General features: G+C 65.9%; 47 protein-coding genes and 1 pseudogene (1 of these 48 running past the window's edge). 26 read left to right on the top strand and 22 right to left on the bottom strand.

What is annotated here, in order from left to right; translation table 11 throughout:
• From EST26_RS04845 to tgt, 4 genes and pseudogenes are all read left to right on the top strand, one after another.
• A pseudogene (locus tag EST26_RS04845) lies at nucleotides 1-133 on the top strand (restriction endonuclease); the annotation flags it as partial.
• 155 nt (nucleotides 134-288) lie between these two features.
• Nucleotides 289-1,425 carry a tRNA preQ1(34) S-adenosylmethionine ribosyltransferase-isomerase QueA gene (gene queA / locus EST26_RS04840; protein ID WP_291065749.1) on the top strand — a complete coding sequence of 379 codons (1,137 nt, stop codon included), beginning with the start codon at nucleotides 289-291 and terminating at the stop codon, nucleotides 1,423-1,425.
• A gap of 156 nt (nucleotides 1,426-1,581) precedes the next feature.
• Nucleotides 1,582-1,734, top strand: coding sequence for a hypothetical protein (locus EST26_RS04835; RefSeq protein WP_291065748.1), 153 nt, complete (start codon nucleotides 1,582-1,584; stop codon nucleotides 1,732-1,734).
• Between the two features lie 50 nt (nucleotides 1,735-1,784).
• Nucleotides 1,785-2,951, top strand: coding sequence for a tRNA guanosine(34) transglycosylase Tgt (tgt, locus tag EST26_RS04830; RefSeq protein WP_291065747.1), 1,167 nt, complete (start codon nucleotides 1,785-1,787; stop codon nucleotides 2,949-2,951).
• A gap of 32 nt (nucleotides 2,952-2,983) precedes the next feature.
• On the opposite strand, the gene EST26_RS04825 is transcribed toward tgt, so the two are convergent.
• Both EST26_RS04825 and EST26_RS04820 read right to left on the bottom strand, forming a co-directional pair.
• Nucleotides 2,984-4,300: an FIST N-terminal domain-containing protein gene (locus EST26_RS04825; RefSeq protein WP_291065746.1), complete on the bottom strand. Its 1,317-nt coding sequence runs from the start codon at nucleotides 4,298-4,300 to the stop codon at nucleotides 2,984-2,986.
• Nucleotides 4,301-4,324: 24 nt separating this feature from the next.
• Nucleotides 4,325-5,083: a PhaM family polyhydroxyalkanoate granule multifunctional regulatory protein gene (locus tag EST26_RS04820; protein ID WP_291065745.1), complete on the bottom strand. Its 759-nt coding sequence runs from the start codon at nucleotides 5,081-5,083 to the stop codon at nucleotides 4,325-4,327.
• Between the two features lie 266 nt (nucleotides 5,084-5,349).
• Here EST26_RS04820 and EST26_RS04815 point away from each other — a divergent pair, with 266 nt between their 5' ends.
• The 4 genes from EST26_RS04815 (at nucleotide 5,350) to purU (ending at nucleotide 8,599) form a co-directional block, all read left to right on the top strand.
• Complete coding sequence (locus EST26_RS04815; RefSeq protein ID WP_291065744.1) at nucleotides 5,350-5,739, top strand: TraR/DksA family transcriptional regulator; 390 nt, start codon at nucleotides 5,350-5,352, stop codon at nucleotides 5,737-5,739.
• Nucleotides 5,740-5,858: 119 nt separating this feature from the next.
• A complete protein-coding gene (locus EST26_RS04810) occupies nucleotides 5,859-7,097 on the top strand; it encodes a DUF3108 domain-containing protein (protein ID WP_291065743.1) in 1,239 nt (412 codons plus the stop codon).
• A gap of 140 nt (nucleotides 7,098-7,237) precedes the next feature.
• Nucleotides 7,238-7,522: a DUF3567 domain-containing protein gene (locus tag EST26_RS04805; protein ID WP_291065742.1), complete on the top strand. Its 285-nt coding sequence runs from the start codon at nucleotides 7,238-7,240 to the stop codon at nucleotides 7,520-7,522.
• A gap of 222 nt (nucleotides 7,523-7,744) precedes the next feature.
• The gene (gene purU / locus EST26_RS04800; RefSeq protein WP_291065741.1) at nucleotides 7,745-8,599 is read left to right on the top strand and encodes a formyltetrahydrofolate deformylase; all 855 of its coding nucleotides are present in this window, start codon (nucleotides 7,745-7,747) and stop codon (nucleotides 8,597-8,599) included.
• Between the two features lie 37 nt (nucleotides 8,600-8,636).
• Here the strand turns inward: purU and EST26_RS04795 are convergent, their stop codons facing one another.
• Nucleotides 8,637-9,059 carry an Hsp20/alpha crystallin family protein gene (locus tag EST26_RS04795; RefSeq protein WP_291065740.1) on the bottom strand — a complete coding sequence of 141 codons (423 nt, stop codon included), beginning with the start codon at nucleotides 9,057-9,059 and terminating at the stop codon, nucleotides 8,637-8,639.
• Nucleotides 9,060-9,269: 210 nt separating this feature from the next.
• Between EST26_RS04795 and EST26_RS04790 the strand changes: the two genes are divergently transcribed.
• The 3 genes from EST26_RS04790 (at nucleotide 9,270) to EST26_RS04780 (ending at nucleotide 13,929) form a co-directional block, all read left to right on the top strand.
• On the top strand, nucleotides 9,270-10,772 hold the full coding sequence (locus EST26_RS04790; protein ID WP_291065739.1) for an FAD-linked oxidase C-terminal domain-containing protein: 1,503 nt from the start codon (nucleotides 9,270-9,272) through the stop codon (nucleotides 10,770-10,772).
• Nucleotides 10,773-10,888: 116 nt separating this feature from the next.
• The gene (locus tag EST26_RS04785; protein WP_291065738.1) at nucleotides 10,889-13,489 is read left to right on the top strand and encodes a PAS domain-containing protein; all 2,601 of its coding nucleotides are present in this window, start codon (nucleotides 10,889-10,891) and stop codon (nucleotides 13,487-13,489) included.
• Nucleotides 13,486-13,929, top strand: coding sequence for a response regulator (locus EST26_RS04780; RefSeq protein ID WP_291065737.1), 444 nt, complete (start codon nucleotides 13,486-13,488; stop codon nucleotides 13,927-13,929). The genes EST26_RS04785 and EST26_RS04780 overlap by 4 nt, the downstream gene beginning before the upstream one ends.
• 50 nt (nucleotides 13,930-13,979) lie before the next feature.
• Here EST26_RS04780 and gyrB read toward each other — a convergent pair whose 3' ends face one another.
• The 3 genes from gyrB to dnaA all read right to left on the bottom strand — a co-directional run bounded on the left by gyrB (nucleotide 13,980) and on the right by dnaA (nucleotide 19,378).
• Nucleotides 13,980-16,592, bottom strand: coding sequence for a DNA topoisomerase (ATP-hydrolyzing) subunit B (gyrB, locus tag EST26_RS04775; protein ID WP_291065736.1), 2,613 nt, complete (start codon nucleotides 16,590-16,592; stop codon nucleotides 13,980-13,982).
• A gap of 79 nt (nucleotides 16,593-16,671) precedes the next feature.
• Nucleotides 16,672-17,778, bottom strand: a complete 1,107-nt coding sequence (gene dnaN, locus EST26_RS04770; RefSeq protein WP_291065735.1) for a DNA polymerase III subunit beta — start codon at nucleotides 17,776-17,778, stop codon at nucleotides 16,672-16,674.
• A gap of 187 nt (nucleotides 17,779-17,965) precedes the next feature.
• Complete coding sequence (dnaA, locus tag EST26_RS04765) at nucleotides 17,966-19,378, bottom strand: chromosomal replication initiator protein DnaA (protein ID WP_291065734.1); 1,413 nt, start codon at nucleotides 19,376-19,378, stop codon at nucleotides 17,966-17,968.
• 224 nt (nucleotides 19,379-19,602) lie between these two features.
• On the opposite strand from dnaA, the gene rpmH reads away from it, so the two are divergent.
• The 6 genes from rpmH (at nucleotide 19,603) to EST26_RS04735 (ending at nucleotide 24,484) form a co-directional block, all read left to right on the top strand.
• Nucleotides 19,603-19,737 carry a 50S ribosomal protein L34 gene (gene rpmH / locus EST26_RS04760; RefSeq protein WP_291065733.1) on the top strand — a complete coding sequence of 45 codons (135 nt, stop codon included), beginning with the start codon at nucleotides 19,603-19,605 and terminating at the stop codon, nucleotides 19,735-19,737.
• A 65-nt stretch (nucleotides 19,738-19,802) separates the two neighbouring features.
• Nucleotides 19,803-20,252, top strand: coding sequence for a ribonuclease P protein component (locus EST26_RS04755; protein WP_291065763.1), 450 nt, complete (start codon nucleotides 19,803-19,805; stop codon nucleotides 20,250-20,252).
• The gene (gene yidD, locus EST26_RS04750) at nucleotides 20,242-20,529 is read left to right on the top strand and encodes a membrane protein insertion efficiency factor YidD (RefSeq protein ID WP_291065762.1); all 288 of its coding nucleotides are present in this window, start codon (nucleotides 20,242-20,244) and stop codon (nucleotides 20,527-20,529) included. Before EST26_RS04755 ends, yidD begins: the two co-directional genes overlap by 11 nt.
• Nucleotides 20,526-22,259 (top strand): membrane protein insertase YidC, encoded by a 1,734-nt coding sequence (gene yidC / locus EST26_RS04745; RefSeq protein ID WP_291065732.1) that lies wholly within the window; start codon nucleotides 20,526-20,528, stop codon nucleotides 22,257-22,259. Before yidD ends, yidC begins: the two co-directional genes overlap by 4 nt.
• Before the next feature lie 70 nt (nucleotides 22,260-22,329).
• Nucleotides 22,330-23,736, top strand: coding sequence for a tRNA uridine-5-carboxymethylaminomethyl(34) synthesis GTPase MnmE (gene mnmE / locus EST26_RS04740; RefSeq protein ID WP_291065761.1), 1,407 nt, complete (start codon nucleotides 22,330-22,332; stop codon nucleotides 23,734-23,736).
• 118 nt (nucleotides 23,737-23,854) lie between these two features.
• The gene (locus tag EST26_RS04735; RefSeq protein ID WP_291065731.1) at nucleotides 23,855-24,484 is read left to right on the top strand and encodes a hypothetical protein; all 630 of its coding nucleotides are present in this window, start codon (nucleotides 23,855-23,857) and stop codon (nucleotides 24,482-24,484) included.
• A gap of 9 nt (nucleotides 24,485-24,493) precedes the next feature.
• Here EST26_RS04735 and EST26_RS04730 read toward each other — a convergent pair whose 3' ends face one another.
• Entirely contained in the window at nucleotides 24,494-25,039 is a 546-nt protein-coding gene (locus EST26_RS04730) for an adenine phosphoribosyltransferase (RefSeq protein WP_291065730.1), read from the bottom strand.
• Between the two features lie 122 nt (nucleotides 25,040-25,161).
• On the opposite strand from EST26_RS04730, the gene EST26_RS04725 reads away from it, so the two are divergent.
• From EST26_RS04725 to EST26_RS04710, 4 genes are read left to right on the top strand one after another with little or no spacing between them, the layout of a single operon-like run.
• Nucleotides 25,162-26,157, top strand: a complete 996-nt coding sequence (locus tag EST26_RS04725; protein ID WP_291065729.1) for a KpsF/GutQ family sugar-phosphate isomerase — start codon at nucleotides 25,162-25,164, stop codon at nucleotides 26,155-26,157.
• The gene (locus EST26_RS04720) at nucleotides 26,154-26,738 is read left to right on the top strand and encodes an HAD hydrolase family protein (protein WP_291065728.1); all 585 of its coding nucleotides are present in this window, start codon (nucleotides 26,154-26,156) and stop codon (nucleotides 26,736-26,738) included. The genes EST26_RS04725 and EST26_RS04720 overlap by 4 nt, the downstream gene beginning before the upstream one ends.
• Entirely contained in the window at nucleotides 26,735-27,376 is a 642-nt protein-coding gene (gene lptC, locus EST26_RS04715) for an LPS export ABC transporter periplasmic protein LptC (RefSeq protein WP_291065727.1), read from the top strand. The genes EST26_RS04720 and lptC overlap by 4 nt, the downstream gene beginning before the upstream one ends.
• 11 nt (nucleotides 27,377-27,387) lie before the next feature.
• Nucleotides 27,388-28,215: an SDR family oxidoreductase gene (locus tag EST26_RS04710; RefSeq protein ID WP_291065726.1), complete on the top strand. Its 828-nt coding sequence runs from the start codon at nucleotides 27,388-27,390 to the stop codon at nucleotides 28,213-28,215.
• A gap of 53 nt (nucleotides 28,216-28,268) precedes the next feature.
• Here EST26_RS04710 and EST26_RS04705 read toward each other — a convergent pair whose 3' ends face one another.
• From EST26_RS04705 to EST26_RS04695, 3 genes are read right to left on the bottom strand one after another with little or no spacing between them, the layout of a single operon-like run.
• A complete protein-coding gene (locus tag EST26_RS04705; protein WP_291065725.1) occupies nucleotides 28,269-28,406 on the bottom strand; it encodes a hypothetical protein in 138 nt (45 codons plus the stop codon).
• 9 nt (nucleotides 28,407-28,415) lie between these two features.
• On the bottom strand, nucleotides 28,416-29,465 hold the full coding sequence (gene pyrC / locus EST26_RS04700) for a dihydroorotase (RefSeq protein ID WP_291065724.1): 1,050 nt from the start codon (nucleotides 29,463-29,465) through the stop codon (nucleotides 28,416-28,418).
• Between the two features lie 38 nt (nucleotides 29,466-29,503).
• Nucleotides 29,504-30,706: an MFS transporter gene (locus tag EST26_RS04695; protein WP_291065760.1), complete on the bottom strand. Its 1,203-nt coding sequence runs from the start codon at nucleotides 30,704-30,706 to the stop codon at nucleotides 29,504-29,506.
• Between the two features lie 304 nt (nucleotides 30,707-31,010).
• Between EST26_RS04695 and EST26_RS04690 the strand changes: the two genes are divergently transcribed.
• From EST26_RS04690 to recJ, 3 genes are all read left to right on the top strand, one after another.
• Nucleotides 31,011-31,442: a DUF4395 domain-containing protein gene (locus EST26_RS04690; protein WP_291065723.1), complete on the top strand. Its 432-nt coding sequence runs from the start codon at nucleotides 31,011-31,013 to the stop codon at nucleotides 31,440-31,442.
• A gap of 304 nt (nucleotides 31,443-31,746) precedes the next feature.
• The gene (locus EST26_RS04685) at nucleotides 31,747-32,742 is read left to right on the top strand and encodes a phosphoglycerate mutase (RefSeq protein WP_291065722.1); all 996 of its coding nucleotides are present in this window, start codon (nucleotides 31,747-31,749) and stop codon (nucleotides 32,740-32,742) included.
• Nucleotides 32,739-34,475, top strand: coding sequence for a single-stranded-DNA-specific exonuclease RecJ (gene recJ / locus EST26_RS04680; RefSeq protein WP_291065721.1), 1,737 nt, complete (start codon nucleotides 32,739-32,741; stop codon nucleotides 34,473-34,475). Before EST26_RS04685 ends, recJ begins: the two co-directional genes overlap by 4 nt.
• 112 nt (nucleotides 34,476-34,587) lie before the next feature.
• On the opposite strand, the gene mpl is transcribed toward recJ, so the two are convergent.
• From mpl to def, 7 genes are all read right to left on the bottom strand, one after another.
• On the bottom strand, nucleotides 34,588-36,012 hold the full coding sequence (mpl, locus tag EST26_RS04675) for a UDP-N-acetylmuramate:L-alanyl-gamma-D-glutamyl-meso-diaminopimelate ligase (RefSeq protein WP_291065720.1): 1,425 nt from the start codon (nucleotides 36,010-36,012) through the stop codon (nucleotides 34,588-34,590).
• A gap of 34 nt (nucleotides 36,013-36,046) precedes the next feature.
• Nucleotides 36,047-37,192 carry a 3-deoxy-7-phosphoheptulonate synthase gene (locus EST26_RS04670; protein ID WP_291065719.1) on the bottom strand — a complete coding sequence of 382 codons (1,146 nt, stop codon included), beginning with the start codon at nucleotides 37,190-37,192 and terminating at the stop codon, nucleotides 36,047-36,049.
• A gap of 177 nt (nucleotides 37,193-37,369) precedes the next feature.
• Nucleotides 37,370-38,740 (bottom strand): chromate efflux transporter, encoded by a 1,371-nt coding sequence (chrA, locus tag EST26_RS04665; RefSeq protein WP_291065718.1) that lies wholly within the window; start codon nucleotides 38,738-38,740, stop codon nucleotides 37,370-37,372.
• Between the two features lie 84 nt (nucleotides 38,741-38,824).
• Complete coding sequence (locus EST26_RS04660) at nucleotides 38,825-39,160, bottom strand: AzlD domain-containing protein (protein WP_291065717.1); 336 nt, start codon at nucleotides 39,158-39,160, stop codon at nucleotides 38,825-38,827.
• The gene (locus tag EST26_RS04655) at nucleotides 39,153-39,896 is read right to left on the bottom strand and encodes an AzlC family ABC transporter permease (RefSeq protein ID WP_291065716.1); all 744 of its coding nucleotides are present in this window, start codon (nucleotides 39,894-39,896) and stop codon (nucleotides 39,153-39,155) included. The genes EST26_RS04660 and EST26_RS04655 overlap by 8 nt, the downstream gene beginning before the upstream one ends.
• Nucleotides 39,896-40,915, bottom strand: a complete 1,020-nt coding sequence (gene fmt, locus EST26_RS04650) for a methionyl-tRNA formyltransferase (RefSeq protein ID WP_291065715.1) — start codon at nucleotides 40,913-40,915, stop codon at nucleotides 39,896-39,898. Before fmt ends, EST26_RS04655 begins: the two co-directional genes overlap by 1 nt.
• A complete protein-coding gene (gene def, locus EST26_RS04645; RefSeq protein ID WP_291065714.1) occupies nucleotides 40,912-41,439 on the bottom strand; it encodes a peptide deformylase in 528 nt (175 codons plus the stop codon). The genes fmt and def overlap by 4 nt, the downstream gene beginning before the upstream one ends.
• Before the next feature lie 259 nt (nucleotides 41,440-41,698).
• Here def and EST26_RS04640 point away from each other — a divergent pair, with 259 nt between their 5' ends.
• Nucleotides 41,699-42,946, top strand: coding sequence for a LysM domain-containing protein (locus EST26_RS04640; RefSeq protein ID WP_291065713.1), 1,248 nt, complete (start codon nucleotides 41,699-41,701; stop codon nucleotides 42,944-42,946).
• A gap of 8 nt (nucleotides 42,947-42,954) precedes the next feature.
• Nucleotides 42,955-44,052, top strand: a complete 1,098-nt coding sequence (dprA, locus tag EST26_RS04635) for a DNA-processing protein DprA (RefSeq protein WP_291065712.1) — start codon at nucleotides 42,955-42,957, stop codon at nucleotides 44,050-44,052.
• Nucleotides 44,053-44,360: 308 nt separating this feature from the next.
• Here the strand turns inward: dprA and EST26_RS04630 are convergent, their stop codons facing one another.
• From EST26_RS04630 to EST26_RS04610, 5 genes are all read right to left on the bottom strand, one after another.
• Nucleotides 44,361-46,661: a DUF1631 family protein gene (locus tag EST26_RS04630; RefSeq protein ID WP_291065711.1), complete on the bottom strand. Its 2,301-nt coding sequence runs from the start codon at nucleotides 46,659-46,661 to the stop codon at nucleotides 44,361-44,363.
• A gap of 65 nt (nucleotides 46,662-46,726) precedes the next feature.
• Entirely contained in the window at nucleotides 46,727-47,680 is a 954-nt protein-coding gene (secF, locus tag EST26_RS04625) for a protein translocase subunit SecF (RefSeq protein ID WP_291065710.1), read from the bottom strand.
• 15 nt (nucleotides 47,681-47,695) lie between these two features.
• Nucleotides 47,696-49,582, bottom strand: coding sequence for a protein translocase subunit SecD (gene secD, locus EST26_RS04620; RefSeq protein WP_291065709.1), 1,887 nt, complete (start codon nucleotides 49,580-49,582; stop codon nucleotides 47,696-47,698).
• A 131-nt stretch (nucleotides 49,583-49,713) separates the two neighbouring features.
• Nucleotides 49,714-50,034 (bottom strand): preprotein translocase subunit YajC, encoded by a 321-nt coding sequence (yajC, locus tag EST26_RS04615; RefSeq protein ID WP_291065708.1) that lies wholly within the window; start codon nucleotides 50,032-50,034, stop codon nucleotides 49,714-49,716.
• A gap of 63 nt (nucleotides 50,035-50,097) precedes the next feature.
• Nucleotides 50,098-51,846 carry the final stretch of an indolepyruvate ferredoxin oxidoreductase family protein gene (locus EST26_RS04610; protein WP_291065707.1) on the bottom strand. 1,833 nt of this gene lie beyond the right edge of the window, so the window shows 1,749 of its 3,582 coding nt (coding positions 1,834-3,582); its start codon lies off the right edge, out of view; the stop codon is at nucleotides 50,098-50,100.

Raw genomic sequence — 51,846 nt, 5'->3', positions numbered from 1 at the left:
TTCCAGGTTCAATGGGGATATGGTGCGCGAGCTGTACGGCGTGATGGCCGCGAAGGGTGCCACCGGTGGGTTCGTGCCGAACTCGGGACGCTTCTCCGACGACGCAATCAGCTTTGCCAGTGGCCGCCATGTGACGCAGCGGTGCCGCCATCCACGCGTCTTGCCGTGCCGGCATGGCGCGTGGGAGCTGCCGGCTTGGGGGACAATACGCCGCGCCCCGGTTCACCCTGTGGCCGGCCCACCCCCTACTCACCCTTTGGCACGGGCTTGGTACAGCCATCAAGCAACATGACCCCACTCAGCGACACCAACCGCGCCACGCGCTCCTTCACCGCCGCCGACTTCGACTTCGAGCTGCCCACCGAACTGATCGCCCAGCACCCCTGCCCCGAGCGCAGCGCCTCGCGCTTGCTCGACGGCCGCGCCCCGACGCCGCACGACCGCGTGTTCCGCGAACTGCCCGCTTTGCTGCAAGCCGGCGACTTGCTGGTGTTCAACGACACCTTGGTCATCAAGGCGCGGCTGTTCGGTGAGAAAGCCAGCCGCCAGCCGGGCGGCGGCGGCGGCAAGTTCGAGCTCCTGATCGAGCGCGTGCTGCTGCCCCAAGAGTCCAGCGACGGCAGCGGCAACGAAGTGGTGGCGCACCTGCGGGTGAGCAAAAAACCGCCGCCAGGCGGCTTGCTGCACATCGCCGGCGGTCTCGCGGGCGGCGGTTTCGACGCCACCTATCTGGGCCGCTGGCCGGACGCGCACGGGCCCTTGTTTCACTTGCGCCTGCACGGTCCGAGTGGGCAAACCCCCTACGACCTGATGCAGCGCTGCGGCCACGTGCCGCTGCCGCCCTACATCCGGCACGGCGACACCGAAGACGACGAGCGCCGCTACCAGACCGTGTTTGCCCGCGTGCCGGGCTCGGTGGCCGCACCGACCGCCGCCTTGCATTTCGACGCCGGGGTGCTCGATGGCCTGGCCGCGCGCGGCGTGCACAGCGCCAGCGTAACGCTGCACGTCGGCGCAGGCACCTTCACGCCGATGAAAAGCGAGCGCATCAGTGAACACCAGATGCACGCCGAGCGCTTTGCCATCCCAGCCCAGACGCTGCAAGCAATAGCCGACTGCCGCGCACGTGGCGGCCGTGTGGTAGCGGTGGGAACCACCACCGTGCGCACGCTGGAGAGTTGGGCGCACAGCGGCCAGGTGCAGGGTGAGACCGACATCTTCATCACCCCCGGCTTCGAATTCCGCGTGGTCGACCTGCTGATCACGAATTTTCATTTACCCAAATCGACGCTGATGATGCTGGTAAGCGCCTTTGCCGGCCACGAGCACGTACTGGCGCTGTACCGCCACGCGCTCGCCCAGCGCTACCGTTTTTTCAGTTACGGCGACGCCATGCTGCTGCAGCGCCATTGCGCAGCCCGCTGACGGCCTGACTTTTGCAATCAATAGGTAACAATTGCTACACTATACCCTGTCTTGTTCGGTGCAGCAACAGTTGGCAACCGGTCGCCCTTGTTTTGCGGCCCAATCAAGCTGACCCTTGTGCTCGACCCGACCCGACCCACCTAATCCCTGACCACCGTGATTGAAATTCTTCTTCGCCTGAGCTTGGCCCTGCTGCTGTCGCTCGGGCTGGCCTTGCTGATGGCTTGGGGCTGGCACAACTCCGAGCGGCTGCCGCAGCCACACAGTCCTTTGCTGCCAGCCAGCGCTCTCAGCGTGCCGTCACGCTAAAGCCTGGACGGCGGCGCGCCGCGAGCGCCGACTCGGCGACAATGCGCGCCATGCTTCGTTTTGAACTGCTTGCCACCGACGGCCTGGCGCGCCGCGGCCGCCTCACGCTCAACCACGGTGTGGTGCAAACCCCGGTCTTCATGCCGGTTGGCACCTATGGCAGCGTCAAGGGCGTCATGCCCGCCAGCCTGCAAGACATGGGGGCGGAAATCATTCTGGGCAACACCTTCCACCTCTGGATGCGCCCCGGCCAAGAGGTGCTGCAACGCTTTGGCGGCCTGCACGCCTTCGAGCAATGGCAGCGACCCATGCTGACCGACTCGGGCGGTTTTCAAGTCTGGAGCCTGGGCGCGACGCGCAAAATCAGCGAGGCCGGCGTGCAGTTTTCCTCGCCGGTCAATGGCGACAAGCTGTTCATGTCGCCCGAGGTCAGCATGCAGATTCAGACCTGGCTGAACGCCGACATTGCGATGCAGCTCGACGAATGCACGCCCTACCAGACCGACGGCCAGCTCACCACCGAGGCGCAGGCGCGGCACAGCATGGCACTGAGCCTGCGCTGGGCGCAGCGCTCCAAAGCCGAATTCGAGCGGCTGCAAAATCCCAACGCCTTGTTTGGCATCGTGCAAGGCGGCATGTTCGAGCACCTGCGGCAAGAATCGCTGCAAGCGCTGGTCGAGATGGATTTTCCTGGCTACGCGGTCGGCGGCGTGAGTGTGGGTGAACCCAAGGAGGAGATGCGGCGCATCATGGCGCACACGCCGCAACGCCTGCCGGCCCACAAACCGCGCTACCTGATGGGGGTGGGCACGCCGCAAGACCTGGTGGAGGGCGTGGCGCAGGGCGTAGACATGTTCGACTGTGTGATGCCGACGCGCAATGCGCGCAACGGCACTTTGTTCACCCGTTATGGCGACCTGAAAATTCGCAATGCCAGGCACAAGGCAGACCACCAGCCACTAGACCCCAGTTGCACCTGCTACGCCTGCGCCGGGCGCTCGGGCGTGGCCTGGGCCGACGGCGGGCGCGAGGGTTTCAGCCGTGCCTACTTGCACCATCTGGACCGCTGCGGCGAAATGCTGGGCCCGATGCTGGCCAGCATCCACAACCTGCACTACTACCTCAATCTGATGCGCGAACTGCGCGCGGCGCTCGATGCCGGGCGTTTTCAGGCCTTTCAGGCGCAATTCCAGGCCGAGCGCGCACGCGGGGTCTGAGAGACCGAGATGTTGAACCGGCGCGCCAGCTCTCAAGCCAGCGGCAAGGCGAACACCATGAGCACAGCGCTGTAGCCCAGCAAGCGCTGGTGCGCAATCTCGCCACCCGCAAAAAACCCCACCAACGGCACGTCCCCGAGCGCGCGGCGCACCAGGCGCAATTCGGCACTGGCAGCGCCAAAATGCGGACCACCCCGGCCGGCACAGCTCACGTAGATCGCGCCGGCGATGCGCTGACTCTGTGGCGCGACGAACGCCGGCGCGCCGCCCCTGACCAGCGCGCCGCCCGGAGGCAGACTGGGCGTCTGGGCCTCCAGCTCGGCGCGCACCTCGGTGCAAATTCGCATCAAATCGGCAGCGGCAGCTTGCACATGGCGCTGACAAAACGCCAGTTGGCTGCCCGGCGCCACCGGCTCGGCAAAAACCAGGGCGTGCCGCATCACATCGAGCCCGACGATGTGACGCACCAGCACATCGGGGCCAAACGAATGGGCCACAGCAGGCGCAAGGCCTGCGCTGCGCGCCAGCGCCTGCCCCGGCACATCCGGCGGCGTCAAGCCCACCAGGGTGCTGCGCAAACGCTCGATGGACTGCGCCAGCCTGACGGGCGCGATGCCCAGGTGTTCGAACAACAAATCCAGCGCCGGACGCTGGTCGAGTGTCAACACCAGATGACCCTGTGCCGCCGTGACACGGTGCGCCCGGCCCACCGGCTGCGCACCCTGGGTGACGCGCACCAGCAGGCCGGCCGTGGCGTCAAAGGCCACGCCGCTAAGGCCGCCTTGAAACACGCCACTGGCTGCGCCTTGACCGCGCAGGGTGCCAGCACTGCTGTGGGCAAACTGAAGCTGCGCGGATCGGCTGCTGCTCAAGCCGCCAAAGACACAGGCACTGGCGGTGCGTTGGGCCAGCTCGGCGATCAACTCGGCCAACTCGGGCGTGCTGCCATCGGCGTGCACCAGCGCGGTGTGGGCGACAAAGCCGTCCGCCCCGGTCAGCCGTGGACTGAGCGCCAGCGGCGCCACGCCGCTGAAAACACGGTACTGGTGCGGGCTGAGATCACACAGCATCAGGGCCAATGCCGGCTGGTCAAAATACTCGATGTTGTTGGCTGCAATGCCCACGCCCACCGTGCCGACCCAATCGCTTACTTCAGGCAAGCCGGCACTGAGCTGCTCCAGAATGTCCTGCGCCTGTTCGGCATAGTGGTCGGTGATGTAGAGCAGCGCCAGCGAAACGGCGCGCGCGCTGTCGGGTCGATCCAGTTGCAAGCGCAACTGCGCCAGCACCCGCTCCACAGCCACGCGCCACTGCGCGTGGCTGGCGTGCGCGTAGGGAAAACGCTTCATGGGGCTGGCGGCGAACCGATGGGTTCAGCGCGGCGGGCTGGATCGGCTGCGCACGGGCGTCGCTGGGGCTGCTTCTTTTTGCGCCGGCGTTGTTTTGGCGCTTGTTTTTTTTGTTGAGGCCGCCGCTGCGGGTGCGCTGGTGGGCGCCGTGGGCGCCGTGGGCGCCGCGTCGGTTGGGCCGGCCTGCGGCGCGCGGCCTTCTTCGGGTGCCGGCGCACGCGCCAGGTCTTGCATAGCAGCGGCTGCAATGTGCTGGAACTGCTGCGACAGCGCTCCCCACCACTGCATCGGATCGACCGCGCCTGCGGCCGGCGCGGACGCCGGCGCGGACTCGGACGCCGGTGCCGACGGACTGGGCGCGTCGGCCGGCGCTGCGCCATAGGTGCGCAAGGGAATTTCGAGCCCGGCAAACGATGTGTCGTCGGCGCTTGAGGCGGCCGCTGCCGTGCCGCCTACGCCTTGGAACGGCGGCGCAGCAACCGTCTTCGTCAGGTTGAAATTCATGCTCTGCAAAGCGGCCAGGGTCATTTTCTGCACCTCGAGCGCTTGAATGGTGGCCGCCAGTGCCCTGGAATTTTGCTCCAGCCAGAAATGCACCGCCTTGAGTTCACCAATGCGCTTTTCCAAGTCTTGCAGGTTGAAGGTGGGTGCGATCCATTGGCTCAGGTGCGGCAACTGCGCCATACCAGGGGCCGCTGCGGTGCCCGGTCTACCCGCCAGTTGCTGCAAAAAATCGAACCCCGGCAAGAACTTGCCAAAACCGCTGCCGAAACCGTCGCTCATGGTGCATCTCCTGTTGTGATCTTGGGACTCTTTTGTGCGCCGCGGTCGACGCTTGCTGGCCGCGTCCACGCCAAAGCGCGGCGGGCGGCGCTCGCGCGAAGGATGCCACATCTTTCGCGCACGGCTGGACCGGGAAAACCCATGAACCCAAATTTCGCCCCGATTAGCGGACGCACCGGCCTGACAGATAGCGTCTTCGGTGCGGCCGCCGTGCAAGCTACACTGCGCTCATCAGAGGTTTTTTCTCAGCGCTTGCGGGGGCCGCCATGACGCACAACATTTCCGATTCTTTTGCCGCCCAACTCGAACAAATGCGCCGCGAGGTGCTGGCGCAGTTGCAAGACCAGCGCGGCGGCGCGATCGGCCGCGCCGAGGCTGCGGCGCTGGCGCGCGAAAGTGAAAGCGACGACTGGGCGCAAGCCCATTCCGAGCGCGACCTGGCTTTTGTGCTGGCCGAGCGCGAGTCGGCCGAATTGATCGCAATTGACCAAGCGCTGCAGCGCGTCGCCGACGGCAGCTACGGCTTGTGCCTGGACTGCGGCGCCAGCGTGGCCACCGCCCGCTTGCATGCCAATCCGACCGCGCTGCGCTGCCTGACGTGTCAGACTCAGAACGAGCAAGCTCAGGGTGTTGGCGTGCGTTCGCCCCGTCACTGAGAGGCTGGGCGTCTTTCGCTCATGCCCGGCAAGCGCCAACACAAGTATCGGCACGCTCGCCCACGGTTCGATGGTTTGACTCCTGAGCAGCAAGGCTCACACACGCCAGCCGAACCGACATGAAGCAAGCCATCGAGCCCGACGCCGACGCGCCACGCTGGCCGGCCTTGCTGGCGCTGACTGCGCTGGTGTCAGGTCTGCACCTGCTGCTGCTGCTGGGCGCCGTGCTGCCGCCCAACCTGGGCGCGTCAGTTCTGGCGGCCACACCGCCCCCACTGGCGGCGCTGCACACCCGCACCCTGGCGCACGCGCCCGGCGCAGCGCCGTCGGATCGGCCTGCGGCTGCGCTTGGCCACAGCGTGGCGCGCTGGGTCGACCCGCCCGCAGCCCGCAGCCCTGCGCCGCCGACACCTGGCCTCGCGCCGCTTCAGCCAGCGCCAACGGCCGCCACCCGTCCGGTCGCTGCGGCTGCGGCCGACGCTGCGCCGTCTGAAGCTGCACTCGATGCGCCGTCTGAAGCGGCCGCCGCTGCGCCGTCTGAAGCGCCCTTGCCTGCACCAGCCGATGAATCTGCCGCTGCCGCTGCCGCGTCGGGCGACGCCGACGCGCCGACGTCCGAGCAGGTGGCCACGGCTGCGCTTGCGCCCGTCGAACCGGCACCCACCACCGCCTCGCCTGCTGCGGCGGTCGAGGCGCAGGCACAGGCCACACTGCTGCCGTCGCTGCCACCGCCCAGCGCGCGCTTGCTCTACCAGATCAAGGGCAGCGTGCGAGGCATAGACTATCGCGCCAGCGGCACGCTCGACTGGCGTCTGAACGCAGACCGCTACAGCGCCCTGATGGAACTGCGCATACCCTTGCTGGGCAGCCGCGTCCAGACCAGCACCGGGCTGGTGGACGACAGCGGCTTGCTGCCCGAGCGCTTTGCCGACCGCAGCCGCAGCGAGCGCGCGGCTCACTTCGACCATGCCCAGCGGCGCATCCGGTTCAGCGCCAACACCCCGGACGCGGTTTTGCTCAGCGGCGCGCAAGACCGCCTGAGTGTGTTGCTGCAAATCGCCGGCCTGTTCAACGCCCAGCCCCAGGCGTATCAGGCCGGGCAGCGCATTCGCTTACAGGTCGCGGGTCATAGCGAAGCGGAAATTTGGTACTTCGAGGTCGGCACAGAAGAAACACTGCACCTGCCAGCCGGCCAACTGCTGGCACGCCAGTTGCTGCGCCACTCCCGCCACAGCTACGACAGCCGGGTCGAAATCTGGCTGGCGCCCAGCCTTCTCCACCTGCCGGTGCGCTTGCGCATCACCCAGCACAACGGCGATCTGGTCGACCAACAACTCAGCGAGCTGCCTGGGCCTTGAAGCACAGCAAAATGACCGCTTTATAGATTCCACGCTGAACCTTGCCGGCACCGCCGCACTCGAAACTGCATGGCGACTGCGAGTTGCCGATATAAGCTGCACAGGAACACAGGTTTTTGTCTTTGGGGGATATTTCAGCCATGCACATGCTCTACGACTCAGATACTTTTGCCGTGGTCCACATTCTGGCCAATGCCCCGCAAGAGGGCGAGCCCGCCAGGACGGACGGCCCGCAAATCCCGCGCCACGGTTTCGAGATCGTGGACAAACGCTCGGGCAAAGAGGTCTACCTCGACGGGTCTTGGGCCGAGCTGTTCCAGATCCAGATCAGCGCTTGGCAGCGCAACATGCCTTCGCAAGAAGAGGTGGAGAACACGCTCGATGGCTATGCCAGCCTGGCCCAGATGCCGGTCGTGATGCACTGAGTGCAGAAGCGGCTGCCGCACCGCCGCACCCAGGTCGGCTTGCAGGCTGCGACAATCGGCCGCCATGCAGCCTAGTGTCTGGTTGCATAAGCCTTACTGCATTCGATCGGCCTGGCATCCCCGGGCGCGGCGTTGCAAATCCTCGCGCTGCCAAGAGGCATCGCTGTGCTTGTGCGCCTTGCGCGCGGGGCGCCAGACCGATCTCGATGCTCACGAAAACGTATGCAACTAGACGCCAGTTACGTCCTCACCCTGTCCTGCCCGGACCGCCCCGGCATCGTGCACGCGGTTTCTGGTTTTTTGTTTCAGCACGGCGGCAACATCGAAGAAGCCGCGCAGTACAACGACCACGACACCGGCCTGTTCTTTATGCGCGTGCAGTTCACCTGCGAGCGCTTGAGTCACGCCGAACTGCGCGCGCTGCTGGAACCGTTGGCGCAGCCGCTGGCCATGCGCTGCAGCTTGCACCGGCTGGCCGAGCCGATGCGCGCCGTCATCTTCGTCAGCCGTGCAGGCCACTGCCTGAATGACTTGCTGTTTCGCTGCAAGAGCGGCCTGCTGCGGCTCGACCTGCGCGCCATCGTCAGCAACCACCGCGACTTCTACCAATTGGCAGCCAGCTACAACGTGCCGTTTCACCACCTGGCCGTCACGCCAGCGAGCAAGGCACAGGCTGAAGCCAGGCAACTGGAAATCATCGAGAGCGAAGCGGTCGAACTGGTGGTGCTGGCGCGCTACATGCAGGTGCTGAGCGACCCGATGTGCCTGGCGCTGGCAGGCCGCGCGATCAACATCCACCACAGCTTTTTGCCCAGCTTCAAAGGGGCACGGCCCTACCACCAGGCGCACGATAGAGGCGTCAAACTGATAGGCGCGACCGCCCACTACGTCACACCGGCACTCGACGAAGGCCCAATCATCGAACAAGACGTGGCGCGGGTGGACCACACCGACACGGTGCAAGACCTGAGCGCGCGCGGGCGCGACAGCGAAAGCCAGGTGCTGGCTCGCGCGGTGAAGTGGCACAGCGAGCACCGCGTGCTGCTCAACGGCCACAAGACCGTGGTCTTCAAGTGAGGGTGTAAGCAAAGCGTGGCCGGCGCGCGCACCCGACTCACTCGATCACCAGGCGCTGGCCGGCGGTTGCGGTTTTTTTCGGCAGCGTCAGCAGCAATACGCCGTTTTCATACTTGGCTTTGGCGCTCGCGTTGTCGATGTCTTGCGGCATCTGAAAGCTGCGCGAAACCGATCCGTAGTAGCGCTCGCTGCGCAGCACTTTCTCACCCTCTTTCTGCACGTCTTGCTGCCGCACCTCGGCGCGCAGCGTCACCACGTTGCCCTCGATGCTGAGGTAAATGTCCTCCTTGGCCACGCCAGGCACCTCGGCTTGCACCGTGTAGGCCTCGGGGGTTTCCTTCACGTCGACCTTGATCTGCGCTGGCAGCGGGTCGCCGTGCAAGGGCTTGACGTAAAACCCGGGGGCCACGTCTTTGAAGAAATCGTCCAGCAAGCTGCTGCGTGTCATCAATCCGTTCATGGCATTTCTCCTTGAGTATCAGGCTTACAAACAAAGACACGAGGGGTGTCTCAGGGCCGATTTTGGGGCTATGGCCGCAAAAATCAAGGGGTTTTTCATGACACGGCGGTGCAGCCCTCGAAGACTTGTCGCTGGTCGCCTGCACGCGCGCCTGACTTTGACCTAAACTGGGCGCAGTCCGACCGCCGAGCAAGCCACCGCCCCAAGCCCATGAACGCCCCAACCACTGCCGCCCAGACCAGCCGCGCCGAGCGCGCGCGCCGCCAAGCCCAGGTGCTGGCGGCTCTGCGCCCTGTGCTGCCGGCGCACGCCCTGCTCTGGCACAGCGAGGACACCACACCTTACGAGTGCGACGGCTTGAGCGCCTACCGCGAGCGGCCGCTGCTGGTGGCGCTGCCTGAAACCGAAGCCCAGGTGGCCGCTGTGCTCAAGGTCTGCCATGCGCTGGCGGTGCCGGTGGTGGCGCGCGGCGCCGGCACCGGGCTCTCGGGCGGCGCCATGCCGCACCCGCTGGGGGTCACGCTCTCGCTGGCCAAGTTCAACCGCATCGTGCAACTCGACCCGCGCGCGCGCACGGCCCGGGTGCAGGCCGGTGTGCGCAACCTGGCCATTTCCGAGGCCGCCGCGCCGCACGGCCTGTACTATGCGCCCGACCCAAGCAGCCAGATTGCCTGCACCATAGGCGGCAACGTGGCGGAAAACGCCGGCGGCGTGCACTGTCTCAAATACGGGCTGACGCTGCACAACGTGTTGGCGGTGCGCGGCTTCACCATCGAAGGTGAAGCGGTCAGCTTTGGCAGCGAGGCGCTCGACGTGCCGGGGCTCGATCTGCTGGCGCTGGTGGTGGGCAGCGAAGGCATGTTGGCCGTGACGACTGAAGTCTGCGTCCGATTGGTGCCGCGCCCACAACTGGCGCGCTGCATCATGGCCAGCTTTGCCGACGTGCGCCAAGCCGGGGACGCGGTGGTGGCGGTGATCGCCGCCGGCATCGTCCCGGCCGGTCTGGAGATGATGGACAAGCCCATGACGGCGGCGGTAGAAGACTTCGTGCACGCCGGCTACGACCTCGACGCGGCAGCGATTTTGCTCTGCGAGAGCGACGGCACGCCGCAAGAGGTGGCAGAAGACATCGAGCGCATGAGCGCCGTGCTGCGTGCGGCCGGCGCCTCGGCGCTGACGGTCAGCCGCGACGAGGCCGAGCGGCTGCGTTTTTGGAGTGGACGCAAGAACGCTTTTCCGGCCAGCGGGCGCATCAGCCCCGACTACATGTGCATGGACTCGACCATTCCGCGCAAACGCCTGGCCGACATTTTGCTGGCGATTGCCGCCATGGAGCAAAAATACCGGCTGCGCTGCGCCAACGTGTTCCACGCCGGCGACGGCAACCTGCACCCCTTGATTTTGTTCGACGCCAACGACCCGGATCAGTTGCGCCGCTGCGAACTGTTCGGCGCCGAAATTCTGGAGACCAGCGTGGCCATGGGCGGCACCATCACCGGCGAGCACGGCGTCGGGGTGGAAAAACTCAACAGCATGTGCGTGCAGTTCTCTGCCCAGGAAAATGAGCTCATGTTCGGCATCAAGCGCGCTTTTGACGGCCAAGAGCTGCTCAACCCGGGCAAAGTGATCCCCACGCTGCAGCGCTGCGCCGAATACGGCAAGATGCTGGTGCGCGGTGGACGGCTGCCATTCCCCGAATTAGCACGTTTCTAAAGCCCATTTATCGTGCCGACACGCGTGCTTGCCAGGGTAGAGTCTGCTGGCGAACTGTCGGGAGTGCGCGCCGCGCGGCGTGCGTGCGCATCCGGTTGACGCTGCAGACAAACCCGATGAGTACACCCGACTCCACACCCGAGAGCCAAGACGCGTGCGCCCCGTCCAGCCTGCCCGCTGCCGATGCAACGGCCCGCGAGAGCAGCCTGCGACTGGAAATCGAGGCCCTGCGCGCCGAAAACCTGCAGTTGCGCGCGCAGCAGGCGCTGTCCCAGGTGCGAGACGAGCTCAACCACCAAATCATCGCCAGCAGCCCGGACTGCATCAAGGTGCTCGATCTGCAAGGGCGATTGCTGCAAATGACCGCGCAGGGTTGTCGACTGATGGAGGTGGACGACTTCGACCAGGTGCGCCACGGCGACTGGTGCGCCTGGTGGCCGCAGGAAGGCGAACCGCCTGCGCGTGCGGCGGTCGAGCGCGCGGCCCGCGGCGAAACGGCTCGTTTCATCGCCTTCGGCAACACCTTCAAGGGCACGCCCAAGTGGTGGGACAACGTGGTGGCACCGATTCGTGCCGCCCAGGGCGAGCCGATGCTGCTGCTGGTGGTCTCGCGCGACGTCACCGAACTGCAGCAGCAGCAGGAACAGGTGCGCCAGCTCAACGCCGAACTGGAGCAACGGGTACACCGGCGCACCGAGGCGCTGGCCGGCGTCAACGCCAGACTGCAACAGGCGCTGGAGCAAGCGCAGGCGCTCTACCAGCAGGCGCCCTGCGGTTACCACTCGACTGACGGCAAGGGCGTGTTCGTCGCCATCAACGACACCGCGCTGGCCTGGCTGGGCTACGACCGCGACGAGCTGGTCGGCAAAAAGACCTTGCGCGACCTCGTCTTGCCGACTGACATTCCCCTGCTGGAAGACCGGCTGCAAGCCCAGTTGCGCGGCGCTGTGCTGGAGAACGTGGAATTCGAAGTCCTTCGCCAGGACGGCAGCAGCTTTCACGCGCTGCTGTCGTCCCGGTCGGTGCGTGACGCGCAAGGCTGCTTCCTGTATAGCAACTGCACCTTGATCGACATCAGCGCGCGCAAAGCAGCCGAACTGACGCTGCGCGACCAGAAGCATTTTCTTCAAAACATCACCGATCAGGCGCCGAGTGCGATTGGCTACCTCGATCCCATGCTGCGGTTTCGCTTTGCCAACGCCGGGCATCGGCTTTTGTACGGTTTTGATTCCCAAAAAATCATCGGTCTGCACCTGAGCGAATGTATTTCGGCCCAAGCCTGGGCTGAACTCAACCCACGTCTGCAAGCCGCGCTGGCCGGACAGGCGCAGCACTTTGAGAGCTGGCAGCGCACGGCCGAGGGTCAGCAAATTTTCGTCAGCATCGACTACAGACCCGACATCCAGCACGGCCAGGTGCGCGGCCTCTTCACCCAGATCATCGACCTGACCGAGCGCAAGCGCATCGAGCAAAGAACCAAGCATCTGAACGAGGAACTGGAGCGGCGCATTCAGGAGCGCTCGGCCGAACTGCTGGCGAGCGAACAGCGCTTTCGCCTCATGGTAGACAACCTGCGCGACCACTGCATCTTCTTCCTGGACACCGAGGGCCGGATCACCGACTGGCCCGACAGCGCCCAGCGCCTCGAAGCCCACACACCCACCCAGATGATGGGGCGCCATTACGCTTTGCTGTTGCAGCACGACGGCGCCGACCCGGGCGCTGCAAGCGCCGACCACATGCTGGCCCTGGCGGCCGCCCAAGGCCAGCACGAACGAACCCACTGGCGCGTGCGTGCGGACCAGTCGCGCTACTGGTGTCACGCGCTGTTGATCGCCCTGCGCGACGACAGCGGCGCTCTGCGCGGATTTGCCGCCATACACCACGACATGTCCGACGTCAAGCGGCTCGACGACCTGATGTACAACCTCAACGACGAGCTGGAGCAGCGCGTGCAAGAGCGCACCGCGCAGTTGCTGGCGGCCAACCAGGAGCTGGAATCTTTTTCCTATTCGGTCTCGCACGACCTGCGCTCACCGCTGCGCCACGTGTGCAGCTTTGTCAGCCTGCTGGAAGAACACCTGGGGCCGCAGTGCGACCACATCAGCGCCAGCTACCTGAGCACGATTTCCAAATCGGCCCAGCACATGAGCGCCTTGATCGACGGCTTGCTGACGTTTTCGCGCCTGGGCCGTTCATCCCTTCAGATCAACCCGGTTGACCTGACCGAATTGGTCGGCACCATCGTCAGGCGGCTCAGCCATGAGTACGGCCAGCGTGCGATCGACTGGGTGATTGCACCAGACCTGCCGCTGGTTCAGGCCGACGCCCTGCTGCTGGGCGAAGTCTGGGCCAACTTGCTGGACAATGCCTGCAAATACACCCGCCCGCGCGAACGCGCCCGAATCGAAGTGGGCTGGAGTGTGGACCCGGCCGCTGGCTACACCTTCTTCGTGCGCGACAACGGGGTCGGCTTCGACACCCGGTACGCCAGCAAGCTATTCGGCGTCTTTCAGCGCCTGCACCGTGCGTCGGAATTCGAGGGCACCGGCATCGGTTTGGCCCTCTCGCGTCGTATCATCGACCGACACGGAGGCAACATTTGGGCACAAAGCCAGCTCGGCGAAGGCAGTGAATTCAGCTTTTCACTCCCATTCCAGGCCATGCAGACACCAAGCACTCTGGAAAACTCGACACGCCCCGCCTTGCATACATGAAACACGCCGCCCACAGCATTTTATTGGTTGAAGACAACCCTGACGACGCCGAACTGACCCGCCTCGCACTGGCCCGACACGGACTCGACGGCTGCATAACGCACGTCGGCGACGGCATGCAGGCGCTGGACTATCTGTACCGGCGCGGCAGCTACGCGGGGCGCAGCAGCGCCAACCCGGCGCTGATCTTGCTCGACCTGAAGATGCCCCTGCTCGACGGCATTGGCGTGCTCAAGGAGCTCAAGGGTTCACCGTCGCTGCGTCACATCCCGGTGGTGGTGCTGACTTCGTCCACCGAGCCGGTCGACCTGAGGCGCGCCTACGACAGCGGCTGTAACGCTTACATCGCCAAGCCGACCGAGTTCTCGCAGTTTCTCAACACCATCAAGCACGTGTGCGAGTTCTGGCTCCACGTCAACCAGATCGCGCCTGAGCCGTGATCTGCGCCCACGGCGGCGCTCTGAACTGAAACCGGCCGGGCAAGGCAAACTCAGACGTCCAGGTTGCCCGCGCGCAGCGCGTTGCTCTCGATGAAGTCGCGCCGTGGCTCGACCTCGTCGCCCATCAGCATGGTGAAAACGCGGTCGGCCTCGATCGCGTCGTCGATCTGCACCCGCAGCAAGCGGCGCACCGCCGGGTCCATGGTGGTCTCCCAAAGCTGGGCCGGGTTCATCTCGCCCAGCCCTTTGTAGCGCTGGCGCGCCGTGCTGCGCTCGGCCTCGCTGATGAGCCAGCGCATCGCCTGCCGAAAGTCGCTCACGCGCTCTTCTTTTTGCTTCTCGCCTTCGCCGCGCAGCGCGCGGGCATCGGCGCCCAGCAGGCCGCGGAAGGTGTCGGCCGCGCTGGCCAGCGCAGCGTAGTCGGCGCCGTGCACGAAGTCCTGCGTGATGCTGCTGCTCTTGACGTTGCCGTGCTGGCGGCGGCTGATGCGCAGCACCGGCTTGTCGCTGCGGGCGTCGAACTCGGCCGCCACCTCGGCCGGGATGCCGCTGCTGGCCAGCTCGCGCAGCCTGGCCTGCAAGGCCTGCGCACTGGCCTGCGCTTGCTCCATGCTGTCGAGCTCGAGGGCGACGCCGTCGGCCAGCGCACGCAAGGCTTCGGCGTCCATGAAGTGCGACAGGCGGGCGATCACGCCCTCGGCCATCTGGTGTTTGCGCGCCAGCTCACCCAAGGCATCCCCTTCGAGCACGGTTGGGCTGGCGCCACCGGTGGCGACCTTGGCGTCTTTTAACGCGATACGCAGCAAAAATCCGTCGAGTGCGGCGGCGTCCTTCAGGTACAACTCTTCTTTGCCGGCCTTGACCTTGTACAGCGGCGGCTGTGCAATGTAGATGTGACCGCGCTCGACCAGCTCGGGCATCTGGCGGTAGAAAAAAGTCAACAGCAGGGTGCGGATGTGCGCGCCGTCTACGTCGGCGTCGGTCATGATGATGATGCGGTGGTAGCGCAGCCGCGCGGCGTTGAAGTCGTCGGCGCCGCTGCCGCTGTCGCCGCCGGCTTTGCCGATGCCTGTGCCCAGCGCCGTGATCAGCGTCAAAATTTCGTTGCTGCTCAGCAGCTTTTCATAGCGCGCCTTCTCAACGTTCAAGATTTTTCCGCGCAGCGGCAAAATGGCCTGAAACTTGCGGTCTCGTCCTTGCTTGGCGCTGCCGCCGGCCGAGTCACCCTCGACGATGTATATCTCGCACAGCGCTGGGTCTTTTTCCTGGCAGTCGGCCAGCTTGCCGGGTAAGCCCATGCCGTCGAGCACGCCTTTTCTGCGCGTCATCTCGCGCGCCTTGCGCGCCGCTTCGCGCGCGCGCGCAGCTTCGATGATCTTGCCGCAAATGATCTTGGCGTCGGCCGGGCGCTCTTGCAAATAGTCGTTCAACAGCCGCGAGACGATGTCTTCCACCGGGCCGCGCACCTCGCTGGAGACCAGTTTATCCTTGGTCTGACTGGAAAACTTGGGCTCTGGCACCTTGACCGACAACACGCAGCACAGGCCTTCGCGCATGTCGTCACCGGTGACTTCGACCTTGGCTTTTTTAGCCAGCTCGTTTTCTTCGATGTATTTGTTGATCACCCGCGTCATGGCGGCGCGCAGGCCAGTCAGGTGGGTGCCGCCGTCGCGCTGCGGAATGTTATTGGTAAAGCACAGCACCTGTTCGTTGTAGCCGCTGTTCCACTGCATGGCGACTTCGACCCCGATGTTGCTGCCCTGGTCGCTGGCGCGGTCGCCGCAAGCGTGGAACACGTTCGGGTGCAGCACGGTCTTGCCGCGGTTGATGAAACCGACGAAGCCTTTGACGCCACCGGCACCGGAGAAGTCGTCCTCTTTGCCGTTGCGCTCGTCCTTGAGGCGGATGCGAACGCCATTATTGAGAAAACTCAGCTCGCGCAGCCTCTTGCTCAAAATTTCGTAGTGAAAATCGCTGTTTTCCCGAAAAATTTCATAGTCAGGCAAAAAGTGCACCTCGGTGCCGCGCTTTTGCGTCGCACCGGTCACTTTCATCGGCGAGACCGCCACCCCCTGCGGGCCGGACTCGACGATGCGCTGCTGCACCGCGCCGCGCGCAAATTCGAGTTGATGGACCTTGCCGTCGCGGCGCACCGTCAGGCGCAGCCACTGGCTGAGCGCGTTGACGCACGAGACGCCCACGCCGTGCAGACCGCCTGACACCTTGTAGCTGTTTTGGTTGAACTTGCCGCCGGCATGCAGCTCGGTCAGTGCGATTTCTGCCGCGCTGCGCCTGGGCTCGTTCTTGTCGTCCATCTTCACCCCGGTCGGGATGCCGCGGCCGTTGTCCACCACCGAGATCGAGTTGTCGGTGTGGATGGTCACCATGATGTCGTCACAATGGCCGGCCAGCGCCTCGTCGATCGAGTTGTCCACCACCTCGAACACCAGGTGGTGCAGTCCGGTGCCGTCGCTGGTGTCGCCAATGTACATGCCCGGACGCTTGCGTACCGCCTCCAGGCCTTCGAGAATCTGGATTGCGCCTTCGCCATAGGCTGCGCTGGCACCAGCTTGCGCGGTGTCAATGGCGGGCTGGAAATTCGAGCTATCGGCGCTGACGACGCCGGTGTTGACGGCGTCGACGGGCTGCTGGACTTCGGACATGGTGAAACTTCTCGGTCGCTGCAAAACACCCCCGCCGCTGGACTGCGGCAGGAGCTGGGGGGATGGAAATCGGCGGCACTCAGATCCGCATCGGCATGACCACGTACTTGAACGCGTCGTCCTCGGGGTTGGTAAGCAGGGCTGAGCTGCTGCCGTCGGCCAATTCGACGCGCACCATCTCCTGCGTCATGTTCTGCAGCGCATCGATCAGGTAACTGACGTTGAAGCCGATCTCGATCGGGTCGCCGCTGTAGTCGATGTCGAGTTCATCCACCGCCTCTTCCTGCTCGGCATTGCCGGCGGTCACGCGCAGCGCACCGGGTTCGAAGTTCAGCCGCACGCCCTTGAATTTCTCGCTCGTCATGATGGCAGCGCGCTGCAGTGCCGCCAACAGCGGCACGCGGCCCAGGGTAATGATGTTCTTGTGCTGCTTGGGAATCACCCGGTTGTAGTCGGGAAACTTGCCCTCGACCAGCTTGCTGACGAACTCCATGCCGTCAAAGCTGAAGCGGGCCTGGTTGGCGGCAAACTGTAACTCGATCACGCCGTCTTTGTCGGACAACAAACGCTGCAGCTCCAGCACCGTCTTGCGCGGCAAAATCAGCTCTTGCTTGGGAACGTCCACCTCCAGGGTGGCAGCGGCAAACGCGAGCCGGTGGCCGTCGGTCGCCACGATGGACAACTGGCGTCCTTCGGCGATGAACAAAATGCCGTTCAGGTAGTAGCGGATGTCGTGCACCGCCATCGCAAACGACACCTGAGCGAGCAAGCTTCTGAGCGTATTTTGCGGCACGCCAAACACCGGGCCGAAGCTGGCCGACTCCTGCACCAGCGGAAAATCTTGCGCCGGCAGACTCTGCAGCGTGAAGCGGCTCTTTCCACCTTTGAGCATGAGCTTGCCAGCGCTGGCCTCTAGGCTCACGCTCTGTTCGGACGGCAGGGTGCGCAAAATGTCGATCAGCTTGCGCGCGCCCAGCGTGGTAGCAAAGCTGCCGTCGTCGCCGCCCAGTTCGACCGTGGTGCGGATCTGGATTTCCAGATCGCTGGTGGTCAGTTGCAACTGGGCACCGTCTTTGCGCAGCAACACATTGGCCAGAATCGGCAAGGTGTGACGGCGCTCGACGATGCCGGCCACCGACTGCAAAGCGGCCAACACCTTGTCCTGGGTCGATTTCAAAATAATCATGTCAGACTCTCTCCACTAGGGACTGCGGGTAACCCGATACGGCAGACCAGTCGCTGCGGGTCTTGCAGCGGGCAAAACATTCACCATTCTCGCCGCTTTGCCAACCCGGCCCGCCGCACGCCGGGCGGCCGCGACGGCCGGCCAGAAAAAACAGCAGCGCCCATGCACACCTTGCGCTGCGCCTGGCTCAACCCTTGAGCGTTTGTTCGAGCACGTGCAACTGCTGATTCAACTCGGAATTGAGCAAGCGCTCGGCGGCGATCTTGCGCACCGCGTGCAAAACCGTGGTGTGGTCACGCCCGCCAAACAGCTCGCCGATCTCGGGCAGGCTTTTCTGCGTCAACTCCTTGGCAATGAACATGGCGATCTGGCGCGGGCGGGCAATGCTGGCCGGGCGCTTTTTGGAATACATGTCTGCGACCTTGATCTTGTAGAAGTCAGCCACGGTTTTCTGAATGTTTTCCACACCGATCTGCCGGTTCTGGATCGACAGCAGGTCTTTGAGCGCGTCGCGTGCGAGCTGGATCGAAATTTCTTTTTGGTTGAAACGCGAATAAGCCAGAATTTTGCGCAGCGCGCCTTCGAGCTCGCGCACGTTGGAGCGCACGTTCTTGGCAACGAAAAACGCCACATCCTCGGGCATGACGGCGTGTTCGGCCGCCGCTTTGTTGATCAAAATGGCAACCCGCATCTCCAACTCGGGCGGCTCTATTGCCACCGTCAGCCCCGAATCAAAACGCGAGACCAAGCGTTCGTGAATGTCGGCCAGGCCCTTGGGATAGGTGTCGCTGGTGAGCACGATGTGCGATTTTTTCGCCAGCAAGGCCTCAAAAGCGTTGAAAAACTCCTCTTGCGTGCGCTCCTTGTTGGCAAAAAACTGCACATCGTCGATCAACAACAAATCGAGCGAGTGGTAACGCTCCTTGAACTCGTCAAACGCCTTGCGCTGATAGGCCTTGACCACGTCGGTGACGAACTGCTCGGCGTGCAGATAAAGCACCTTGGCCTGCGGCCGATCAGCCAGCAGGTGGTTGCCGATGGCGTGTACCAAATGGGTCTTGCCCAGACCGACGCCGCCGTAAATAAACAAGGGGTTGTAGAGCTGACCCAGGCTGCCGGCCACGTGCAACGCGGCCGCACGCGCCATGCGGTTGGCCGAGCCTTCGACCAGAGTGGCAAAACTGAGCGCCGGATTGAGCCGGGTTTTCGGCCCGCTCGCCGCCGCAGCAGGCGCTGGCGGCGCCAGTTCGGGCAACTCGGCCAGCAACTGCTCTTGCGCCGTTGCAGGGGCCGGCGCCGTGCGGCTGGGGCCTTCGCGCGCCGCCAACACCAGCTCCAACGTCACCGCTGCCCCCTGAATCGACTCCAGCACCGCACTGATGCGCGCGACGTACTGGGCCCGAACCCAGTCGAGCTTGAAGCGATTGGCCACCGCCAGCACCACCTTGGAACGATCGGCGCAGACGCTGGCGCTCAGCGGGCGGATCCAGGTGTTGAACTGCTGCTCGGGGATTTCCTGCGCCAGCCGATCCAGGCATTCCAGCCAAAGGGCCTGGGCATCGGTGCCAGACTGCACATCACGGGGGGGACTCTCAAACATGACGGCGGCCGTGCTGTGGTTGTGGATAAAGCTCTTGGAGCAGGCCGCTGATTGTAGTTCGACTGCAAGCTTATCCACCGCACTGGGAGCCAAACCCAGAATGACCCGGACGTGGGCTCCAGTGCGGCGGCGGCGTGTTTGCCTGGGTGTGAGCATGGCGCGTTTTCGCCTGGGCCCAGAATTTTTGCGATAATTGCGGGTTTTCCAGACTTTTACCGACTGCCATGAAACGCACCTACCAGCCCTCCAAAATCCGCCGCGCCCGCACCCACGGCTTTCTCCAGCGCATGAAAACCCGGGGTGGCCGTGCCGTCATCAACGCCCGCCGCGCCAAGGGCCGCAAGCGCCTGGCGGTCTGAGCCCGCGCGCTGGCGCAGCCGCCTGCTCGCCGCGTCCTGGTGCCGCGCCCGCAGCCACTGAAATGATTGAGCATCTGCGCTCGCGCGAACAGTTCTCGGCCGTCATGGCAGGCGCTCCCGTGGCCAAAACCCTTCACTTTGCGCTGCACCGCTGCGCCCTGGGCCGTGTTGCTGCAGCGTCAAAGAAACCCCTGTTTGCGTCTGCCGACGCCTGGCTTGGCGTGCTGCTGCCCAAGCGCTGGGCGCGCCGCGCTGTCACGCGCAATGCGATTCGGCGTCAAATCTACGCCGTCGCGGGCGAACATGCCACCGTGCTGGCGTCGGCCGCGCTGGTGGTGCGTCTGCGCAGAGAATTCAGCCGCCAGCAGTTCGTCAGCGCCAGCTCGGACGCGCTCAAACGAGCGGTGCGCGCCGAATTGCAGCAACTGCTGCTGGGCGCGGGCGCGCCGCCAGCTCTTGCGGCCCGGCCCAGGCACGCACCGGCTCCGCTGGAGGCCAGCAATGATGTGGTCTGACTGGCCACGCCGGGGCCTGCTGGGCCTGGTCAAGGGCTATCGGCTGCTGCTGAGCCCCTGGCTGGGCAGTGCTTGCCGCTTTGAGCCCACGTGCTCAGCCTATGCCTTGCTGGCCTTGCAACAGCACGGTGCGCTGGCCGGCAGCTACCTCACGCTACACCGGCTGGCCCGCTGCCATCCCTGGTGCCAAGGCGGCTGCGACCCGGTGCCCGACGCCGCGCCCGCCCTGTTTTCTCGCCTGATTTCACCTTCCTCAGAAAAGAAGCACCCGTCATGAATGACATTCGTCGCTCCATCCTGTGGGTGGTTTTGGGTCTTTCGCTGGTCCTGATTTGGGACAAGTGGCAAGTCCACCACGGCCAGCAGCCGACCTTTTTCCCGCTTTCGGTCGATCCCGCCGCTGCGCCGGTGGCCGCCCCGGCAGCGCAGCCGCTCCCGCAGGCGGCGCCCGCACCGGGCGTCGCCGCCGTCGGCCTGCCGACCCCGATTGCCGTTGCCGGGCCGCTGGCCGCCACACCCGTGGGCGCTCCCACGCCCGCGCTGCTTCAGCACGAAATCAGCACCGACGTGCTGCAACTGATCTTCAACAGCGAAGGCGGCTCGCTGATTGGCGCACGGCTGCCGCACCATGCGCAAGCCGTTGGCACCCGCCGCGGCGAGGTCGACACGCCCTTGACCTTGCTGACGCAGACGGCACAAAACACCTACGTGGCGCAGACCGGCCTGATCGGCGGCAACTTCCCGACCCACAAAACACCCATGACGCTGGTGCCGGGCAACAGCACGCTGGCCGACGGTCAGAACGAATTGCAGGTACGGTTCGAGTCGCCCGAGATCGATGGCGTGCAGTTGGTCAAGACCTATACCCTGCGGCGCGGCAGCTACGTGATCGACGTGCGCCACGAGGTGCACAACCGCAGCGGCGCACCGGTCAGCCCACAGCTCTACCTGCAACTGGTGCGCGACGGCAGCCAACTCGAGAGCGACACGCCGTTTTACGCCACCTTCACCGGCCCGGCGGTTTACACCGAGGCGCAAAAATACCAGAAGATTTACTTCGCCGACATTCGGGATTCCAGCGCCACGTTTGAGAAAGTCACCAGCGACGGCTTCGTGGCCATGGTGCAGCACTACTTTGCCAGCGCCTGGCTGCTGGCCGATGGCGTGGCGCGGGAGAACTTCGCGCGCCAGGTCGCGCCCAATCTGTACGCCGTGGGCACCATCAGCGCCTTACCGGCCATTGCACCCGGCCAGAGCCACAGCATGCAGTCGCGCCTGTTCGTCGGCCCGCAGTACGAAACCCTGCTCGAGACCATTGCCCCTGGCATGGTTTTGCTCAAAGACTACGGCTGGCTGACCATTCTGGCCAAGCCGCTGTACTGGCTGCTGGAGAAAATCCACGGCTTCGTCGGCAACTGGGGCTGGGCCATCGTGTTGCTGGTGGTGCTGATCAAGGCGGCGTTTTACTGGCTCAACGCCAGCGCCTACCGCAGCATGGCAAAGATGAAAAAGGTCAACCCGCGCATCATGGAGATGCGCGAGCGCCTGAAAGAAAACCCGCAGCAGATGCAGCAGGAGATGATGAAGATGTACCGGGAGGAAAAGGTCAACCCGCTGGGTGGCTGCTTCCCGATCCTGATCCAGATTCCGGTTTTCATCGCGCTTTACTGGGTCTTGTTGTCTAGCGTGGAAATGCGCAACGCGCCCTGGATGGGCTGGATCACTGACTTGTCCACACCCGATCCGTTCTTCGTTTTGCCGCTGGTGATGACTGTTACCACCGTGATTCAGACCGCACTCAACCCGCTGCCACCCGACCCGCTGCAGGCCAAGCTGATGTGGATGATGCCGCTGATCTTCTCGGTCATGTTCTTTTTCTTCCCGGCCGGTCTGGTGCTGTACTGGATCACCAACAACTTGCTGACCATCGCACAACAGGCTTACATCAACAACAAGATGGGCGTGCCGCTGAAGATCACGAATCCATTCGAGTTGTTCAAGAAATAAGCCCGCTGCGTCTGCGGACCAGGACGCCGCCTGTGTTGCCGTTCTTGCCTGAGAGTCGCTGGTGTTTGACATGCTCGCCGCTGACCCCATCGTTGCCCTTGCCACCGCGCCCGGTCGCGGGGCGGTGGGCATCGTGCGGGTATCTGGACAGGGGTTGGGGACTTTTGTGCAGGCCTTGCTGGGGCGTTCGTTAAAGCCGCGCGAGGCGACTTACCTGCCTTTTTCGGACGCGACTGGCCAGGCCATAGACCACGGGCTGGCGCTGTGGTTTCCGCAGCCGCACTCGTACACCGGGGAAGACGTGCTGGAACTGCAAGGCCACGGCGGGCCGGTGGTGTTGCAGTTGCTGCTGGCGCGTTGCCTGCAGGTGGCGCAGTCGGGTGCACCGGTGTGTTTGCCCGCCCTGCGCCCGGCGCGCGCCGGCGAGTTCACCGAGCGCGCCTTCCTCAACGACAAGCTCGACTTGGCACAGGCCGAGGCGGTGGCCGACCTGATAGACGCCAGCACCGAGGCCGGCGCCCGCAGTGCCGCGCGCTCGCTCACCGGGGTGTTCTCTGCGCGCATCGACGGGCTGCGCGAGGCCCTGATTCAACTGCGTCTGCAAGTCGAGGCCACGCTGGACTTTCCCGAGGAGGAGATCGATTTCTTGCAGCAGGCCGACGCGGCCGGCCAGTTGCTGCGCCTGCGTGCTGCGCTGACGCAGTTGCTGGCGCAGGCGCGCCAAGGTGCGCTGCTGCGCGACGGCCTGAAGGTGGTGATTGCGGGCCAGCCCAATGCGGGCAAGAGCTCGCTGCTCAACGCCTTGGCTGGCGCTGAACTGGCGATCGTGAGCCCGGTGGCGGGCACCACGCGTGACCTGGTGCAGCAAACCATTCAAATCGAGGGCGTGCCGCTGCACGTGATCGACACCGCCGGCCTGCGCCAGAATCAAGCAGCCGATGAGGTAGAGCAAATCGGCATTGCGCGCGCCTGGGAACAGATTGCGCGCGCCGATGCGCTGCTGTTTCTGCACGACCTGAGCCGCTGGCAGTCGCCCGCATACCAGGCGGCCGACGCCGCCATTGCCGCCGCGCTGCCCAGCGGCGTGACCGTGCTGCACGTCTGGAACAAGCTCGACCAGTGTGACGCCGCCAGCCGCGCTGGCCTGGCGCCGCGCTGGCAGGCCGGTGAGCTGGCCATTTCGGCCAAGCAGGGCGAGGGACTGGCCGCGCTGCGCGAACGCCTGCTCCAGTTGGCGGGTTGGCAGCACGCCGGTGACGGCCTGTTCATGGCACGCCAGCGCCACCTGCAAGCGCTGCGCCAGGTCGATGCGCACCTGACGCAGGCGCACGATCTGCTGGCTGCGCAAGGCCAGCAGATCGATCTGCTGGCCGAGGAGCTGCGACTGGCGCAGCACGCCCTGGGCCAGATCACCGGCGCCTTCAGCGCCGACGATCTGCTGGGCGAAATTTTTTCGCGCTTCTGCATCGGAAAATAAGCCTGCGGCCAGGGCTAATTGCTACACTGCCCTGGAAATCCCCAAACCGATGCGGGCTGCTGCGCGCTGGCCCGACCGGCAGCAGCGGCAAGCTTCGGTTTCTATCTCAGGTGCAGCCATGTCTTTGTTCGGTTGGCTCAGAGCCAAAAAATACAGCGCATCGGGCAAGTCCGGCCGGCGGCTGCTGCGCGACGCGCTGGGCCAGACCACGCTGCCGCTGATATCGCCGCGGCGCGGCCGGCGCATTCTGCGCCGTGAACAGTTGTTTTCGGTTGTGCGCGAATCAATGATTCGTGGCGGCGTGCTCTCGACCAGCTACCAATTCAAGGTACTCACGCTGGACGGCAATGGCGACAGTTTTCTGGTGCTGGTCGATCTGGCGCTCTCCGCCGACTTGATGCCGGACGAGTATCTGCTGCAGATCGAGCGCTGGATCCAGGCGGGCGCGCAAGCGCGCCACGACATGGCGATCAGTTCGGTCTACTGGCGCCGCAAAGCGGTGCCTGAGCAGCGCGGCGAGGCACTGCGCGCGGCGGTGTCGGCGCAAACCCGGGGCCCCGTACCAGCGGCCAAGTCTGTGCCGATGCAGCCGGTGTCCGCCGCTGAAATCGATGCCTTTGCCCGCGCACTGCAAACCGCTGCCGCACCGGTGCGGCGCGCGCCTGGTCAGGCCGAGCCCGCAGCGCCGGTGCCCGAGTCGCACAGCGACTTCGCCGCCTTGAGCGAAACCCAGTACGGCAAGCTGTGAGCGAAGCCCTCAGCGCCCGCTGAAATCGATCAGGGTGAACAGCTTGAGGCCGCTGGCGCGCAGGCGCTGCGAGCCGCCGAGTTCGGGCAGGTCGACGATCGCCGCGCCTTCGATCACCTCCGCCCCCAGCCGCTCGAGCAATCGGTGTCCGGCCAGCATGGTGCCGCCGGTGGCGATCAGGTCATCGATCAACAGCACCCGCTGGCCCGGTCTGACGGCGTCGGTGTGCAACTCGACGGTGGCGCTGCCGTACTCGAGCTCGTAGGTTTCTTGTACCGTGCTAAAGGGCAGCTTGCCCTTTTTGCGGATCGGAACAAAGCCCACCCCCAATTCGTACGCCAGCACCGAGCCGATGATGAAGCCGCGCGCGTCCAGCCCGGCCACCACGCCGGGCCGCAGGGCCGGATCCATGTAGCGATGGACAAAGACGTCGATCAGGACGCGAAACACCTTGGGGTCTTGCAACAGCGGTGTGATGTCACGAAACAGCACCCCGGGCGCGGGCCAGTCGGGCACGGTTCGGATGTGAGACTTCAAATAGGCAGAGGTGTCCATGGCGGGTTCGGCGTTGGCGCTGGTGAACGGGGGCGGCTGCGCCGCCGCAGCAAGCCGCTGGGAACTGGCGTCGCAGCGCTCAGTCTACCGCTTTGTCCCAGCCAATCCCGGATAATCCGCACATGAATTTGCCTCCCCGTTTTGACCCGGCGCGCGCGCTGGCGCTGGCGCGCGAAACGCTGGAGATCGAAGCGCAGGCGGTGGCCGCCCTCGCTGAACGCGTCGATGCGGCGTTTGTGCGCGCGGTCGAGCTGGTGCTGCAATGCCGCGGCCGGGTGGTGGTGATGGGCATGGGCAAGAGTGGCCACATCGGGCGCAAGGTGGCTGCCACGCTGGCCTCGACCGGAACGCCGGCGCTGTTCGTGCATCCGGCCGAAGCCAGCCACGGCGACCTGGGCATGATCACCGCCGCCGACCTGGTGCTGGGCATCAGCAACAGCGGCGAAAGCGACGAGCTCAGCGCCCTCTTGCCGCTGATTAAACGCATGGGTGTGCCGCTGCTGGCGCTGACCGGGCAGCCCGACTCGACCCTGGGGCGCCACGCCAACGTGGTGCTGAATGCGGCGGTGCAAAAAGAAGCCTGCCCGCACAACCTGGCGCCTACTGCCAGCACCACTGCGCAGCTCGCGCTGGGCGACGCGCTGGCGGTGGCGCTGCTGGACGCGCGCGGCTTCAAGGCGCTTGACTTTGCCCGCTCACACCCCGGCGGCGCGCTCGGGCGCCGGCTGCTGACGCACGTCAGCGACGTCATGCGCGCCTTGCCCGAGGTGCCGCGCGTCGCGCCCGATGCCGACCTGATGGCGCTGATGCGCGAGATCAGCACCAAAGGCCTGGGCATGTGCGCCGTGGTGGAAAACGAACAACTGCTAGGCATTTTCACCGACGGCGACCTGCGCCGCCTGATAGAGAAATCGGGCAGCAGCGTCGATCTGCGTGCGCTGCGCGCGCAACAGGTGATGCACGCCAGACCGCACACCGTGCGCGCCGACGCCTTGGCGGTGCAGGCCGCTGAACTGATGGAAACGCACCGCATCACCAGTTTGCTGGTGCTCGACGATCAAGCGCGTCTGTGCGGCGCGCTCAATAGCAACGACCTGATGCGAGCCAAAGTCATATGACTTTTCCGAACGACGCCCCGACCCCGTTGCCCGTGCTGCGCCCGACGCTGACTTTTGCTCCCGAGCTGCTGCTGCGCGCGCAGCCGGTGCGGCTGGTTTTCTTCGACGTCGACGGTGTACTGACCGACGGCGGCCTGTACTTCAGCGAAGCCGGCGAGTCGATCAAGCGCTTTCACAGCCTGGACGGTCACGGCATCAAGCTGCTGCAGCGCGCCGGCATCACGCCGGCAGTGGTCAGCGGGCGCGACTCGCCGGCCTTGCGCACCCGCTTGCACGCGCTGGGCGTGCAACACCTTCAGTTGGGCACCGAAGACAAGTATCCGGCGGCGCAGGCCATTCTTGACCGGCTCGGACTGGGCTGGTCGGCCGCCGCCGCTATGGGTGACGACTGGCCCGATCTGCCGCTGCTGCGCCGCGCTCACCTGGCCTGCGCACCCGTCCAGGCCCACAGCGAAGTGCTGCGTCTGGCGCACTTTGTGACACAACGCCAGCCAGGGGCCGGCGCAGCGCGCGAATTGTGCGACCTGCTGCTGGTGGCCAGCGGCTGCTACGCGCGCGAACTCGAGGCCGCTGCCCGGTGAACCGCCCGTTCGCACTGTCGGCTGCGCTGGCGCGCTGGCCGCTGTCCAAGCTGATCGACCGGCTCACGATCTACCTTCCGGTGCTGCTCATGGGCCTGCTGGCGCTGGGTTCGTACGGCCTGCTCAGCCGCGCGCCCGAGCCCGGCGTGCCGCAGGCCGAGCGGGCACCCTCGCTGCAGCCGGACTACTTCATGCACCAGTTTTCCATCCAGCAATTCGACCCCGACGGTCAACTCAGGAGCGCGCTTTTTGGCGCCCAGGCGCGACACCACCCTGGCACCGATCGGATCGACATCGAGCAAGGGCGACTGCGCTCCCTAGGTCTGGACGGCGCACTCACCAGCGCCAGCGCCGAGCGCATCGTCAGCAACCGGACGCAGACCGAATTCCTGCTGCAGGGTAAGGTGCAACTGCTGCGCGAAGGCGGCCACGATGCAAGCGGCCTGGCGCTGCCACGGCTGGAACTGCGCGGCGAACAACTGCGCGTCTATACCGAGCCGCCGCGCCTGGTCTCCGCTCATCCAGTCTCGCTGTTGCGCGGCAAGGACTGGCTCAGCGCCGACACGCTGGACTATCAGGGCGATACGGGTTTGGTGCTGCTCAAGGGGCGCGTGCGCGCCGAACTGCAGCCGCCCTGAAGGCTGCCGCCATGCCGTCCATGCCGTCTGAGCCGCCCTCGCACCGCGCGCCGCTGGTCTTGATCACCGGCGCCTCCAGCGGCATCGGTCAGGCGCTGGCGACGCGCTACGCCCAGGCGGGCTACCGGCTGGCGCTGCTGGCCCGGCGCACCGCCCCGATGCAAGCCTGGGCCGACGTGCTTGGCCTGCCGGCCAGCCGCTTTCACCTCTACGGCGCCGACGTGACCGATTGCAGCAGCGTCATCGCTGCGGCACAGGCGTGTTTGCAAACCCAGGGCCTGCCCGAGGTGGTGATCGCCTGCGCCGGCATCAGCATCGGCATGGACAGCGCCGAGTGGGACGATCTGGAGGTGCTGGCGCGCACCTTTGCCACCAACAACGTAGGCCTGGCGGCCAGCTTTGCGCCGTTCATCAAGCCCATGTGCGTGCGCGGCAGCGGCACCCTGGTCGGCATCGCCAGCATCGCCGCCATTCGCGGCACGCCCGGCCACGGCGCCTACTGCGCCAGCAAGGCCGCCGTGGTGGCCTACTGCGAAAGCCTGCGCGGCGAGTTGCGCGGCAGCGGCGTGGCGGTGGTCACGCTGCTGCCCGGCTTTGTCGACACGCCGATGACGCGCGACAACCCCTTCCCCATGCCGTTTTTGCTGTCGGCCGACGCTTTTGCCAGCCGCGCCTTCAAAGCCATTGCGGCCCAGACCAGCTACCGCGTCATCCCCTGGCCCATGGGCCTGACAGCCAAGCTGCTGCGCCTGCTGCCCAACCCGTGGTTCGACCGCTTGTTGGCCTCCCACCCGCGCAAGCCGCGCCAGCGCAAACCGCCCGCCGGCGCCGGGCCTTGAATTTTCAATGACTCAGAACAAATGAAGTGAAAAAAAGGCCCTGCGGCCTTTTTTTACTTCGCCACCAGCACGTCGCCCGCCGCCTGAACCGGCGTCTTTGCCAACAGCACCCGCGAGCCGTGCCGATCCCGCGCCAGCAGCATGTACATGGTGGGCATCACAAAGAGGGTCAGCAGCGTGCTCAGGCTCATGCCGCCGCCTCAACTCAGCAGGCGCCAGGGCAGCACCTCGCCCGCGCGCAGCGGCTTGAGTTCGGCTTCACCGAGTGCAAAGCTTGACGGTGGCGTCCAGGACTCGCGCCGCAGCGTGATGGTGTCACGGTTGCGCGGCAGGCGGTAGAAATCGGCGCCGTGGAAACTGGCAAACCCCTGCAGCTTGTCGAGCGCGCCGGCGTGGTCGAACACCTCGGCGTACATCTCAATGGCGGCGTGCGCGGTGTAGCAACCGGCGCAGCCACTGGCGTGCTCCTTGAGGTGCGCCGGGTGCGGCGCGCTGTCGGTGCCCAGAAAGTACTTGCTTGAGCCGCTGGTGGCGGCGTTGACCAGCGCTTGGCGGTGCGCCTCTCGTTTGAGCACCGGCAGGCAGTAGTAATGCGGTCGAATGCCGCCGCTGAAGATGGCGTTGCGGTTGTACAGCAGGTGGTGCGCGGTGATGGTGGCGCCCAGGTAGGCGTCAGCCGATCCGACGTACTGCACCGCCTCTCGGGTAGTGATGTGTTCCAGCACCATCTTGAGTTCGGGGAAGTCGCGCCGCAAGGGGATCAGGTGGCGCTCGATGAACACCGCCTCACGGTCAAACAGGTCGATGTCGGCGCTGGTGACTTCGCCGTGCATCAGCAGCAGCAGGCCGGCGCGCTGCATCGCTTCCAGCGTTTTGTAGGTCTTGCGCAGGTCGGTCACGCCGGCGTCGCTGTTGGTGGTGGCACCGGCCGGGTAGAGTTTGACGGCGACCACGCCGGCGTCGCGGGCACGCTCGATCTCCTGCGGCGCCAGCAGATCGGTCAGGTACAGCGTCATCAGCGGCTCAAAACTCAGACCGGCGGGGACAGCGGCGCGGATGCGTTCGCGATAGGCGCTGGCCTGCGCCGCGGTGGTCACCGGCGGGCGCAGGTTGGGCATGATGATGGCGCGTGCGAACTGGGCCGCCGTGTGGGGCACCACGGTTTGCAGCGCCGCGCCGTCGCGCACGTGCAAATGCCAGTCATCTGGTCGGGTGATGGTCAGGGTGTCGGGGGCGGGCGTGGTGTTCATGCTCAGATTGTCGCAAAAACACCAGCCCGCAGCAGCGCTCAAGCGCGCCCGCTGCGCTTGCTCGCTGGCACCTGCATCGGCCAGGCCAGTAGCAGCCAGACCAGCATGGCCGCTGCGCAAACGGCAAACAGACCGCCGGGGCCGTGCGCCTGCACCAGCCAGCCACCGAGTGCGCCGCCCAGAAAAAATCCGATCGACTGCAAGGTGTTGTAGACCCCAAGCGCCGCTCCGCGCGCGTGCGTCGGCGCCAGCTTGGACACCAGGCTGGGCTGGCTGGCTTCGAGCGTATTAAATCCGATGAAAAAAACGAACAGCAGCAAACCCAGGCTCCACAGACCGGGCAGCGCGCCACCGGGCGCGACCAGCCACCACAGAGCGAGCTGGACCAGCAAAATCAGGCCAATGGCGGCCAGAAATACGGCGCGCAGGTGGCCGCGCCGCTCCATCGGGAACAGCACGCCGCCCATCACCAGCAGCGAGGCCAGCACGGCCGGCAGATAGACCAGCCAGTGATCGATCTGGGCCAGCCCGGCCTGCAGCAGCAGCGCTGGCACCGCCATCCACATCGCCAGTTGCACCGCGTGCAAAACGAACACGCCCAGGTTCAGGCGCAGCAAGCCAGCGTGGCGCAGCACCTCACGCATGCCGCTATCGCGCCGCTGGGCGCGGGGCTGGGGCCTGGGTGGCTCGGGCGGTGCAACCCAGATCACGACTGCGATGCCGAGCAAGGCCAGCGCGCAAGTGAGGACGAAAATGCCCGACAAACCGATCCAGGCCGCCAGCGGTGGCGCCAGCGCCAGCGAGAGCGCAAACATGAGCGCGATGCTGGCCCCCACCACCGCCATCGCCTTGGTGCGCACACCGTCGCGCGTGACGTCGGCCAAAAAAGCGGTGACGGCGGCCGAAATCGCGCCCGCGCCTTGCAGGGCGCGGCCAATGGTCAGCCAAGTCAGGTCTGGCGCCCAGGCCGCCAGCGCGCTGCCCAGCGCGAACAGCAGCAAGCCGGCGATGATCACGGGCTTGCGGCCCAAACGGTCGGCCGCCAGGCCAAACGGAATTTGCAGCAGGGCCTGCGTCAGGCCGTACAAGCCCATGGCCAGACCGACCCGGGCCGCGTCGTCCCCGCCAGGCAGGCGCGACGCCTCCAGCGCAAACACCGGCAACACCAGAAACAGGCCGAGCATGCGCAGCGCAAAAATCGACGCCAGCGCCCCGCTGGCGCGCCGCTCGGCCGCCGTCATGCGGGTCGCGTCAAGATCGGTGACGCCGGACATGGCGGCAGGTGGGACGGAAGATAACGACACAGAGCCGGAACCGAAAAGGAATGGAACGAAGCGTCGTATTGTGCGCCAAAGCCACAGCGGCTCAGGCTGTGGCCCGGCTTGCAAGCCGGGTGCGTCGCGGCCTCATGCAAGCAGATAAACCAACAGGCCACGCCGTTACAAGCAGGCGAGTGAGATTCGAGATATACTGTCACCAGTATTTAAAGTGAGCCTCAGCCACGAGGCGTCCCCCTTTTTCAGCCTGCAAACTTAAGGTGAATTCATGCTGCGTTTCGATCTACCCCAAGTCTGGTCCAACGTCATTCGTTGGGAAGCCTTTCTCACGTTTGTCATTTGCTGCGTTTCTCTGCTGGTGGGTTTTGCCTGGCTGCTGCCCCTGCTGACCGTGCAAGGTTTTGTGCGCGGCTTCATCGGCCACCAGCACTGCCCGCTGCACCGGGTGTGGCGCAAGCTGTTCGAGGCGCGTCAGTGGGGCGGCAAAAAAGAAGACGCCGGTGCCAAAATGTTTGCCAACAAGCTGCTGTTCCTGGCCAGCGGCATTTCCTTCACCCTGTTTATGCTGGGCAGCCCGCTGTGGATCGTGCCGTGCATCGCGCTGGTGATTTTTTCTTTCATGGAGTGGGCTTTTTCCTACTGCGCGGCCTGCTCGGCGTACGGTGTGTGGTATCGCAAGTTTCCGCCGAAAATGGGCTGATGCCTGCAATGAAAGAGCGGTGCGGGCAAGCGCGCCGTTTGGGCTGGGATATTCGACAGGCTCAGGGCGAACGGATGGGTAGAGCAATTCCCGCTCCCGTTCGGACTGAGCCTGTCGAAGTCCAGATCGCACGCGCCACCCTTCGACAAGCTCAGGGCGAACGGATGGGTGGCTCAGGGCGAACGGATGGGTGGCTCAGAGCGAACGGATGGGTGGCTCAGAGCGAACGGTTGCTGGGCTCAGAGCGAACGGTTGCTGAGCTCGGGGTGAACGGTGGATTACGGGTATGGCCGACAATGCAGCCATGCCCGCTTTCCCCCCTGCACCCGAGCTGGCCTGCCAGTTGCTGATTCCCTTTGCTGGCGCCAGCGCCCCGGCCTGCCGCGCCGCCCTGCCCGGGCTGCGTCTGCCGCATCTGCAAGCGCTGCTGGCCGAGCTGCTGCTGCTCGCCACCGACTGCGGCGACGAGCAGCGTCTGAGTCCGCCACACGAACGCGCGCTGGCGCAGGCGCTGGGTTTGCGCCGGGCCGATGGCAGTGCCTGCGCCGACGGCCAGATTCCCTGGGCCGCCGCCCTCAGCCACAGTCCCACGCAGCCGCAGGCCTGGTTCACTCCGTGTCACTACGCGGTCGGCAGCGAGCAGGTGCGGCTGCTGCCGGGCGATCAGATCGGGCTGAGTGATGCCGAGTCGCGCGCGCTGTGTGACGCACTGGCGCCTTACTGCGCCGAAGACGGCATCGAGCTGCGCTTTGATTCGGCCACGCGCTGGCACGCCAGCGGCGCAGCGTTGCGTGCGGTCGTCTGCGCCAGCCTGGACCGCGTCAGCGGCTGTTCGCTGCAGGGCTGGATGACCGAGAGTCCGGCCAACCTGAGCGGGCGCCCATTGCTCCAGCGGCTGCAATCGGAAGCGCAACTGCTGTTTTACAGCCACCCCTTGCACGACGCGCGCAGCGCGCGCGGGTTGTTGCCGGTGAACGGTTTTTGGATCAGCGGCGCCGGCGCGCTGGACCAGGCGCCAGCGCTCCAGCCGGCGCCGACCCAGCCCGCTGCGCTGCGCTGGGCCGCGCTGCGCGCCGACTGGGCCGCCTGGCAACAGGCCTGGGTGCAGCTCGACGCCACCGAGATAGCCGCCGCCCACGCCGCCGTGCGCCGTGGCGTGCCGCTCCAGCTTAGCCTATGCGGCGAACGCAACACGTACACCTGGGCCAGTGCGCCGCGCGCTGTCTTCGCGCGCATGGGTCGGCGCCTGCGCCAGAGGCTGGCCCCGACCCCGATTCACAAAACCCTGGAATTGCTATGAACATCCTCACCCGCGACGTGCCACCGCGCGCCGCCTGGGCGCTGGAGCAAGCCGGCCTGCACCCGTTGTTGGCGCGTTTGTATGCCGCGCGCGGCATCACCCACCCCGACCAGCTCGACGACGCGCTGGCACGCCTGCTGCCGCCCTCATCCCTGCTCGGAGCCGACGCCGCGGCGCGCGCACTGGCCGACGCGATGCACGCGCAGCAATCGATCTGCATCGTGGCCGACTACGACTGTGACGGCGCCAGCGCCTGCGCGGTCGGCCTGCGCGGGCTGCGCCTGCTGGGCGCGCCCAAGGGCTTCGAGCGCGTGAGCTACCTGGTGCCCGATCGGGTCAAGGACGGCTACGGTCTGACCGCTTCGATTGCCCAACGCGTCCATGCGCTCGGTGCCGACCTGCTGGTGACGGTGGACAACGGCATTGCCAGCGTTGACGGCGTGCGTGCGGCGCGCGCGCTGGGCCTGCAAGTCATCATCACCGACCACCACCTGCCAGCCCTGCAAGACGGCGCTGCCGTGCTGCCACAGGACTGCATCATCGTCAACCCGAACCAGCCCGGCTGCGGGTTTGAGAGCAAGTCGATCGCCGGCGTCGGCGTGATGTTCTACGTCTTGCTGGCGCTGCGCGCCGAGCTGCGCGCGCGCGGTTGGTTCACGGCGCAAAACCAGCCCAAGATCGACAGCCTGCTGCCGCTGGTGGCACTGGGCACGGTGGCCGACGTGGTGCGGCTCGACGCCAACAACCGCCGCCTGGTGGCGCAGGGTTTGAAGCGCGTGCGCGCTGCTGCCATGCCGGCCGGCATGGCAGCGCTGTTCAAGGTGGCGGCGCGCCAACCGGCAGGCGCTACCAGCCTGGACTTCGGTTTTGCCCTGGGCCCGCGCCTGAACGCCGCCGGCCGGCTGGCCGACATGACGCTGGGCGTCGAATGCCTGTGCACCGACGACGCCGGGCGTGCCGAGGAGCTGGCGCGCACACTCGACGGCATCAACCGCGAGCGCAAAAGCATAGAAGGCGAGATGCGCGAGCAAGCGCTGCTGCTGGCCGAGGACATGTTCGACGCCAGCGAGGAGCCGCCGCCGGCGCTGGTGGTGTTCGACCCTGACTTCCACGAGGGTGTGGTCGGCATCGTGGCCGCACGCCTGAAGGACAAACTGCACCGCCCCAGCTTCGTCTTCGCCGCCAGCGCAGCCGCTGGGCGCGCGCACGAACTCAAGGGTTCGGGCCGCTCGATTGCCGGTTTTCACCTGCGCGACGCGCTTGACCTGGTGGCCAAGCGCCACCCGGGTGTGCTGCTGCGCTTTGGCGGCCACGCCATGGCGGCCGGCTGCACGATAGAAGAAGATCAACTCGAGCGCTTCGAGGCCGCCTTGCAGCAAGTGGCGCATGAATGGTTGGACGCCGCCACCTTGCAGCGCCGGCTGGAGGCCGACGGCGCACTCGCGCCGCAGCACCGCCGCGTCGAACTGGTCGATATGCTGCTACAGCAGGTGTGGGGCCAGGGCTTTGCGCCACCGCTGTTTTGCGAAGAACTGCACGTCCTCAGCCAGCGGCTGGTGGCCGACAAGCACCTGTCCCTCAAGCTCAGGCATAGGGGCGAACCGGTCGACGGCATCTGGTTCGGCCGCACCGAACCGCTGCCCGAGCGCGTCACACTCGCCTTCCGGCTCGAAGCCGACGAATGGCAAGGACAGCGCCGGGTGCGGTTTTTGATCGAGGCGGCACGCTACTGAGCAAACCCCACACGGGGGGCGGTCCAGCGGCTGCAGCGTTTCGAGGCCTGGCTGCGGCCGCTGCGCTGAGCCGGCACGGCAGGCCGCGCGCGCCGGCTGCAAGCGGCAGCGGTCAAGGGAGCGCACGGCGCGCTGAAGCGGCGCTCTGCCCCAGCGCCGCCAGCAGGCGCTGGTGTACACCACCAAAACCGCCGTTGCTCATGCAGACGATGTGGTCGCCGCCGCGCGCGGCGGCGCAGACCTGGGCCACCAGCTCATCGATGCTGTGCGCCACCCGGGCGCGCGCGCCCAGCGGGGCCAGCGCCTGGGCGGCGTCCCATTCCAGAGCGCCGGCATGACAAAAAGCCAGCTCGGCCGCCGCCAGACTCCAGGGCAGTTGCGCCTTCATGGCGCCGAGTTTCATGCTGTTGCTGCGCGGCTCGAACACCGCCAGAATGCGCCCCGGCACCGCCTCGGTCTGCTGCAGGCGGCGTCGCAAGCCGTCCAGTGTGCTGCGGATCGCGCTCGGGTGGTGGGCAAAATCGTCGTACACGCTCACCGGCTGTTCGTCGCGCAGCACCACGCCGCGCAGCTCCATGCGGCGGCGCACGCTCTCGAAACCGGCCAGCGCGCGCACGCCGTCGGCCGGCGCCACGCCCAGGTGCTGCGCAGCGGCCAACGCGGCCAGCGCATTGAGCTGGTTGTGGCTGCCGCTCAGACCCCACTGCAGCCGCGCCAGCGCCTGGCCGTGCTGCAGCACCACAAAGTCGTGCGGCTCGCCCTGGGCGCAAAAATCGCTCACCGCCGCGCCAAAGGTGCGCAACTCGCTCCACAGCCCCTGATGCAGCACGCGCTCGAGGCTTTCTTCCAGCCCGTTGGCCACCACCCGGCCCGAAGCGGGCACGGTGCGCAGCAGGTGGTGGAACTGGCGTTCGATCGCACGCAGGTCTTCAAAAATGTCGGCGTGGTCGAACTCCAGATTGTTCAACACCAGGGTGCGCGGCCGGTAGTGGACGAATTTGCTGCGCTTGTCGAAAAAAGCGGTGTCGTATTCGTCGGCCTCGATGACGAACGCCGAGCCGGTGCCCAGGCGGGCCGAAACACCAAAGTTGATCGGCACGCCGCCGACCAGAAAACCCGGTTGCAGGCCAGCCGACTCCAAAATCCAGGCCAGCATGGCGGTGGTGGTGGTTTTGCCGTGGGTGCCGGCCACCGCCAGCACGTGACGACCCTGTAGCACGTGTTCGGCCAACCACTGCGGACCACTGGTGTAGCGCGCGCCCGCATCCAAAATCGCCTCCATGAGCGGGAATTTGGCGCTGCCGTCGGGCAAACGCGCGCGCCCGACCACGTTGCCAACCACATACAGGTCGGGGGCGAGTGCCCGTTGCTCGGCCCCGTAGCCTTCGATCAGCTCGATGCCCAGCGACTGCAACTGCTCGCTCATGGGCGGGTAGACGGCGGCGTCGCAGCCGGTGACGCGGTGGCCGGCCTGACGCGCCAGCACGGCCAAGCCGCCCATGAAGGTGCCGCAAATGCCCAGGATGTGAATGTGCATGGGCCGATTCTATTGAACCCGGCGGCCCAAGCACTCAAGGGGTTCTTGGCGCGGTTTTGCTCTGCACCGAGCGCAGCGCCTGCGCCAACAGATCGAGCGCCTGCACCGAATCGTCCCAGCCCAGACAGGCGTCGGTGATGCTCTGGCCGTAGCGCAGTTTGTCCACCGCGTCCTGGCCCGGGCTGAACTTTTGCGCCCCGGCCTCGATGTGGCTCTCGATCATCACGCCGAGCACGCTGCGCGAGCCGGCCGCAATCTGGTCTGCAATGTCGCGCGCTACCACCAACTGCCGCTCGTGCTGCTTGCTGCTGTTGGCATGGCTGCAATCGATCATCAGGCGCGGCGGCAGTCTGGCAGCTTCCAGGGCCTGGACCGCGGCCAGCACGTGAGCAGCGTCGTAATTGGGCGCCTTGCCGCCGCGCAAAATCAGGTGGCAGTCCTTATTGCCCGCGGTGCGAACGATGGCGACCTGGCCGTTTTTGTGCACCGACAGAAAATGGTGGCCGCGCGCGGCGGCTTGAATCGCGTCGGTGGCGATGCGGATGTTGCCGTCGGTGCCGTTCTTGAAACCAATCGGCGCCGACAGCCCGGAAGCCAGTTCACGGTGCACCTGGCTCTCGGTGGTGCGCGCGCCAATGGCGCCCCAACTGATGAGGTCGCCAATGTACTGCGGCGAAATCACGTCCAGAAATTCGCTGCCGGCCGGCAGGCCCAGGCGGTTGATCTCGATCAGCAAATGGCGCGCGATGCGCAGACCCTCGTCGATGCGAAAACTGTCGTCCAGGTAGGGGTCGTTGATCAGGCCCTTCCAGCCCACCGTGGTGCGCGGTTTCTCGAAGTAGACCCGCATCACGATCTCCAGCACATCGGCGTAGCGCTCGCGCAGCGGCAACAGGCGGCGCGCATAGTCCAGCGCGGCCACCGGGTCGTGAATCGAGCACGGGCCAATCACCACCAGCAAGCGCTGGTCGCGCCCGTGCAGAATGTCGTGAATGCGCCGGCGGGTCTGCCCAATCAAGGCCTCTACCGGCGTGCCGCCGATGGGGAAGAAGCGAATCAGGTGTTCGGGCGGAGGCAGCACGGTGATGTCCTTGATGCGTTCGTCATCGGTCTGGCTGGTTTTGTCAACCGCGCGTGCATGCCAGGCATCGCTGCCGGCGTAGATGGACTGTGCATTCATGACGGGGCTCCTCCAAAGGGAATAAAAAAAACCGCCGGGCTGGTGGCTCCGGCGGTTTGATCGAGTTCAGGTGCTGCGCTTACGGCTTGGCCTCTCGTCCGCCAGGGACTGAGAACCAAAAATAAAAGGCAAAGACCAAACGCGCTTGCATAGGCTTCCAATATAGCACAAGCAGCGTCAAGCCACCCAGCCGAACGCGTGCAGGCCCGCGCCGGCCAGGGCGCTCAGACCAATGAGCGCCGGCACCCCCAGTTGCCAGCGCACCAGCGCCAGCAAGGCCAGCAGCGCCAGCGCCAGCGCGACCCAGTCGACTTGCTGCCACCACGCGCCGCCGGCTCCGGCCGGAAAGGCCACGTAGGTGAGAAAAAACAGCCCCAGGCTGGCGATCACACCGACCACGGCGGCGGTGATGGCGCTCATGGGCGCGGTGAATTGCAGCTTGCCGTGCGTGCCCTCGACCAGCGGACCGCCGGCCAGGATCAAAATGAACGAGGGCAGAAAAGTAAACCAGGTGACGACGCAGGCGGCCAGAATGGCGCCCAGAAACAGCGCTTCCGGCCCCAGCACCTGCTGGCTCCAGCCGCCCAGAAAGCCCACGAAAGCCACCACCATGATGAGCGGACCGGGCAGGGTTTGGCCCAGCGCCAGGCCGTCCATCATTTGGGTGCCGCTCAGCCAGCCGTGTTCGACCACCGCACCCTGATAGACGTAGGGCAGCACGGCGTAGGCGCCGCCAAAAGTCAGCAGCGCGGCCTTGGTGAAGAACCAGCCCATGGCCGCCAGCGTGCCGCTCCAGCCCTGCCAGAGCAGCAGCGCCAGCATGGGCAGGCTCCAGAGCACGGCACCCGCCAGCAGCACGCGCAGCAGGCGCGGGCGCGAAAAGCGCGCGTGCGCGGGCAAGGGCGTGCCGTCGTCGATCACGGCCGCGCCGCTGCCGTGCGCGCCGCCCAGTTGTGCATGCGACGAGCCGAGATGGGAAAACTGCCCGGGCAAGTAGCGCCCGCCCAGCCAGCCGAGCAGCAAGGCGCTGAAAACGATGGCGGGAAAGGGCACCGCAAAAGCGTGGATGGCGACAAAACTGGCCAGCGCAATGGCCCACAGCAGCGGCGCGCGGCGCGGATGCTGCAGCGTCTTGCTGCCGATGCGGTGCACCGCATGCAGCACCAGAGCCGCCACCGCGGGCTTGATGCCGTACAGCAGCGCGCTCATCCAGGCCAGGTGGCCGTAGGCGACGTAGACCGAGCTGAGCGCGATCAGCAGCAGCAGCGAGGGCAGCACGAACAACACCCCGGCGACCACGCCGCCCCAGGTGCGGTGCAGCATCCATCCGATGTAGGTGGCGAGTTGCTGCGCCTCCGGCCCGGGCAGCAGCATGCAGTAGTTGAGTGCGTGCAAAAAACGCTGCTCGCTGATCCAGCGCTTTTGCTCGACCAGTTCGCGGTGCATGATGGCGATCTGCCCGGCCGGGCCGCCAAAACCGATGAAGCCGAGCTTGAGCCAAAACCGCACTGCCTGGGCAAATTCAACCTGAGGCGGCGAGGCTTGCATGTCGATCTCCGAAGTGGGCGTGGTCAGACGCAAAGCGCGACTTTAGCGCAGCGGCGTGACAGTGGGCCGCCACACGGCCACGACCTACCAGCCCAGGCCCAGACGCAGCGGCAGGTAAACCGCCATGCCGGCCACGATGGTGCCGAGTACGCCGCGTTGCCAGAAAAACCAGGCCGCCCCGGCGGCCGCGGCGAACAAGCGCGCGTCCTGCCAGGTGTCGATCAATTCACCCTGCGTCAGCACCACGGCCGGCAGCACCACCGCCGCCAGCGCGGCAATGGGGGCGTACTGCATGCCGCGCTGCGCCCACGGCGGCAAGGTCCAGGGCTTGCTGGAGATGAAGAAAAAGCCGCGCGTCAGCACGGTGATGACGCCGAGTGCGACGATCGTCAGCAGGGTGCGCGGGTCGACGTCAAACACGGGGGGCTCCAGGTGCGGAATCGGGCGGCAGCATTTTTTCCAGCAGCAAACAAATGACGACCGCGCTGGCGATCGCCACCACGATGTTGAGGTTGAGCGGCAGCGCAAACGCCGCCACCGCCGCCGTCCCCGCCACCGTGGCCGAAACCACCCGCAAGGGCGAGGTGGCCAGCGAACAAAGCACGCCCAAGAGCGCCAGAATTCCAGCGAAACCCAGACCCCAGGCGGGGGGAATGGCGTTGGCTAGCAACACCCCGATCAGGCTGGCCGACATCCAGGACAGGTAGTTCACCGCGCAGTTGCCCATCAGATAAGCCTGCTGGCGCTCGCGCTCGTCGGCGCTGTGGCCCGGCGTCGGATAGCGGCGCACGAAGAACACGTAGCTCAGGTCGATGGTGAGGTAGCCGCTGACCATGCGCTGCCATAAGGGCAGATGCATCATATAGGGCCGCAAGTGGGCCGAAAACACCACGAAGCGCAGGTTGACGCACACCGCGGCAACCAGAATCACCCACAGCGGCGCGCCCGTAACCATCAGCGGCAAGGCGGCGAGCTGGGCGCTGCCGGCGTAGACGATCAGCGTCATCAGCACCGCCTCGGCGACCGAAAGACCGGCCGCGACCATCGCCACGCCAGTCATCAGGCCCCAGGCCGCCATGCCCAGAGTGGCGCCGCTTTGGTCGCGCACGCCGTCCCAAAATTCAGCGTGGCGCCGGTAGCTGCGCCGGTAAAACATCAAGCGCTCGTTTTCTGTCTGGGGCTGGCGTCGAACACCTGCCCCACGGTGAGCGCAAAGCCGCGCAAGAAATCTGCCACTGCCAGCCGCTTGCCCCCGGCGCGCTGCAGCTCGGTCAGGCGCAGCACGCCGCAGCCGGTTTGCACCCGGATGCCGTCGGCTTCGACAGACAACACCTGGCCAGGCTGTGCGCTTGCCAGCGCCGGCGCATGTTCGGCCTGCGCCTGCCAGACCTTGAGCGGCTCCTGCGCCCATGCGGTGCAAGCGCCGGGCGCCGGGTTGAAGGCGCGCACGCGCCGCGCCAACAAGTCGGCTGGCAAGGTCCAGTCGATGGCCGCTTCGGCTTTCTCAATCTTGTGCGCGTAGCTGATGCCAGCGCCGGGCTGGCGCTGCGGCCGCAGCGTGCCCGCGTCGGCCTGCGCCAGCACCTGCAGCATCAAGGACCCACCCAGGTCGGCCAAGCGCTGGTGCAGGCTGGCGCTGTTGTCGTGCGGGCCGATCGGCAGCGCCTGTTGCAGCAGCACGTCGCCGGTGTCGAGCCCGGCGTCCATTTGCATGATGCTGATGCCAGTCTGCGCGTCGCCGGCCTCGATGGCGCGCTGAATCGGTGCCGCTCCGCGCCAGCGCGGCAGCAAGGAAGCGTGGATATTGAAGCAGCCCCAGCCGCGCGGCGCTGCGCCACCCGGCCCAGGCTGGCGCATGAGGTCGAGCAGCCACGGCGGCAGCAGCAGGCCAAAGGCCACCACCACCATGGCGTCGGCCTGCGCGGCTTGCATCGCTGCGCGCGCCTGCGCGGCGTCGGCAGCGTAGTTGCCGTCCAGTCGCAGGCTGCGCGGCTGCGCCAGCGCGATCTGCTGCGCCAGCGCAAGCTGCTTGACCGCCGAGGGCTGCAGCTTCATGCCGCGCCCGGCGGGCCGATCCGGCTGGGTCAGCACCAGCGCGACCTCGTGCCGGGCAGCGAGCAGGTGCTGCAGCGCCACGCGGGCGAATTCAGGGGTGCCGGCAAAAATCAGCCTCATGCCCGCAGCGCCTCGCGCTGCGCCTTGGCCAGCTTGCTCTGAATGCGCAGGCGCTTGAGCGGCGAGAGGTGTTCGACGAACACGCGGCCGAGCAGATGGTCCATTTCGTGCTGTATGCACACCGCCAGCATGTCCTGAGCTTCGATGCTGCGCGCAAGGCCTTGTGCGTCGAGCGCGCGCACCCGCACGGCAATGGCACGCTCGACGCCATCGTAGATGCCGGGCACCGACAGGCAGCCCTCCTCGCCCTTGCGCGTCTCGGGGCTGAGCCATTCGAACTCTGGGTTGATCAGCACCAGCGGCTGGTCGCGCGCCTCGCTGACGTCAATCACAATCAGGCGCTCGTGCACATCGACCTGAGTTGCCGCCAGCCCAATGCCGTTGGCCGCGTGCATGGTGGCAAACATGCGTTCGATCAAGGCGCGGATGCGGTCGTCCACCCCCTGCACCGGGCGCGCCACGGTGTGCAGGCGCGGGTCGGGGTAGCGCAAAATCTCGAGCAGAGCAGGTGCGAGGTCGGTCATGGCGGGCGCGGGCAATCGGTGGACAGCGGGCGCACCAGTCGGCACCGGGCGAATGACTGGGCGCAAAGCAGATCGGTTTTTGCTATTTTCGCCACTTTTTCCCCGCGCTGCCAGTCCCATAGTCGACAAGCATTGCCTAATCAAGGGCTTGAGCGCAAAATCGCAGCCGGGTTGTCAAGACGAGCTTGGCCCGCCAGCCGGGCGGACGCTGGCGGTCCGAGGCCCCGACTGCATCGCCACTTGCCCGCAAGCCCTACCCATGCCACTGTCCACCTGCCTGTCCGTCCCTGCCCACCCCCTGTCTGCAGCGCGCGCGTTGCTGTGCGCGGCTGCACTGCTCGCCACCGCATTCGGCAGCAGCGTCTGGGCACAGCCATTCCCCATCACCGCAGCCCAGCGCGCCACGGCGGATCAGGTCGCCCAAGCCGGCGTGCCACTGTCCGAACTGGCCGCCAACGCGCCGCACAGCCACACGGTTGAGCGTGGCGACACGCTGTGGGCGATCTCCAGCCTGTTTCTCAAGAGCCCCTGGCGCTGGCCCGAGCTCTGGGGCATGAACCGGCAAGACATTCGCAACCCGCACCTGATTTTCCCGGGTCAGGTGCTCTACCTCGACACGTCCAGCGGCCGCGCCATTTTGAGCACCCGCGCACCCGGCGCCGCCGCAAACGATCTCCCCACCGTGCGGCTGTCGCCGCGCACCCGCGTGCAAGCCCTGGACGAATTGGCTATTGCGCCGGTTTCGCTGCAGGCGATCAAGGCTTTTCTGAGCGAGTCCGAAATCGTCGACGAAGCCAGCTTCGCGCGCGCACCTCGCATCGTCGCCACCCAGGAGACCCGGGTGCTGCTCAGCCGCGGAGACCGCGCCTACGCACGCGCGCAATACAGCGACACGGCCAGCCCTGAGGCGCTGACCCTGGGCCCCGATCAGGCGCGTGAGCTGCGCGTTTTTCGCAACGCGGTGCCCCTGAAAGACCCTGCCACGGGTGAGGTGCTGGGTTTTGAAGCGCAGTTCCTGGGCAAGGCCCGCTTGGTGCGCGGCGAATCCAGCCAGACCCGCACCGACGCGCAGGGCCAGAGCCACACCGAAATCGTTCCGGCCACCATAGACATCGTGTTTTCCCGCCAGGAAATGCGCATCGGTGACCGCTTATTGCCCGCGGCGGCGCGCGACTGGCAGCCCTTCGTTCCGAGCACATCCGAGCGCGCCCAGGACGGGCAAATCGTCTCGGTGTACGGCGATGCGGTCAGCTTTGTCGGACAAAACCAGGTGGTGGCGATCAACCGCGGCCGCGCGCATGGGCTAGAGCGCGGCCACGTGCTGGCCGTGCTGCGCGACAGCCATCTGGTGACCGACCGCACCGACCCGGCGCAACCGCAACTGCGGCTGCCGGGCGAGCGCAACGGACTGATGATGGTGTTTCGCACATTTGACAAGCTGTCTTACGCGCTGGTGCTGCAGATTGCCGATGGCGTGAAAGTGGGAGACCACTTCTCCAACCCCTGATTGCCCGCATGGCTCCCGACGAACTGGGCGCCTGGCTGCGCTTGCTGCTCACGCCCGGCGTCGGCCCCGTGACAGCGCGCCGCTTGCTGGACGCCTTTGGCCTGCCGACGGTCATATTCAGGCAACCCGCCGCCGCTTGGCGGGCGCTGGTCGGCGCCCAGGTGACGCAGGCGCTGCAGTGTCCACCGCCGGATTTGCCCGCCGCTGTGCAGCGGCTGCAAGACTGGCTGGCGGCGTCGCCCATGCACCACGTGCTGAGCCTGGCTGACCCGCACTACCCGAGCGAGTTGCTGCAGATGGCAGACCCGCCGCTGCTGCTTTATGTGCAGGGCCAGCTCGAAGCGTTGCGCCACCCACTGCGACTGGCGATCGTCGGCAGCCGCAGCCCGACGCCGCAGGGTCAGGCCAACGCGCACCAGTTCGCGCGCGCGCTGGGCCGGGCCGGCGTGTGCGTGGTCTCTGGGCTGGCGCTGGGCGTGGACGGCGCCGCGCACGAAGGCGCGTTGGCGTCCAACGCCATCACCATCGCGGTGGTCGGCACCGGGCTGGACCGGGTCTATCCAAACAGCCACCGCGCGCTGGCCGAGCGCATTGCGGCCAGCGGTGCGATCGTGAGCGAATGGGCGCTCGGCACGCCGCCGCTGGCGGCGAATTTCCCGCGTCGCAACCGCATCATTGCCGGCTTGTCGCAGGGCACGCTGGTGGTAGAAGCAGCGCTGCACTCGGGCTCACTGATCACCGCTCGGCTGGCCGCCGAACAGGGGCGCGAGGTATTCGCCATTCCGGGGTCGATCCACGCGCCGCAATCGCGCGGCTGCCACGCCCTGATCCGCCTGGGTGCCAAGCTGGTCGAGTCGGCGCAAGACATTTTGGAAGAGCTGCGCCTAGACGGGCCGCTGCACAGCCCTGACGCCGACCAGCGTGCGCCAGCGCCGATCGACAGCCTGCTCGACGCCATGGGTTTTGACCCCATCCGTCTGGACGCTTTGCAAGACCGCACCGGCCTGGACACCGCTCATCTGCAAGCGCGCCTGCTGGAGCTGGAATTGCAGGGCTCGGTGGGGCGACTGCCCGGCGGTTGGCTGCAGCGGCTGGGCCAGGCTTGAGCCGGGACACCGCAATTGTCACCGCCCCGAGCCCGGCAACTGTTCGTCTGAGCCAGCCATCCGTTCGCCCTGAGCCCGGCATCCGTTCGCCCTGAGCCCGGCATCCGTTCGCCCTGAGCCCGGCATCCGTTCGCCCTGAGCCTGTCGAAGGGTGGCGCGTGCGATCTGGACTTCGACAAGCTCAGTCCGAACGGGAGCGGGAGCGGGAGCGGGAATTTCACCGGCAGGCAGGAAGTGAGCATCCGAACGGCCCTGCACATGCAATTCAGCGGTCGACCGCGGCTCGGCTTTCAGACGGCGCGGCCCGCTCAGCTCAACAAGCGCTCGGGGTTGGCGTCTAGCTTGAGCAGCGCGGCGCGTGTGGCGCGCACCGTCAGCGCTTCTTCTTCGCTTGGCAGCAGCAAACCGGCCTGCAAGTAAGCCGCCACGCGCGCGGCCTGAATCAAAAAGCAGCGCCCGTGGCTGCCCGCAAACAGGTAAAGCTGGCTGCGCTTGCTGCGCCAAGCCAACTGCACCTGGTGCAGCGCACCGTTGTGGTCGAGCCCGAACCAGCAACCGATTTGCAACTCCGCCGCCCAGGCCTGCATCGCCGCATTCGGCTGGCTGCCTCCTTGGTGGATCACCTCGATGTTGCTGGCGTCGACGCCGGTGATCATTTCTATGCTGTGCGAATCGAGCTTGAGGTCGCCGTCGCCGCCGGGAGGCAAAAAATCCTCCAGTTGCGCCAGCCGCTGCGCCAGATGGTCCAGGCGCTCTGGCGCCAGCGCTTCGGTGCGCGACATGAAGGCATCAGCCAGCAAGTCGCTGATCGACTTGATGTGCTGATCCTGCACGCCGCTCGACAATCCCAGCAAGCCCATGCCCTGGCGCAGGCGTTGCAACAAGCCCGGCAGCTGCTGAATCACGCGCGCGCGCTCGCTGCGGTTCGGCTTGGCGCTGGCCGCCCACAACAAATCGGTGGCCACGCGCTTGAGTGCATCGGTGTCGGCGTGCTTCTGGCCGTATTTCACACTCGCCAGCGCCAGCACGTCGGCCCAGATTTTGAACAAAAAGTCGCGCAGTTCGTGTCGCACCGGCAAGCCTTCGAGCAACTGGCGCAGCTCGATGGTGTAGCGGATCGCCAGCGTTTCCTTTTCCTCGACCTGCTGCGCCACCCCGACATAGCGGCTGGCGCTGCCTGTTTCGCTCAAAAAAGCGGCGATGAATGTCTGAAACTCGTCGAGCATCAGTTGAAACACCTTGCTCCCGGTTTCCGGATACTGCTCGACCACCTGCACCACGCGCTTGATCTCGGCCTCCAGCGCGGCCGAGCCGACGTTGGATTCAAACCCCAGCACGCAAGAGCCCATGCGATCGATCAGGCGGCGCGCCGGGTGCTGCAAGGCGCTGAAAAACTCCGGCTCGGCCAGCGCCACGCGCAGCACCGGCATTTGCAAACGGGCAAACCACAGCCGCGCGCTGGGCGCTATGCGTTCCTCAGCCAGAATGCTCTGGAACATGAGCGCCACCACCTCGACGGTGGCTTTTTCCGTAGGCGTGGCAGCCGCTTGCTTGAGTTCATTGCTGCGTTGGCGCAAGGCGCTGACAGCGCGTTCGACTTGCAGCGCATCGACGACACCGCCACCACCACCATCGCCGGCGCCGCTCGGCGCACCCCCCGACCGCTCGATGAGTTGCTGCAAGCGGGGCGAAGGCGCCAGCCGCTGCGTGGCTTCAAAATCGCCCCCCACCTGGTCCAGCAGCAGCCGCTTGAGGCGGCCGACCAGACCCTGGGCACGCATGCGCGCACGCGACAGCGGTGAAGCACGGGTCATGAGCCGCGTCTCCTCGTGCACGCCGGCTGCGGACGCTGCTGGCGCGGACGCGCCCCATCCTGCTGAGACGGCGCCGAGACCCGAGCCGGTACTGCGCCCGCCCGTGTCGGGCGCTTGTTCGGCGGCTCGGGCGCCGCGCGCGTCAGGCGCACGTCTGACCAGGGCCTGCAGGTCGATCTCTTTCATGACACCGCTGTCGATCAAGAACGCATTGGCCGCCTTGTAGGCTTGCAGCAGTTTGCCAGCCAACTCAGGCGCCAGCGCGTCCTGCACCAGTTGCCAGGCCTCGCGTGTCAGCGCCAACTGAAACCACTGGTCGACCAGAATGCGGGCCGTCACGTCGGGCAGCAGCACGTCGGCGCACGGCAACTCGGTTCGACCCTCCAAGTGTTGCACCCGCAGCCGCAATTCATTGAGTTCGGTCGACACCAAGTCGAGCACGCGCATGGCCAGGCGCGAAGCCAGAATCTGATCATCCATCGCCCCGACGGCGACCAGTTCGAGCTGATCCGACTGACTCTGCGGCGTGCCAGAGCGGGTAAACCGGGGCAGCAGACTGCGCTGCAGCGCCTTGCGGGTCTGAGCGTCCCAGGCGCTCTGGTGTTTTTGAAAGTCTGCCCAGGCGTCGCGCCGCAACTGCATCTCGCGCGCCGGGCCGACCTGGTCGAGCAGGCCGCTCAGGCGCGCCAGGCAAGACCGGGCCAGATCGGGCACGGCGCGCGCCATCTCCACGACAAAAACCTCGCGCGCCTGCTTGGCCAAACTGGAGACATGCGGATCGGGCAAGGGGGCCATGCGCTCAGTTTGCACGAAACAGGCGCGCCGATCAACTCAACCCACAGCGAGCAGACACTGGCCGCCTACACGACCGCACCGGCGTTCGGATCGTCCGGATCACCCTCTTTTTTGCTGAGCACCGGCACCAGATCTTCGCGCTTGATGCCCAGCCACATCGAAATGCCAGAGGCCACGAACACCGAGGAGTAAATGCCAAACAAAATGCCTATGGTCAGGGCCAGCGCAAAGTGAAACAGCGCCGGTCCGCCAAACAGCAGCATCGAAATCACCATGACCTCGGTCGAGCCGTGAGTGATGATGGTGCGGCTCATGGTCGAGGTGATGGCGTGGTCTATCACCTCGGACGGTGTCATCTTGCGCTGGCGCCGAAAGGTTTCGCGAATGCGGTCGAAGATCACCACCGACTCGTTGACCGAGTAGCCCAGCACCGCCAGCACCGCTGCCAGCACCGCGAGCGAAAACTCCCACTGGAAAAAAGCGAAAAATCCGAGCACGATCACCACATCGTGCAGGTTGGCAATGATGGCGGCAACCGAGAACTTCCACTCGAAGCGAAAAGCCAAGTAAACCATGATGCCGACAATCACCAGCGCGAGCGCCTTCAGACCGTCGAGCACCAGCTCCTGCCCCACCTGCGGGCCGACGAACTCGGTGCGGCGCAGCTCGACCGCCGGATTCTGCGCCTGCAGCGCCGCAAAAACGGCCGCACTTTGCTGCCCCGACGTCTGGCCGGCCTGAATGGGCAGGCGCAACAAAACGTCGCGCGAGGTGCCAAAGTTCTGCACCGGCACGTCGGCATAACCGAGCGTCTGGACCACCTGGCGCACCGCTGCCAAATCGGCCGGCTGCTCGTAGCTGACTTCCATCACCGTGCCACCGGTGAACTCGACCGACAGGTTCAGGCCGCGCGTGACCAGGAAAAAAACCGACAACACGAACAGCAGCGCGGAAAACGCGTTCAGCGCCTTCGCATGCCGCATGAACGGAATGTCGCGTTGGAAGCGAAAGAACTCCATGGTCTGACCCTGTGTTTATTTGGTTTTGCCAGCGAGCGTGGGCTCGGCTTCGGGCCGCCAGACGGTGCCTATCGACAGCGTCTTGAGCTTTTTCTGACGGCCGTACCAGAGGTTGACCAGACCGCGCGAAAACACCACCGACGAGAACATGCTGGTCAGAATGCCGATGCAATGCACCACAGCAAAACCGCGCACCGGGCCGGAGCCAAAAATCAGCAGCGCCACACCGGCAATCAGGCTGGTGACGTTGGAGTCCAGAATCGTGCCCCAGGCGGTTTCGTAGCCGTTCTGGATCGCCGTCTGCGGCGGCAGGCCGCGGCGCAACTCTTCCCGAATGCGTTCATTGATGAGCACGTTGGAGTCGATCGCCATGCCCAGTGCCAGCGCCATCGCCGCCATGCCGGGCAGGGTGAGCGTGGCCTGCAGCATGGACAGCACCGACACCAGCAGCACGACGTTGAACGCCAGGGCGATGCTGGAGAAGACGCCGAACAGCGCGTAGTAAGCCGACATGAACAGCACGATCAGCAAAAAGCCCCAGAGCACGCTGTTGAAGCCGCGCTCGATGTTTTCCACCCCCAGACTCGGGCCTATGGTGCGTTCTTCGATGATCTCCATCGGCGCGGCCAGCGAACCGGCGCGCAGCAGCAGCGCGGTGTTGCTGGCCTCCATGGTGGTCATGGCGCCCGAGATCTGTACCCGGCCGCCGCCGATTTCGGTGCGGATCACCGGCGCCGTGACCACTTCGCCGCGGCCTTTCTCGAACAAGATGATGGCCATGCGCTTGCCGACGTTGGCGCGCGTGACGTCGCGGAAAATGCGCGCGCCCTTGGCGTCGAGCGTCAGGTGCACCGCAGCTTCTTGCGTCTGGCTGTCAAAACCGGCCTGGGCGTCGGTCAGGTTCTCGCCCGTCAGCAGCACCTCGCGCTGCACAATCACCGCCCGCCCTTCGCTATCGAGGAAGCGGTCGGAGCCAAACGGCACCGGCCCGGTGCCGCGTTCGGCCGCCAGACCGGCGCTGCTCTCGTCGAGCAGGCGCACCTCCAGCGTGGCGGTGCGGCCCAGAATTTCTTTCGCGCGCGCCGTGTCTTGCACGCCCGGCAGTTGCACCACGATGCGGTCCACGCCTTGCTGCTGAATCACCGGCTCGGCCACGCCGAGTTCGTTGATGCGGTTGTGCAGCGTGGTTTTGTTCTGCTGCAAGGCCAGCGTCTGCACGCGGCGCGCTGCCTCGGGCGTGACACGCGCTTGCAGCCTGAAACCGGTGCCGTCGGGCGTCTGGCTGGTCTGCAGGTCGGGGAATTGCTGTTCGATCAGGCTGCGCATCGCCGCCAGCGTGGGCGCGTCGCGCGCGCGCAGCTCCAGCGTGTCGCCGCTGCGGCTGACGCCGCCGTGGCGTATGTCTGCCTCGCGCAAAGCCACGCGCAGCTCGCCGGCCAGCACCTCGGCGCGGCGCTCCAGCGCAGCCGGCATGTCAACTTGCAACAGAAAATGCACGCCACCGCGCAAATCCAGACCCAGGTACATCGGCGCGGCACCCAGGCGCGCCAGCCAATCCGGCGTATTGGGCAGCAGGCTCAGCGCCACCACGTGGCCGGGGTCGGCCGGGTCGGTGTTGAGCGCACGTTCGATCGCGTCGCGCGCCTTGATCTGGTCGTCGGTACTGACAAAGCGCGCCCGCAAGGAGTTGTCTTGCAGTTCGATGGTGCTGGCGCTGAGCTGTTGTGCCGCCAGCGCCTGCTCCACCCGCATGACGGTGCCGGTGTCGAGCACCACCGACGCCCTGATCGACGAGACCTGCACCGCCGGCGACTCGCCATACAGATTGGGCAAGGCGTAGAGGGCACCGATCAACAGCGCGACGACCAGCATCGCGTACTTCCACAACGGGTAACGGTTCATGTTCAGCGACCTCGAACGCCAAGAAACTCAAGCTTGCTCAAAAACACCGCCCCACCCGACGGCTGCACACCAGCACCGCATATGCGCTCAAACGAAGCGCATTCAAGAGCGCCTTTTGCGCAGCAAGCAAGTTATTTGATGGTGCCTCTGGGCAAAACCTGAACCACTGCGGTGCGTTGCATCTGGACCTCAACGCCGTCGGCAAGTTCCACACCGATGTAGGTGTCGCCGATCTTGGAGACCTTGACCAAGATGCCGCCGGCCGTCACCACCTCGTCGCCCTTGGAGAGCGCGGCCACCATCAACTTGTGCTCTTTTTGCCGCTTCATCTGCGGCCGGATCATGACGAAATAAAGCACCACGAACATCAGCACCAGTGGCAGCAAACCCAACAAGGTGGACTGGGTGTCGCCGCCAGCAGCGGCCTGGGCATAAGCGGGGGAAATAAACACGAAAAACCTCCAGCAGGTTCAAGAACGAGAGAACCGCACATTGTACGTTGCCTGGCCGTCGCTTCAAGGGCTGGTCGGCGCGCGCTGGCGCCACTGTGCCAACAGCGCCGTCCAGCGGCTGCGCGCGGCCTGCAGATGGCGCTCTTTGACGTGGCCAAAACCCCTGATGTGCTCTGGAAGGCGGGCCATCTCCAGCGCCAGCGCGTGCGTCTCGGCGTCCAGACCGCGCAGCAATTCCTCGATGCAGTCACGGTAGGCACCAATCAGGGCACGTTCTTGTCGGCGCTCGGTGCTGCGCCCAAACACGTCAAAGAAGCCGCCGCGCAAACCCTTGAGGCGCGCCAGCCAGCGCAGCATGACAAACACAGCCGGACCAAAGGGGCGCTTGATCAGCTCGCCGCGTTCGTTCTTGCGCGCCAGCCAGGGCGGCGCCAGGTGCAGCTTGAGCTTGAAATCGCCTTCGAACTCGGCCGCGATGCGGGCATGAAAGGCCGGGTCGCTGTGCAGCCGCGCCACCTCGTATTCGTCCTTGTAGGCCATGAGCTGGAACAAGCAGCGCAGCACCGCCTCGGTCAGGCTGGCGCGCCCCAGCCGCTGCTCGGCCGCGCGCACGTGCTCGACGAAGTGCCGGTACTCGGCCGCGTAGGCGGCGTTTTGGTATTCGGTGAGAAAGCGCACCCGGCGCGCTATCATGTCGTCGATGGTTTCTCGTTTGTCGAAACGAATCACTTGCTCGGCCGCACCGGTGTGCTGCAGCAGCGCTTGCAGCGCCAGCGGCTGGTGGGCGGCGCGGCGGCCCCATTCAAAAGCGGCCTTGTTCTTCTCGACCTGCACCGCGTTGAGTTCGATGGCGCGCAGCAGCGCATCCAGCCCGAGCGGCACCCAGCCGCGCTGCCAAGCGTAACCCAGCAACAAGGGGTTGGTGTAGATGCTGTCGCCCAGCAGTTGGGTGGCGGCGGCGGTGGCATCGAACACGCCCACCGCCTCGTCACCCAGATGCCTGGCAAGCGCTCGCACGCAGTCCTGGGCCGGGTTTTGCCAGTCCGGGTTGTGCACGAACGCCGCCGTGGGCGCGGCGCCGAGGTTGAGCGCCACCCGGCTGCGCCCGGCGCGCAGGCGGGACCAGGTTTCTTGCTGGGCGGCGACGATCGGATCGCAGCCGAGCACCAGATCGGCCGCTGCAGCAGCCACCCGCGTGGTGCGAATGGCGTCTTGCTCGGCGGCGATCAGCACATGGCTCCAGGTGGCTCCGCCCTTTTGCGCCAGACCCGCTGCGTCTTGCGTGACGATGCCCTTGCCCTCGATGTGGGCTGCCATGCCCAGCAACTGCCCGATGGTGATGACTCCGGTGCCGCCGACGCCGGCGACGACGATGCCCCAGACTTCGTTGCCCAGCACCGGCAGCACCGGCTCGGGCAAGGCGCCGCCGCTCCAGGCGATCTGGCCAGCCGGCTGGCGTTTCCTGCGCAACTGGCCGCCTTCGACCGTGACGAAGCTCGGGCAAAACCCCTGCACACAGGAGTAGTCCTTGTTGCAAGTGCTTTGGTTGATTTTGCGCTTGCGGCCGAACGCGGTCTCCAGCGGTTCGACCGACAGGCAGTTGGACTGCACGCCACAATCGCCGCAGCCCTCGCACACCGCCTCGTTGATCAGCACGTGCCGGGCCGGCTCCGGCAGCGCACCGCGCTTGCGGCGGCGGCGTTTTTCCGTTGCGCAGGTCTGGTCGTAAATGATGACCGTGGTGCCCTGGATGGCCCGGAACTCGCGCTGCACCGCGTCCAGCCGGTCGCGGTGCAGGACGGCAACGCCGGC

This window comes from Hydrogenophaga sp. (assembly GCF_014773545.1).
Taxonomy (GTDB): domain Bacteria; phylum Pseudomonadota; class Gammaproteobacteria; order Burkholderiales; family Burkholderiaceae_C; genus Hydrogenophaga.
This window is presented reverse-complemented; position numbering and strand designations above follow the sequence as displayed.

Bases quoted from the DNA above. Each gene is read 5' to 3' on its own strand.
- queA (WP_291065749.1), top strand. From the start codon at position 289: ATGACCCCACTCAGCGACACCAACCGCGCCACGCGCTCCTTCACCGCC.
- tgt (WP_291065747.1), top strand. From the start codon at position 1,785: ATGCTTCGTTTTGAACTGCTTGCCACCGACGGCCTGGCGCGCCGCGGC.
- EST26_RS04825 (WP_291065746.1), bottom strand. From the start codon at position 4,300: ATGAAGCGTTTTCCCTACGCGCACGCCAGCCACGCGCAGTGGCGCGTG.
- EST26_RS04820 (WP_291065745.1), bottom strand. From the start codon at position 5,083: ATGAGCGACGGTTTCGGCAGCGGTTTTGGCAAGTTCTTGCCGGGGTTC.
- EST26_RS04815 (WP_291065744.1), top strand. From the start codon at position 5,350: ATGACGCACAACATTTCCGATTCTTTTGCCGCCCAACTCGAACAAATG.
- EST26_RS04810 (WP_291065743.1), top strand. From the start codon at position 5,859: ATGAAGCAAGCCATCGAGCCCGACGCCGACGCGCCACGCTGGCCGGCC.
- EST26_RS04805 (WP_291065742.1), top strand. From the start codon at position 7,238: ATGCACATGCTCTACGACTCAGATACTTTTGCCGTGGTCCACATTCTG.
- purU (WP_291065741.1), top strand. From the start codon at position 7,745: ATGCAACTAGACGCCAGTTACGTCCTCACCCTGTCCTGCCCGGACCGC.
- EST26_RS04795 (WP_291065740.1), bottom strand. From the start codon at position 9,059: ATGAACGGATTGATGACACGCAGCAGCTTGCTGGACGATTTCTTCAAA.
- EST26_RS04790 (WP_291065739.1), top strand. From the start codon at position 9,270: ATGAACGCCCCAACCACTGCCGCCCAGACCAGCCGCGCCGAGCGCGCG.
- EST26_RS04785 (WP_291065738.1), top strand. From the start codon at position 10,889: ATGAGTACACCCGACTCCACACCCGAGAGCCAAGACGCGTGCGCCCCG.
- EST26_RS04780 (WP_291065737.1), top strand. From the start codon at position 13,486: ATGAAACACGCCGCCCACAGCATTTTATTGGTTGAAGACAACCCTGAC.
- gyrB (WP_291065736.1), bottom strand. From the start codon at position 16,592: ATGTCCGAAGTCCAGCAGCCCGTCGACGCCGTCAACACCGGCGTCGTC.
- dnaN (WP_291065735.1), bottom strand. From the start codon at position 17,778: ATGATTATTTTGAAATCGACCCAGGACAAGGTGTTGGCCGCTTTGCAG.
- dnaA (WP_291065734.1), bottom strand. From the start codon at position 19,378: ATGTTTGAGAGTCCCCCCCGTGATGTGCAGTCTGGCACCGATGCCCAG.
- rpmH (WP_291065733.1), top strand. From the start codon at position 19,603: ATGAAACGCACCTACCAGCCCTCCAAAATCCGCCGCGCCCGCACCCAC.
- yidD (WP_291065762.1), top strand. From the start codon at position 20,242: ATGTGGTCTGACTGGCCACGCCGGGGCCTGCTGGGCCTGGTCAAGGGC.
- yidC (WP_291065732.1), top strand. From the start codon at position 20,526: ATGAATGACATTCGTCGCTCCATCCTGTGGGTGGTTTTGGGTCTTTCG.
- mnmE (WP_291065761.1), top strand. From the start codon at position 22,330: ATGCTCGCCGCTGACCCCATCGTTGCCCTTGCCACCGCGCCCGGTCGC.
- EST26_RS04735 (WP_291065731.1), top strand. From the start codon at position 23,855: ATGTCTTTGTTCGGTTGGCTCAGAGCCAAAAAATACAGCGCATCGGGC.
- EST26_RS04730 (WP_291065730.1), bottom strand. From the start codon at position 25,039: ATGGACACCTCTGCCTATTTGAAGTCTCACATCCGAACCGTGCCCGAC.
- EST26_RS04725 (WP_291065729.1), top strand. From the start codon at position 25,162: ATGAATTTGCCTCCCCGTTTTGACCCGGCGCGCGCGCTGGCGCTGGCG.
- EST26_RS04720 (WP_291065728.1), top strand. From the start codon at position 26,154: ATGACTTTTCCGAACGACGCCCCGACCCCGTTGCCCGTGCTGCGCCCG.
- EST26_RS04710 (WP_291065726.1), top strand. From the start codon at position 27,388: ATGCCGTCCATGCCGTCTGAGCCGCCCTCGCACCGCGCGCCGCTGGTC.
- EST26_RS04705 (WP_291065725.1), bottom strand. From the start codon at position 28,406: ATGAGCCTGAGCACGCTGCTGACCCTCTTTGTGATGCCCACCATGTAC.
- pyrC (WP_291065724.1), bottom strand. From the start codon at position 29,465: ATGAACACCACGCCCGCCCCCGACACCCTGACCATCACCCGACCAGAT.
- EST26_RS04695 (WP_291065760.1), bottom strand. From the start codon at position 30,706: ATGACGGCGGCCGAGCGGCGCGCCAGCGGGGCGCTGGCGTCGATTTTT.
- EST26_RS04690 (WP_291065723.1), top strand. From the start codon at position 31,011: ATGCTGCGTTTCGATCTACCCCAAGTCTGGTCCAACGTCATTCGTTGG.
- EST26_RS04685 (WP_291065722.1), top strand. From the start codon at position 31,747: ATGCCCGCTTTCCCCCCTGCACCCGAGCTGGCCTGCCAGTTGCTGATT.
- recJ (WP_291065721.1), top strand. From the start codon at position 32,739: ATGAACATCCTCACCCGCGACGTGCCACCGCGCGCCGCCTGGGCGCTG.
- mpl (WP_291065720.1), bottom strand. From the start codon at position 36,012: ATGCACATTCACATCCTGGGCATTTGCGGCACCTTCATGGGCGGCTTG.
- EST26_RS04670 (WP_291065719.1), bottom strand. From the start codon at position 37,192: ATGAATGCACAGTCCATCTACGCCGGCAGCGATGCCTGGCATGCACGC.
- chrA (WP_291065718.1), bottom strand. From the start codon at position 38,740: ATGCAAGCCTCGCCGCCTCAGGTTGAATTTGCCCAGGCAGTGCGGTTT.
- EST26_RS04655 (WP_291065716.1), bottom strand. From the start codon at position 39,896: ATGTTTTACCGGCGCAGCTACCGGCGCCACGCTGAATTTTGGGACGGC.
- fmt (WP_291065715.1), bottom strand. From the start codon at position 40,915: ATGAGGCTGATTTTTGCCGGCACCCCTGAATTCGCCCGCGTGGCGCTG.
- def (WP_291065714.1), bottom strand. From the start codon at position 41,439: ATGACCGACCTCGCACCTGCTCTGCTCGAGATTTTGCGCTACCCCGAC.
- EST26_RS04640 (WP_291065713.1), top strand. From the start codon at position 41,699: ATGCCACTGTCCACCTGCCTGTCCGTCCCTGCCCACCCCCTGTCTGCA.
- dprA (WP_291065712.1), top strand. From the start codon at position 42,955: ATGGCTCCCGACGAACTGGGCGCCTGGCTGCGCTTGCTGCTCACGCCC.
- EST26_RS04630 (WP_291065711.1), bottom strand. From the start codon at position 46,661: ATGGCCCCCTTGCCCGATCCGCATGTCTCCAGTTTGGCCAAGCAGGCG.
- secF (WP_291065710.1), bottom strand. From the start codon at position 47,680: ATGGAGTTCTTTCGCTTCCAACGCGACATTCCGTTCATGCGGCATGCG.
- secD (WP_291065709.1), bottom strand. From the start codon at position 49,582: ATGAACCGTTACCCGTTGTGGAAGTACGCGATGCTGGTCGTCGCGCTG.